Here is a 56,990-nt window from a genome sequence, read left to right on the forward strand (position 1 = left end):
TTTCGCGTGCAGCGCGAGACCTCTGTATATTATGTTAATAATTAATTGAATGGTCTTCTACCAACCGTCAAGTCCACCTCGCGCATAGCCAGGCTCTGAACATCCATCGGTGCCTCCGTCTGCACCCCGCTCGTTCTTGAATCACATAGGCTCCAGCCCATAACTGCTCGGCCTACCTGGCTATAAAAAAGAGCGATGGCCCACCCCGTGCCAAAAGCCGTCCTGTTTTCGCCCACGCATGTAGGACGACGGAGCAACCTGCACTGGCACGCCTTTCAGGCGGGCAAACTCGGGACATGCTTAAACACGACACTCTGAGGCTCGGCCGCTGGGCGGCATCCGTCTGCCTGTATGCCAGCCTGGGCGCGGGCATTGCTCATGCGCAGGCTCCGGGCGGCAGTGCCGCAGAGCCAGGCGCCGCCGCGCTGCAGGCCAAGTACACCGTTTTGGGCGCGCAACTCGCGCGAAACCAGTTTCAGCGCCCGCTGGTGATGGACTCGACCGAGTCGGCCCAGGCGGTCAGCGGCAGTGCCTATGCCGTCATCAACTACCCCTACGCCACCGTGCTCGCAGCCTTCAAGGATCCGGACAACTGGTGTGAGGTCCTGATTCTTCACCTCAACACCAAACACTGCAGCGCCGACAAAGACAGTCGGCCAGCCTCGCTGTCGGTCCACGTCGGTAAAAAAACGCCGCAGGAACTCAAGGACGCGCACGCCCTCACCTTCAGCTTTACACCGGCCGCTGCTCGGCCCGATCACCTGGCGGTGCGGCTCAATGCGCCCAAAGGCCCGCTCGGTACCTATAACTACCGGATCGATCTGGAGGCGGTGCCGATTGACGGCGACAAGACCTTCATGCACCTGCGCTACTCCTACGGCTACGGCATGAGCGGCCGGCTCGCGATGCAGGCTTACATGGCCACCGTGGGCAGCAGCAAGATAGGCTTTTCCGAGGTGGCCAGTGAGAATGGCGTCGCTAAAGCCCCGGTCGGCGGCATGCGCGGCGCGGTCGAACGCAACACCATGCGTTATTACCTGGCGATAGACGCTTACCTGGCGTCTCTGGCGATGCCGGCGTCGCAACAGTTTGAAAAACGCGCCCAGCACTGGTTTGACGCTACGGAGCGTTACCCACGCCAGTTGCACGAGATCGACCGGACGGCCTATCTGAACATGAAGCGCAGCGAGTATCAGCGCCAGCAAGCCCCCTCCGTGAAGCCCTGAGCGGCTGCCTGGGGCTTTCTTCAGCACCGACGCCCTGCGTGAGCGCCAGTCAGGCCTGAACCGGGGTCACCTTGCCCGGCTCCCGTACCGGAATCGTCGGTTCAGTCAGCGGCGGTTCGATAATTTCTGGCGGACTGCCAGGGCCTGGCATCGGCGGCATGACCGGAGGCGGCATTTCAGTCGGGATGTGGGTACCAGGATCAGACGGGGTGGCTAGTCGCATTCGGTGCATGGGTTCTCCGGAGAAGTAAGGGAGCTGAGTATCAGCGGCGGCGGCTCAGCGCGGCACTGACCACTACAGCTGCAAGCGCGCCTGCGGCCATCGCAAATAACGCGGACTGAACCGGTTTTTCGGCAACGCGTCGCGCCACTCTGTCGCCGAAGCGCGCGCGTGTGGGGCCGGTGTCTGCTGCATCAAGAACCGGTTCGCCGCCCTGCAGGGTCTCGACGGACGCTGGGTTGGCCAGCACCGCTTCCCCAGCAGACTGCAACACGTCCTCGGTCAAGGGCCGGGGCGGAGCGCCGAAAGGCGTGTCGTGAAGTTCAGATGCGGGCGTGCTCATGGTTGTGCTTTCAGGTGACAAGGGTTGAAAAACGGCGGGGAGCCTGAAGCGCCGTGGCGCTCAGGCCTTGGACAACTGGCGCGGCCGATTGGCCGGATCATCGAACTGACCGGCCAGGGCAGCGCAGTAGCGCAGCAAATCGTCAATTTCGGTGCTCTTGTCAAAAACCGCATCCGCACCAAGCTGCGTGCAGCGCCAGCGAATCTCGGGCGTTGCATGGTTGCTCAACACCACCATCTTCTGGCCTGGATGCCGATAGCGACACGCTTTGACCACCCCGAGGCCGCTGCCCTCTTTTAAAAACAGGTCCACGATGGCCAGATCCCAGTGTGCGTCGTTGCGCGCCAGCCAGCGGGTTCCCTCAGCTTCCGTGTCGGCCACGCCGATGGTTTCGATAGGGACCAGCTCCTCCAGCGTGCCTATCAGGTTGTCTCGGATAGTTGGGTTGTCTTCAACGATATAAGCCCGCATAGGGTGTTTGCTCCTGTGTAAGGTGATCTGCAGGACCGGTGCAAACCAAATGAATCCATTCACTTTAAAACCGCAGCAAGGGTGTGCACGCGAGAAAGGCGACCCTGCTGGTGTAGGCGAAAGCCGTGCACGGTTTAAGTCTCGCGCTGAAGCACGCCTGGGCGCCCTCTTTCCGTGGGACAGGTCTTACAAGCACACGCGATTGCCCTTACAAGGGCTGCCGCTGCCCAGCTACGAGGTCTTGGCGGGTTTATGCGTAAGGTCGAACTTCTGTTTGATGTTCCGCATTTCGCCTCCTTTCTATTTCGGACTCGCCATGACACTCGCAGCCTCCTCTCGTTCTGGCATCGGCGCCAGCAAGCGCTGGACCAGCAGCTTGCACGTTGCGGCTGCGTGGGTGTACATCGCTTCGACGTTTGCCGCTCTGGTTGCGTTTTTGGCGCTAACGCCCGACGGCATCGTCGAGCCCGCGCAAACCCTGGCGGGCTGGCTGGTCGGAGGTGGCGTGGCCGCTCTGGCGGTAGGCACCGTGGTCAGAGGGCTGGAGCGACTGCTGGACTGCGAAACCGACTGAACAAGGACCCGGCGACGTCAAAGTTGCGGGCGCCCTCCCCTCCAGACGAAAGTTGCTGGAATTTTTTTTAGACCCCTCAAGGAATCACACATGCCGCAATCCAAGCGCAGCCCAGCCAGCGCCCCAAAAACGTCCCCCGGGACGGACAAGCAAAAACAGCTGCTGGTTTCGACTGCCGATGCGACAGGCAACCTGACGACCAACCAGGGATTGCAGATACCCGACAACCACAACTCGTTGAAGGCCGGCGTACGTGGACCGACCCTGTTGGAGGACTTCATCCTCCGCGAAAAAATCACGCACTTTGACCACGAGCGCATTCCCGAACGAGCTGTCCATGCGCGCGGCACGGCGGCGCACGGTTACTTCAAGGTCTATAAGCCGATGGGGCAATACACCAGCGCAGGCTTCCTGCAGGACCCCGAGGCGGAGATTCCCGTCTTCGTGCGTTTTTCGACAGTCGCCGGCTCCCGCGGCTCTGCCGACACGGTGCGTGACGTGCGCGGCTTTGCCGTGAAGTTCTATACGAATGAAGGCAACTACGACCTGGTCGGTAACAACGTGCCGGTGTTTTTCATTCAGGATGCGATCAAGTTTCCAGACCTGATCCACGCCGTCAAGCCCGAGCCGCACAACGACATGCCCCAGGCTGCCAGCGCCCATGACACCTTCTGGGATTTTGTGTCGCTGATGCCCGAGTCCACCCACATGCTGATGTGGGCCATGTCAGACCGCGCCCTGCCCCGCAGCTACCGCATGATGGAGGGTTTTGGGGTACACACTTTCCGCTTCATCAATGCGCGCGGTGAGTCGCACTTTGTGAAGTTCCACTGGAAACCGAAACTTGGGGTGCATGGCCTGGCCTGGGACGAAGCCCAAAAAATTGCTGGCAAGGACGCCGACTTCCACCGGCGTGACCTGTGGGAAGCCATCGACCAGGGCAATTTTCCGGAATGGGAACTGGGCGTGCAAATCATCGAGGAAGGCAAGGAAGACAAGCTCGGCTTCGACATCCTGGACCCGACCAAGCTGATTCCCGAATCGGTGGTGCCGGTTCAGTTGATCGGCAAGATGGTGCTCAATCGCAACCCGGACAACTTCTTCGCAGAGACCGAGCAGGTGGCGTTTCACCCCGGTCACCTGGTGCCAGGTATCGATTTTTCGAACGATCCGCTGCTGCAGGGCCGCTTGTTCTCTTACACGGACACCCAGATTTCACGTCTGGGCGGCGCCAATTTTCATGAGCTGCCGATCAACAAGGCGGTCTGCCCTTTCCATAACTTCCAGCGTGACGGCATGCACCGCCAGACCGTCAACAAGGGACGGGTGAGTTACGAGCCCAACACGCTCGCTAGCGGCGCCGAGTACCGCGTCGACGGTGGCACCCAGGGGTTCCAGTCTTATCCCGAGCAGATGGAATCGCCAAAGATACGCCGCCGCAGCCCGTCGTTCGACGATCATTTTTCTCAAGCCACGCTGTTTTGGAACAGCCAGAGCCCGGCGGAAAAGGACCACATCGTTGCGGCCTTCCGTTTCGAGCTCTCGAAGGTGGAGGTGCCGGAAATCCGTCAGCGCATGGTCGACAACCTGGCGCATGTGGACGCCAAACTCGCCGCACGGGTGGCCGCGCCGCTCGGTATCAATGCGCCGGATGCCAAGGCAGCCGCGGGCAGGCTTGGCTTTCGCGAATACCGGATCGCAAACGCGGTGGAGGAAGACGCGGCCCTGAGCATGTCCAGGCTTTCGGATGGCATCAAGACGCGCAAGATCGCAATCCTGTTGGCCGACGGCGTGGATTGGCTGACCTTCAAGCGTCTGCAACAGGAACTGGTGGACGCGGGTGCGGTCTGCAAACTGATCGCGCCGCAACTTGGTACCGTCCTGACCTCTTCAGGCAAACAACTGGCGGTGGACCATACCTTCTCCAATGCATCTTCGGTGATGTTCGATGCGGTGCTGGTGCCCGGCGGTGAGGCCAGCGTGGCCGCCCTGTCGCAGCTCGGCGATGCGGTTCACTTCGTTCTGGAGTCCTACAAACATTGCAAGACCCTGTGCGCCCTCAATGAAGGCGTGCAGTTGCTCGGCAGCCTCGGTTTTGCGCTCGAGGGCAAAGGCGATCAGGTGATGGAGCCGACAACCGGTGTATTACTCGCGGACGCGCGCAAGGCGGCCGATGGTCAGATCGCGCAGGCCGTTATTTCCTCCATGGCCCTCCACCGGCATTGGGACCGGCTCAACGTGGATGCCGTGCCTGCCTGATTGACCCGACGCGCCTCAGGGCGTGAGCTGGAGTTGGTGGTCGAAGCTGGCCGGTGTCATCTGTAGCGGACGGTAGCTGACGTCGGCCCAGGCGCGACGCATGTCGCGGTAACGGCTTGAAAACACCAGGCCGCTTTGCCCGGTCTGGTAAATGAACCGGGATTTTTCCAGATCGGCCAGGTCGTATACCGCGCGCAGCGAGGCGGCATGCCGGTTGGCAAACGGGAACTTCGCATCGTTGGGCCAGTACTGGCCGACGTTGACAGTGAACGCATCACCGCCGGTCGGCACACTGACATCGAAAAACCGCGCCAGCGCCGGCACGTTACTGAAAGGCCGGTGCGCCGACAGCGCCTGGTGCGCCTGGCCCCACGACCACTTCGCAGGCGCAGCGCCACGGGTAGCCTGCAGCAGCGTCAGCGCGCGATCCAGCGCAGCCGTGGACTGAGCGGCACACCCGGCCGCCCCGCACCAGGCCTTGTCATCACGCTCCATCATTTCTTCAATGGCGCTGCGGAAATGGCGCTTGCCATACATACTTTTCAGGCGGGCTTCGCCGAGCCTGCTGCCAATGACACCACGCGTGAGCTCATCGACCCAGACTGAAAAAATCAGTGGCGCAGCGCTGTCGGCCCGCATCACACCATCAAAGCCGGCCAGCAGCGTCTGTACTTCGGTCGCCAGCGGATGCTGCGACACCGTCTTCTGCAAAAACGGCAGCAAACGGGTGGTGGCCGACGACAACTGGTCGAACTGGATTTTCTGCATGGAGGCCGCGTCATGCCGGGGCTGGCTGGCGAGGAGTTTTTCGATGCGCTCAAAGCGATAGGGCACGACCCAGTCCTGCCCCAGAAACAGGTCGGAGCCAGGCGGCACCACACTTTGGTTGGCGTTGGCGAACCAGCCTTTTTTGCCAATCGTGGCCGCGTCGGCCTGCGGCGTTTGTGCGTAAGGTAACCAGCCGGCCCAGTCGTAGCGGGCGTCCCAGCCCGGAGACGGCGCGATGCCGCGAATATCGTTGTCGGCCTTTCGCAGCGGCACCTTGCCGATGGCCTTGTAGGCCACCTTGCCGGACACATCGGCCATCACCACGTTTTGCATCGGTGAATGGTGGTTGGCATAGGCTGCAATCAACTCGTCCACCGACTGCGCCTGGTTGGCGCGCAGTGCGGCAACGGCCGTCAGGTTGTCGGTTTCCAGTGCGCTCCAGCGCAGTGCGATCACGTACCTGCCGGTGTCCAGCAGCTCGGCATGGGGTTTCTGCACATCGCTGAGCACCGGCCCGTGGCGGCTGCTGCGCACGTTCAGGCTGACATCGGGCTGGCCTTTGACCTTGATGCGCTCAGACCGCGTCTTGAAGTCCGCCCACTGGGCCGGGCCGGCACCGGGCACGCGGTACTGCTGCGGGTTGACCGGGTTGATCTGCTCAAGGTACAGGTCCTGCACGTCGGGGCCGGTGTTGGTAAAACCCCAGGCGACTTTGGCGGTGCGGCCCAGCACCACAAACGGCATACCCGGCAAGGTGGCGCCGATCACATCAAGCGCGGGAATGGCCCTGCCGTCGGCGCCCTGGCCTGCCGGCGCCTGCAAGCGTGCGAAGTACCAGATGGCGGGCGCCGACAACCCCAGGTGCGGGTCGTTGGCCAGCAGCGGTTTGCCGCTGGTGGTGTGGCTGCCGGCCAGCACCCAGTTGTTCGAGCCCTTGCCTTCCACGTTACCGATGTTGGCGGCCCAGTCGTTGATGTCCTGCGCCAGTAAATTTGTCGGCAGTGCCGATTTTTCGGCATCAAACAGGCCTCCAGCGCTTTCTCCACGTGCGCCAGCTGCTCCTGTTTTGATAGCATCTGGACGAAAAACACCGAGTTCTGCGTAAAGCCGGGCGAAGTCGGTTCTGGAGGCGGGGGCCTCGCCTGGGTAAGGTGTGAACAGTTGCCAGAGTTGTTCGGTGCTGAGCACCCTGGCTGCTGACAGGCGGGCAAACTCATTGCCCCAGTTGCCGCCCAGATCCAGCGCCATCATCAGCGCCCAGCCGACGCTGTCTTGCGGTGTCCAGGGCTGACCGGCGCCGCCAGGCTTGACGCCCAGGATGTGGAATTCCGGCGACAGCGCCTGTGCACTGCCGGCATAAAACGCATTGATGCCGTCGCTGTAGGCCTCCAGCGCCTGCCTGGCTTCAGCCGGCAGACCCTGCCACTGGCGCTGCGCCGCTTCCATGATGCCGAGTGTGCGCATCAGTTTGTCGGTATCCAGCGTGGCCTCGCCCAGCACCTCGGACAATTCGCCATGCATGACACGGCGGTTGAACTCCAACTGCCAGCCGCGTTCCTGCGCATGCACATACCCCAGCGCCATCCACGCGTCGCGCGGGGACTGGGCCTTGATGTGGGTGACGTCGGCGCTGTCACGCGCGACGCTCACGGCGGCAGTCAGCCCGCTGACCTTGAGTTCACCGTCAAGCGCCGGAAAGCTGCGGTAAACATAGATGCCGATGGCCGACGCCAGCAGCAGCAACAGCAGCAGCACACCACCGAAAAATCGTTTGATCCAGACCATGGCACTCTCCCCGGATGCGGGCCTCTGACGGGCCCATGAAAAAATCAGGCAGCGGCGACAGGTTTGAGCTGCAGCGACTTGAATTCCAGGAATTCCTCGAAGCCATACACCCCGTTTTCGCGGCCGTTGCCCGATTGTTTGTAGCCGCCGAAAGGTGCGTTGCCGTTGAAGGGGCCGCCGTTGATGTCGACCTGGCCGGTGCGTATGCGGCGCGCCACCTTCATGGCGTGTTCGTCGGTGCCACTCCAGACGCCGCCACCGAGGCCGTAAATCGTGCTGTTGGCAATCGCCACGGCATCTTCCTCATCCTTGTACGGGATGACCACCAGCACCGGGCCGAAAATCTCCTCCTGCGCCAGGGTGTCGGTGGGCTTGATGCCCAGGATGGTGGGCTGAACGAAGTAGCCTTTGGCGAGGGGCGGCGGCTCGGCACCACCGGCAATCACCTCTGCGCCCTCTTTGATGCCGGTGCGGATGAAACCCAGCACACGTTCACGCTGGGTTGCGCTGACCAGCGGGCCAAGCCGGCTGGTTTCGTCCAGGCTGGGACCAACGCTGAATTTGGCAATCACGGTTTTGGCCAGCGCCTTGACCTCGTCGTAACGGCTGGCTGGCACCAGCATGCGGGTGTGGGCTGAGCAGGTCTGGCCGCTGTTGAGCATGCAGGCAGAGATTGTTCCCTTGACGGCGGCCTCGAAGTCCGCGTCTTCCAGAATGACGCTGGCCGATTTGCCGCCCAGTTCCAGCGCAATGCGTTTAACCGACTGGCTGGCCAGCTCGCTCACCCGTTTGCCGGCGCCGGTCGAGCCGGTGAAACTCACCATGTCGACGTCGGGATGGGTGGCCAGCACCTCGCCAACCACCGGGCCCATACCGTTGACCAGGTTGAACACGCCCGGCGGCAGGCCGGCTTCGTGGATGATTTCGGCCAGGATCATGGCGTTGACCGGCGCGATCTCACTGGGCTTGAGCACCACGGTGCAGCCGGCGACCAGCGCCGGCGCGATCTTCAGCGTGATCTGGCTCAGCGGGAAGTTCCAGGGCGTGATGCAGCCAACCACCCCGATGGCTTCACGCACCACCAGCGAGTTGCCGACCTTCTTTTCCCACTCGAAGTTGCGCGCTACCTTGGCAAAGTTGCCCCAATGCCAGGTCGGGCCGCCGACCTGCACGGTTTTGGCCATCTTCAGCGGCATGCCAACTTCGCGCGCAATCGCCATCGCCATCTCGTCAGTGCGGGCCTTCAGGCCGGCCGCCACCTTGTCCAGGTAGGCTGCGCGCGTCTCAACCGGCAGTGTGGACCAGGCGTCAAACGCGGCGCGGGCTGCGAGCACCGCCTGCGCCGCCTCTTGCGCCGTACCGGCGGGTACGGTGGCCATCACCTCCTCGGTGCTGGAGTCGTGAACCGGCAGGGTTTGGGTCGATTGGGCGGTGACCCACTGGCCATTGATGTAGTGCGAAGGGTAGTTGGTCATGGGTGGTCTCACAGCAGGTGGGGGTGGGTTACAGGACAAAAGGATGTGAATAAATCACAGGACTGACAAGCCCAGGCTCGACCTGGCGGGCGAAAAGGGTAACGAATTCAAAAGTATTAGTCTGGGCAAAATCTGAGAATCTGGATGACATTTAGTTACTAACGCATTGATTTGTTTGTTGTTTTACGTTAACCATGTCACACGATACATCTTGCCTCCCGGCCTTTCGGGCCTTAATCTACCAGATCATTGCACCTCAGCCGCGTCCGCTCACACAGAAAGTCCCGAGACCTATGCGTTGGATTACACCTCATTTAAAAAGCAGCTTGCTCGGCTTGCTCAGCGGCGGCGAATCGACGCCCGCCGTCCTGGAAAACCGTACCGAAGGCATCCGGCAACTGATGCTCGACGAGTTGGGCGAGTTTGGTGAAAAGCACTACCCTAAAATTGCGCTGCGGGTGCGTTATGCCCAAGACGCACAAGGCCTGTGGTATGCCCGCGGCGACGTGATGGCCGTGTTGTCGGCGATGCAGGGCGAAACCATTGCCCGGCAAAAAGTCAGCAGCATCACCAAGATGTTTGAAGGCCTGCTGCCTGGCAGCCTGGGCTCACGGCGCAGCTCTTTGAACTGAGGAAGCGCCGAACAAGTCGCCTGCGGCGCGCGATCATCGGGGCTGGGGCGGTCTGCGCTTCCCGGGCCACCTCGAACCCCACCACACCGCGCTCAGTGCGTGTGGCCCCAGAGTAAAAACGCATCGCGGCCTTCCACGGCCAGCGTCACCTTCGCACCCACCGGCAGCAGCACCTTGGTCGGCACATGGCCGAACGGCAGGCCCATGAGCACCGGTGCCTTGATCTGCTTTTGCAGCCACGCCACCACCGTTGCCAGTTTGAAGCCCTTGTCGTGCGGCACCAGTTTGTAGTTGGTGAACTGGCCCAGAACAATGGCTTTTTGCTGCGCCAGCACGCCGGCGTGCAGCAAGGTCGTCAACATGCGCTCCAGCCGATAGGGGTGCTCATGCACTTCTTCAAGAAACAGGATGCCGCCCTTGACCGCCGGAAAATACGGCGTACCGACCAGGGAGGTCAGCACCGCGAGGTTACCGCCCCACAGGGTCGCGGCCTTGATGTTGAATATGCCTTCAGCCCTTGCTGGTATTGAGCTGTTCGCTACTTCTTTGGGAGCAACCGCCGGCAGGCGCCAGCCCGAGCCTTCGCCCTGCCCTGTGATCAAATCCTCGAAGCAGGCTTCCATGATGTCGTCAGGTTCGCCTTCGACGCCGAAATCCTCACCCAATGCCGGACCAGCCCAGGAGACGGCGCCGGTTTTGGCGAGCAGCGCATTTTGCAGGGCGGTGAAGTCGCTCAGGCCGACAAAACGCGTGCCCTTGTCCACCGCTTTGGCAATGGCCTTGTAGTTGATGGCCGGCAGGATGCGCGTCAGGCCGTAACCGCCGCGCGAGATCAGCGCCACATCGGCGCCGCTGGCGGCCGCCCGGTGGATGGCGGCCAGACGCGTTTCATCGTCGCCGGCAAAACGCTGGTGGCTGGCCAGCGCGGCCTCATCAAGCTCGACCTCGTAGCCCAGCGTCTTCAGGCGCGACACGCCACGTTTGAACGCGGCCTTGTCGCGCACGGCGCTGGACGGAGAATAAATATAGATATGGTTGTTCACGGCTCCGAGTATCCCACTGCCTGTCACCACGCTCCCCCACCGGTCTCGGTATAAACGCCGCACCATGCTGCTTTATTTTCTGGACCTGTTCGGTGTCGCGGTGTTCTCCATCAGCGGCGCGCTGGCTGCTGGCCGGCTGGAGCTCGACCTGCTCGGCGTCGTGGTGCTGGCCTCGCTGACCGCCATAGGCGGCGGCACGCTGCGCGATGTGCTGATGAACCGGCACCCGGTGTTCTGGATGGCCAATCCGACCTACCTGATGGTGATCTGCGCTGCGGCGCTGGGCACGGTGCTGTATGTGCAGTTTTTACCGATTCCGGCGCAGGCGCTGCTGGTGGCCGACGCGCTGGGTCTGGCTGTGTTTGCCTTGACCGGCGCACAACTGGCCGAGGCGGCGCGGCTGCACCCGCTGATCGTTGTGCTCATGGGCACCATGACCGGTGTGGCTGGTGGCGTGATGCGCGACATCTTCAGCAACCAGGTGCCGCTGCTGCTCCGCCAGGATATTTACGCCACGGCGGCGATTGTCGGTATCGCGCTTTATCTGGTGCTGAAGGCGCTCGGGCTCAAGCCGTCCTGGGCCTTCTGGACCGGCATGGCGCTGGTCATGGGTTTACGGCTGAGCGCGATTTTTCTCGGTTGGCACTTGCCGGTGTTCCGGCACCCTTACTGAGATTCAGGCCTGGCCGAAGAAACCTACCGCCTGCCGCGCAATCGGTTCGCCATGTTCCTGCACAAAATGCCCGGCGCTCTCGACGATCAGCGGCTCCGGGCACCCCCGTATCAAGGCCTGTAACTCGCGCATCACCGGCAGGCCCAGCACCGGGTCCTGCGCACCAACCGCCATCAGGGTCTGGCCCTGCCACTGGTCGCGCCAGAAAGCCCTGGCCTGCCGTGAGACGGCAGCGCCGGGTGAATCCGCAAACTCCGGCACCAGGGGCGGAAAAGCGCGCAAGGCGGCGCGGTGCCCCTTGTCGGGAAAAGGTGCGTTGTAGGCGGCGCATTCGGCAGCGTTCATCTGCGGGTTGCCGCGGGAAAACAGCCGGCCCACATCAAATTCTGGATTTCTCGCGCACATCTCACGCCAGGCCAGAAAGCCCGCAGAAAGCGGCTGCTCGCCCGTGGCCAGCGTGGTGTTCATGACCAGCAAGCCGCGGTAACGCTCGGGTGCAGCCATCGGCAAGGTCAAGCCGAGCAGGCCGCCCCAGTCCTGCACCACCAGCACAATGTTTCGCAGGTCCAGCCGCTCGACCAGTTCCAGCAGGTTCTGCCGGTGACCATCAAAGCTGTGGAAGTTGTCTTTCTTGGGCTTGTCGCTTTTGCCGAAGCCAGTCATGTCGGGCGCCACCACGCGATGGCCGGCTTCAAGGAAGACCGGCATCATCTTGCGGTATAGATAGCTCCAGGCCGGGTTGCCGTGCAGACACAGGTAGGTCAAACCCGCTTCAGACGGGCCTTCGTCAAGGTAGTGCATGCGCAAACCTGCCAGTGACGGCAGATCGGCGAGGTAGTTGGGCTGCCACGGGTAGCCGGGCAAGCCTTCAAACGCCGCGTCAGGCGAGCGCAGGGCGTCATCGCGCAGCGGGTGGGCAGCGCGTGTTTCTTCGCGCTGCACGGCCCGCCGCTGCCTGAAAAAATTCTGCAGCGCGGCGCCGCATTCCTCCGCGAGCACCCCGCCCTGCACTTGTGTCTGGTGATTGAGTTGCGCGCTCCCGAACAGGTTGAGCACCGACCCCGCGGCGCCGGTTTTGGGGTCTGACGCACCGAACACCACACGTTTGAGCCGGGCATGCAACATGGCGCCAGAGCACATGGCGCAGGGTTCCAGCGTCACAAACAGCTCGCAGTCTTCCAGCCGGTAGTTGCCCAGTGCCGCTGCACCGGCACGCAAAGCCAGCATCTCGGCGTGCGCCGTCGGATCCTGGTCACCTATAGGCGCATTGCGCCCCGTGGCGATGACCTGACCCTGGTACACCAGCACGGCCCCGACGGGAACCTCACCGGCTGCAGCCGCCTGCGCCGCCTGCGCAAGCGCCAGGCGCATGAAGTCCCAGTCACTCACAACGCTTCCTTTTTGATAGCTGCTCACGACCACCGGTCATGGGCTGGAGGCTGATTTTGTTCATTTTTCAGGATCTGCGGCACCCATGCCCAGGCGGTCCATCCACCGGGCCAGCGCCTGCTCATCGGGAGACCCTGCGGCATAAACAGCTCTCATCGCGTCATGGGATTCCTTGCGGTGCTGGTTGAGTTTGACCTTGCACTGCAGGTCGGTCACCTGCAGCTCAAAAGCCACAATGCCGGCCAGCATCTTGTGCGCAAACTCCTCGCCGAGCCCGCGCCACTGCTCGGCATACGGCGGCTCGTGGTCACCAATGAGTTTTTTCAGCAGCGCGTCCTTGCTTGCCGGGTCTTCGATCAGCGTCGCCTGCACGGTGCAATGCACAGCCAGATAGTTCCAGGTCGGCACGCGCGCCAGATCAGGGTAGACCTTGGGCGACATGTAGGCATGCGGCCCGAGAAAGGTCACCACGGCCTGGGGCCTGGCCTGCAGGTAACGCCAGTGCGGGTTGGGTTTGGCGACGTGGCCCAGCAGCACAAAGTCCGGCTGCCCCGAGCTTGTCGAAGGGCGCGGTTCGAGGTGCAATGGCAGATGCGTGACATAGGGTAGACCGGCGTCATCGACGCCGATCAGGCTGGCGAAGGGGTGCTCGGTCATCAGCGCCGCAGCCTGGGCACGATCGCCGCTGAATTGAGGGGGCATGTACATGGCGGAAGTATGCGGTGAAATTGCCAATTTTAGGGCGCTCGCCCTTCCCCTCTCTATAAAGCCTCGCTGGTTGAATCGGGCAGGATCGTCAGGACCAACGTCGTTTCAGGTCGATGGATTTTTAGCGCACCTTCCCGAGCGCCCGCAGCACCTTCTGCGGCGTGATCGGCTGCGAGAAAACGTGTGCATCGAACGGTGCAATGGCGTCGTTGATGGCGTTCATCACCGCAGCCGGCGCACCTGCGGTACCGGCCTCGCCCGCGCCCTTGGCGCCCAGCTTCGATGTGGCGGTGGGCGTCTGGATATGGGCCACCTCGATGTCAGGCATCTCGGCCGACATCGGCACCAGGTAGTCGGCCATGCTGGCGTTAACCATCAGACCGCTGTCATCGTAGAGGCATTCCTCGAACAGCGCGCCGCCGATGCCCTGCACGATGGCGCCGCGCATTTGCTCGTCCACCAGCATGGGATTGAGTACACGACCGCAGTCTTCGACCGCCCAGTGCTTGAGCAGCTTCACGAAGCCGGTGTCGGGGTCTACCTCCACGTAGGACGCCTGCACGCCGTTGGTGAAGATGAAGGGAAAATCGCGCTGCGCGTAGTGCCGCGTGACCATGAGTTCCGGCGTGAACTCGGCCGGCAATGTGTCGGAGCGGAAATACGCTATGCGGCCCAGCTCGGCCAGGGGCAACAGCTCTTCGCCGGTCTTGGCGTCGACGATGCGGTCCCGACGCACCGCCAGAGTGCGATCCTCGCGCTTGAGGATGATGGCAGCGACCTTCACGATGTTCTCGCGCAGGGCCTGGCCGGCGAGCAGCACGGCTTCACCGCCGATACCCGCCCCGCGGGAGGCCCAGGTGCCTCCCCCGTAGGGCGTGGCGTCGGTGTCACCGGTGACAACGCGCACCTTGCTGATGTCCACACCCACCGCATCAGCCGCAATTTGCTGGTAAATGCCTTCGGTGCCTTGGCCCTGTTCGCCCACCCCAATCAGCACAGTGATGTGGCCTTCGGGGTCCAGTCGCACGGTGGCACCGTCTTGTGAGGCGATACGTGCACCGCCGACCCCGTAGAACGCCGCGCTGGGGTTGGTGAGCTCGATGACAGTAGCAAAGCCGATGCCCCGAAAGATCCCCTGCCGGCGCAACGCAGCCTGCTCGGTACGCAGCGCGTCATAGTTCATCAGCTCGCGCAGCCTCTTCAAGCTGGCCTGGTGCGAGAGGATTTCCAGCTTGATGCCGGAGGCGCCCGCGGTGGGATAAGCGTCGTCGGGGATCACGTTGAGTTCCCGGATCGTCAGCGGGTCCATGCCGATCTTCTGCGCTGCCAGGTCCACCAGCGCCTCGGTCACGGCGCAGGCGATGGGGTGGCCCACGCCGCGGTACTGACAGGTGGGCGTCTTGTTCTGGAACACCACGTCGAGCTTTGCGCGGTAGTGCTTGTGTTTGTAAGGGCCACCTACGAGGTTGACCACCTGGTTGCCTTCAATGGCGCTGGTGCGCGGGAACATGGAGTACGGACCGATACCGGTGAGGTCTTCCATGTCGAAGCCAAGAATTTCGCCGTCGCGGTTGACGGCGATGCGCGCCTTGATGTGGTGGTGGCGCGCATGGATGTCACTGGTGAAACTCTCCAGCCGGTCGGCCACGAACTTCACCGGACGGCCCAGCAGGATGGACAGCGCCACGGTGGCGAAGTCATCGGGGTAGGCGTGCACCTTGATGCCGAACGAGCCGCCCACGTCCTTGCACACCACGCGGATGGCGCTGGCCGGCAGGTCGAACTGACGGCCATAGAGGTCCTGCATCATGTGCGGCGCCTGGCAGGAGTGGTACACGGTCAGGCGCCGGTCGGCCGGACTCCAGTGCGCGATCTGCGCACGCGGCTCCAGGGTCACGCCGGTGTGGCGGCCAAACTCGAAGTCGATGGCGGCGACCACGTCGGCACTGGCGAAGGTCTCGTCGACCTGGCCCACGTCCAGGCTGCGGGTGAAACACAGGTTGTCACCCAGCTCAGGGTGGATCAGCGGGGTGGCGGGATCCAGCGCCGTCAGCATGTCGGTGGCGGCGGGCAGTTCTTCCCAGTCCACCTGCACGTAGGCCAGCGCGTCTTCGGCCTCGGCGCGGGTCTCAGCCACCACCGCCACCACCGGCTCGCCCTGCCAACAGGCGCGCTCCAGCGCCAGCGCGTACTGCGGGGCCGATTTCATGCCGGCGAGGTGGCCCAGCGTCGCCACCCATGGCTTGCAGACCCTGGCCAGGTCCTGCCCGTCCGCTACCAGTAGCACACCGGGCATGGCGCGGGCGAATTCCGCGTTGACCGACGTGATCCGCATGTGCGCCACCGGGCTGCGCCAAAAGACCACGTGGGCCATGCGCGGAAGCTCGATGTCGTCCACGTACTGGCCCAGGCCCTGAGTCAGGCGCTCAATGCCGCCGCGTGGCACGGAGACGCCGATGTAGCGCTGATCGTCATTGACCGGGGACAGTGCCTGGGTGTGATCCACGCCGGGTTCGAGGTTGACGGTGTCGCGTTTCATGCGGTGGCCTCCTTGCGTTGTTTCAGCACGTCGCAGATCGCGTCGATGATGGCGTGGTACCCGGTGCAGCGGCAGTAGTTGCCTGAGATCCAGTCGCGCACCTCGACACGGCTTGCATCGGGCATCTGCTCCACCAGCTCTTTGGCTGCCATCAACATACCCGAGGTGCAAAAGCCGCACTGCAGGGCGTTGCGCTGCACAAAAGCTTCTTGCAGATCGCGGATCAAGCCCGACTGGCTGACACCTTCAATGGTCTGCACCACGCCCCCGTCGGCCTGCACGGCCAGCGTGAGGCAGCCGCGCACAATCTGGCCGTTGAGCTCGACGGTGCAGGCTCCGCACACGCCGTGTTCGCAGCCGAGGTGGCTGCCTTTGAGGCCGAGGTCCTCACGCAGGAAATCCACCAGATGGGTGCGTGGTTGCACGCTGCACTGGTGCAGCTTGCCGTTGACGGTCAATTTGATTGGGTACAGGTCTGCCATGGGTTTCCTCGGGGCTCAGTCGGCGATGGGCAGCATGCGCTGCAGCAACACACCCGCCAGGTAGCGCTTTGTGGCGGAGGTGTTGGTCAGGTCGGGCAGCGGCTCGATCTCACTGCGCAGGCTGGCCACGGCCTGGGTCACGGTGGACAGGCCCAGAGCATGCCCCTCCAGCAGGGCCTCGGTCTGGCGGGCGCGCACCGGCATGACGTCTACACCCAACACCACAATGCGCAGGTCATGCAAGGCCGGGCCTTTGCGTCGCGCCGTGACACCCAGCCCCACGATGGCGTAGTCGCCGTGGCGGCGCGCCAGCTCACTGAAGCCAGACCAGTGGTCAGCGCCCGCCAGTGGAATCTCGCAGGCAACCAGCAGCTCGTCGACCTGCAGCGCAGTGCTGTAGAGGCCGGTGAAGAAGTCGTCGGCTGCGATGCGGCGCTCGCCCCGAGGGCCGCGCGCAATGACGGTGCCGCCCAGCGCCAGCAGGCAGGTGGGCCACTCGGCCGCCGGATCGGCGTAGGCAATAGAGCCGCCCCAGGTACCTCTGTTACGTATGGCCCGGTGTGCGATGTGGGGCGCGGCCGCCTTGAGCAGCGGTGCGTGGCGCGCCACCAGCGGGCTTAACTCAATGTCGGTATGCGTGGTCAGCGCACCGATGCGCAGCACCGGGCCCTGCACGCTGATACCGCGCAAGGAGTCAATGCCAGTGATATCGATCACCAGCTGCGGTTCTGACAGGCGCATGTTCAGGGTAGCCATCAGCGTTTGGCCTCCTGCGAGCATACGGGCGTCGTCGCCGTGCGTATGGAGCAGCGCGAGGACCTGGTCGATGGAGGCAGGCTTGACATAGTCGAAGGCAGCGGCTTTCATGAAACAGTCCTCAGGAAGTCAACCGGGAAGCAATCCACACACCGAAGCCTGTGGACAGGGACCCAAGCAGGAACCACAACACCCGCAAACCCTCATCGCTGGCGACTGGTTGAGGTGGCTGAGCGGTACGCCGTGGAGCAGGCGCGGCTGGGTCGGTAGCGTCTGGTACGGCCGCTAACGGCGCTGCTTCAGCGGCTTCTGCCGTCGCCCCAGCTACCATCTGCTGGTTGAATGCGGTGAAGAACTGGTCGGCCATCTGCTTGGAGGCCGCGTCGATCATGCGCCCCCCCACCTGACCCAGCTTGCCGCCAATTGAGGCCTGGGCGCTGTAGCGCAACCGTGTGCCGCCGGCTTCGTCGGTGAGCTCCACATTCGAGTGCCCTTTGGCCATGCCCGCCGCGCCGCCAGAACCCTGAAAACGCAGCACGCAGCCTTGGTTGGGCCGGATGTCCTCCAAGCGCACATGGCCCACGAAGCGGGCTCGCACCGGGCCCACCTTCACCGCCACGCGCGCGGTGCGCTCGGTCGGGCTGGTGGCCTCCATGCCTTCGCAGCCCGGAATACAGCGTGTCAGGATGTCGGGGTCGTTCAGTCCAGCCCAGACCTTCTCGCGCGGTGCGCCGATCAGGATATCTCCAGTCAATTCCATGTCTTCAAATCCTCGGGTTTTCACGGGTATTTTTTATTTACCAGTAGATCAACAATGATACGAATAGTTAACCCATTGGTAAATAGCGTGCGCATCCAGAGAAACCCTGACAAGGCAAAGCAGGCCAAAAAACAGGCCCCGGAAGCACCGGCACGCCGCCGTCTGGGTGTCGCAGAACGCGAGCGCCAGATCCTCGATGGCGCAATCCAGTTTTTTTCCGTGCATGGCTTCGGCGGCCAGTTGCGCGACCTGGCCAAGAGCATCGGCGTTACGCATGCGTTGCTTTACCACTATTTCCCCACCAAGCAGGCGCTGGTCGATCGTGTCTACCTTGAAGTGTTTGAGGGGCGCTGGCGTGAAGAATGGAACGCCCAGCTCGACAACCCCGACACGCCGGTGGAAGATAAGCTAACGGCCTTCTATCTGGAATACGTGACGACCACACTCTCGCGGGAGTTCGTGCGCATTCTGGTGTTCTCGGGCTTGACCGATCACACCATTACCGACCGGTTTTTCTCCATGCTGCGTACGCGCTTGTTCCCGCGGCTTATCCGTGAAACACGCCGCTTTCGCGGCCTGGTCAGTCGGGCCAAACCCAGTGAGCGCGAGATCGAGCTTCTCATGGGTTTGCACGGCGGTTTTTTCTACATCACGATGCGCCGCTGGATCTATGCGCAGGACGTCTACAGCGAAATCGTCCACGAGGGGTACGACGAACATCTGGTTCGCGACCGGGTGTGTGCCTATCTGAACGCCAGCCGCGATTTGTTCGCCGACATCAACCGTAACCCGCTCAAGCGCCGCGCCAGACGCTGACCTTTTTTTTGATGAAGCTGGTGCGGAGGCGCCGGCACCCTGCCAACCCGGCTGAAACTTCGGCCATGACAACCCCAAGGAGACAATATGAAACTCAAGAAAATTGCCGTTGCGACCCTGCTCGCCCTGGGCGCCGCCATGACTGTCGGGTCCGCGCTGGCACAGCAGCGCGTCACGGTCAATATCGGCTCCAGTCACCCCACCACCAATATATGGGCCTTTGCCATGAAGGAGGTGTTCCAGCCCGAGGTGGACCGTCTTCTCAAGGGCAGTGGCGCCAAATACGAAGTGCGCTGGCGAGAGAACTACGGCGGAACGCTCTACAAGTTTACCGATACCCGTGCCGCCGTTCGCGACGGCATCGTGGACGTTGGCATGGTGGGCACGGTCTGGGAAAACTCCGCAATGCCATTGCAGAACGTGACCTACTTCACTCCGTTCGCCACCACCAACCACGAACAGTTGATCGAGATCTTCGACAAGCTCAACGCCACCGTGCCCGCCCTTCGCGACAGCTGGACCGCACAGAACATGATTCCGCTGTCCTCGCTGATTACCGACAGTTACGACATCTACGCCACGTTTCCCGTCAGGGACATGGGCAGCCTGAAGAACAAGCGTATCAATGCGCCCGGCACCTCGGCCAACTGGATGCGCGAAACCGGCGCCACACCTGTGGACGGCGCGCTGACCACTTACTACACCAATATCCAGACCGGCGTGACCGACGGCGCCCTGTCGTTTGCCAGCGGCATCGGTCCCGCACGCGTGTATGAGGTCGCGAAAAACCTGACGCGTGTGGACATCGGCGCCATGTACTTCGGTAGCGTGGCGGTGAACAAGAAGTTCTTTGATGGCCTGCCCAAGGAAGTACAGGATGCGATGCTCAAGGCCGGCAAAGCGACCTCGGTAGCGCACGGCAAACACGTCACCAAGACTGCCAACGCCGCGCTCGACACCATGAAGGCCGCCGGCCTGCAGATTACCGACCTGCCTCAGGCCGAAAAGACCAAGTGGGTCAACGGCCTGCCCAACATTGTGGCGCCCTGGCTGCAAGGCACGGGCGAGCCGGGCAAGCAGGTGCTCAAGGCTTACTTCGACGAATTGCGCGCGCGTGGCGTGAAACCCCTGCGCGACTGGGATCTGCAAAATCGCTGATCAATCTCCCGCCTCCTCCACCTGGTCGCGCCTCGCGCCGCCAGGTGGTTTGTCTCCCAGCTTTCACAGGTGACCTGTGCACAACGAACCCGACTTTGCCAGCGAAACCCCTGCGGTCGCAGGTCTCAAGAACCCCCTGCAGGGCCTGGCTAACGTACTGGCCGCCATCGGCACGGTGTGGATCTTTCTCATGATGCTGTTGATCGTGGCCGATGTGCTCGGTCGAAATTTTTTCGACGCACCCATCACCGGCGTGGCCGAGTTCGCCGCCCGCTCAGTCGCCTCCATCGTGTTCCTCCAACTGGCCGCGGCCATCTGCTCCGGCCGCATGACCCGCAGTGACTTCCTTCTGCGCATCATCGACAAGCGTTCACCGCGTGCTGTCAAGGTGCTGGAGGTGCTCAACGTGCTCGTTGGCGCGCTGCTCTTTTTCGCTCTGGCCGCCATCTCCTGGCCCGAACTCACCGCAGCCGTGAAGATCAAGGAATATTTTGGTGTGCAAGGGGTATTCACCGTGGTCACCTGGCCTTTCCGGGCGCTCATCGTGCTGGGCTCCGTGGCAGCCGCTCTGGCTTACCTGGCCTGCATTCCCTCGCTGCTGCGTCAGCCACCTTCCACCGGAGCATACGCATGAGTGAACTCGCCCTCGGCGGGCTCCTGATAGGCGCACTGGTTTTCCTGGTGTTGATCGGCCTGCATATCGCGGTCGCCCTCACCGCTGTCGGCTTTGCCGGCATCTGGCTCATCCGCGAAGACGTCGGTATGGCCATGCGACTGATGTACCTCTCGGCCTACAACGGCGTGGCCGACTATATCTTTGCCACCATTCCACTGTTCGTGCTGATGGGCCTGCTGGTCTCGATCTCCAACGTCGGCAAGGACACTTTTGACGTGGCCGAAACCTTGCTTCGGCGTCTGCGGGGTGGCCTGGGCGTGGCGACTGTAGCGGCCAACACCGTGTTCGCCGCCGTCACCGGCGTATCCATCGCCTCTGCGGCAGTGTTCACCCGCGTGGCCGTGCCTGAAATGGTGAGCCATGGCTACCGCACCAGCTTCGCCGCCGGCACGGTGGCCGGCAGCTCGGTACTGGGCATGATGATTCCACCGAGCCTGCTGCTCATCATTTACGGGGTACTGGCCGAACAGTCCATCGGTAAGCTTTTTATTGCAGGGATCATTCCCGGCTTTATGATGGCCGCCGCTTTCGCCGTCATGATCATGCTGATGGCCCGGTTCACTCCGGGCCTGGTGTTTGACCTCAAACGCCAGGCCGAAATCGCGGCCGAGCGCAGCTCAGCACGTCTGCTGTCCACAGCCGAGATGTTTTCCAAGCTGGTGCCCATCGCAGCGCTGGTGACTCTGGTGCTAGGGGGGCTGTACTCCGGATTTTTCACGCCCACCGAAGCGGGGGGCGTAGGCGCCTTCGGCGCCTTCATCATTGCCATTCTGCGGCGCAAGATCGGCGGCGGTAACCTGTGGCGCGTGCTCACCGAAACTGGGGCGGTGTCGGTAGGTATCCTGATACTGCTGGTGGCTGCGGGTTTCTACAGCCGCATGCTGTCGGTTGCAGGGGTACCCTCGGCCATCAGCGAGTTGGTGCAGCACGCAGGCCTCGGCCCTTACGGTTTCCTGTTTCTGTATGTCCTGATCCTGCTGCTGCTGGGCATGATCCTGGACTCCAGCTCCATCTTGCTGATCATGACCCCGGTGGCAGTGCCAATTGCAGCCGGACTTGATTTCAACCTGATCCACTTCGGCATCATCACCGTGATCGCGGTGGAGGTCGGCTTGCTCACTCCTCCCTTCGGTATCTCGGTGTTCACGGTCAAGTCCACACTCAACGATCCCAAGGTTTCGGTGGAAAGCATTTTTGCCGGAAGCATGCCCTACGTGATCGTGATGCTGATGGTGCTGTTGGTGATTGCTGCCTACCCGCAGATGGTGCTGGCATTGACTTGAGTGATTTTCGAAGGAAGCAGGTCGCGCCAGTGCGGATTGCGTTTTGCGACGTGCCCGAGCAGACGTCGTCCGACTATCCTGAGCTTGTCGAAGGGCGCTCCTCAAAACGCGGCGGCAAATGGGTCACATACGGCAGGCGGGCCTCGGCACGCTGATCAGGCTGGCAAACGGGGACTTGTTGAGCGGCGCCGCTGCCTGGGCGCGGTCTCGCTTGAATGGGGGAGAGAGGTACATGGCTGAAGCATGCGAAGAAGCTGCCGATATCAAGTCGCTGGCTTCTCGCTTATCGCCCGCCGAATGTTCGGGACCTGCTTCTATGCCTGCCTGGCGGCCACCCAGTGTCGATAGGCACTGGGGCTCATGCCCGCAAACTTGACAAAGGCACGCCTGAAACTGCTTTCGTCCTGGTAGCCGCAAAGCTGTGCCGTGCGTTTGATGCTGGCACGCGGCGCATCGAGCAATGTTTTGGCCATTTCAAGCCTGGTGCGGGTAATAAAGGCCTTGGGAGCCTCGCCCGTCAGCGCTTTCAAGCGTCGATGCAAGGTGCGCTCGCTCAAGGCCAGCGATCTTGCCAACTGGGTCGCGGTCATGTCCACCGGAGCCTGACGTACCGCTTGCTCGGCATTCAGCAGCAAAGAGTCCACATCGTTCACAAAACGCTTGGGCGCATACATGGCTTGGGTCAGTGTCGGGTTGTCAATCACCGCAAAGTCGGCCGTGCGCTTGGCGACGTTTGCCCCGCCGAGGCGGCGAATCATGTGCAAAGCCATGTCAATCCAGCTCATGGGGCCACCCGCGCTGACCACCCCATCGTCTTCAATCAGGGCCGATCCCCATACAGCATCAGCCTCAGGGTAGCGGCGCGTCAACTCATCATGCAGCCACCAGGTGGTGGTGCATCGGCGCTGGGTCAGCAGGCCCGACTCTCCGAGCACAAACACACCTGCGCACGAGCCTGCCACCACGCTGCCATGCTGGTGGCGCTGCCGGAGCCACGCAGCAACGGGCCCCAGCTCTTCGGCCTTTGGAATGCTGTTTGCACCCCGAATCAGGCCTGGAATCAGCACCGCATCGCAATCGCCAATGTCTTGCACATGGGCATCAACCGCAATACTGCGACCCATGCCATCGCGCAACGATTGGCCATTGACGCTGGCCGTTGTGACCCGAAACTGCACGGCTTGCTCATGCACCGCCGTAGCGGTGCCGCCGCGGCCAACATCGGCGACCGGGCTTGAAGGCAGATTGGCCTGGTTGGCCATCCAGAACAAGTCGACCAAGCCCACCAAGCCCGAAGGCAAACAATCTTCAAAACCCAAAATAACCACGGTTTTCACGGGCCTTGCCGACGGAGCTTCGCGAAGCGAGTCGCGAATTTGGGCGTTGGGGCATTGCATGTTGGCGAGTATTGCACGGTAATGGTCTAGTTAGCCATCTAGCAAGCATTTCATATCGGGCTGAAACTCTAAAGCAGTTGAGTTCTCGTCAACAACCAAGCGCATTCATCCCGAATGCGCAAGCAACCCCAGGAGCAGCTATGAAACTGATGGACTACGGTCTCAAACCCCTCGACTTCAATAACGCCCAAGCGCTAACCCCTTCAACGGGTGTTGACCGTCGCACCTTTGCTTTGACATCGTTGATCACCGGATTTGTGGCCGCCTCAAACCCCGTGCTGGCGCAGGCCACCGTCACCGATAGCAAAGGCTTGGTTGCGGGTGAGGTCAAGGTAAAAGTAGCCGACGGAGAAATTCCGGCTTATGTGGCGCGGCCTGCCAAACCCGGCAAATATCCTACTTTGCTGGTGGTTCAGGAAATTTTTGGCGTGCATGAGCACATCAAGGACATGTGCCGCCGCTACGCCAAACAAGGTTACTACGCGATTGCGCCCGAGATGTATGCCCGTCAGGGCGATGTGAGCAAGCTCTCTGACATCGGGACCATCATCAGCACCGTGGTCAGCAAAGTGCCCGACGCGCAAGTGTGCGCCGATCTTGATGCCGCAGTTGCCTTCGCCAAAGCCAGCAAATTTGCCAACACCGAGCGCACGGCGTTGGTGGGTTATTGCTGGGGTGGGCGAATCGCCTGGGTGTACGCCAACCACAACCCGAAACTCAAGGCCGCCATCAGCTACTACGGCCTGCTTGACGGCTTCAAAGAACCCACACTGCGCCCGCAAGACCCGATTGACTACGGCGACAAAATCAAGGTGCCCGTGCTTGGCTTGTATTCCGGCATTGACGCATTTGTAAAGCAGGAAACCATTGCAAAAATGCGTGGCCTGATCAACAAAAGTGGCAGTGGGTCAGAAATCGTGGTGTTTCCAACCGTAGACCACGGCTTTAACGCCGATTACCGTCCGAGCTACGACAAAGCCGCAGCGACTTACGCGCAAAAGTTAGCTAGCGACTGGCTGAAAAAGCACGGCGCCTAGAACCCTAAAGAGCGCCGTATGAATAACCTGCCCGGACAACAACTGGGCAGGTCTTTAGAACGGCTCACTCCCATTCGATGGTCGCCGGCGGCTTGCTGCTCACGTCGTAGGTCACGCGGTTGATACCGCGCACCTCGTTGATGATGCGGCTGGAGACCTTCTTGAGCAGCGCATACGGCAGCTCGGCCCAGTCGGCCGTCATGAAGTCGCTGGTCTGCACCGCGCGCAGGGCCACCACGTAGTCGTAGGTGCGGCCGTCGCCCATCACGCCGACACTTTTCACCGGCAGGAACACGGCAAAAGCCTGGCTGGTCAGGTCGTACCAGCTTTTACCGCTCTCCGCATCCTTGAAGTTGCGCAACTCCTCGATGAAGATGGCGTCGGCCTTGCGCAGCAGGTCGGCGTATTCCTTTTTGACTTCGCCGAGAATGCGCACGCCAAGTCCAGGTCCGGGAAACGGGTGGCGGTACACCATGTCATGCGGCAGGCCGAGCGCCACACCGAGTTCACGGACCTCGTCCTTGAACAGCTCGCGCAGCGGCTCCAGCAGCTTCAGGCCGAGTTGCTCGGGCAGGCCGCCGACGTTGTGATGGCTCTTGATGACCACGGCCTTTTTGCTCTTCGCGCTACCCGACTCGATCACGTCGGGGTAAATCGTGCCCTGGGCCAGCCACTTGGCTCCTTTCACGTCGGCGCCGCCGGCCTTAAGGCTGGCGGCCTCGGCCTTGAACACCTCGACAAATTCGCGGCCGATGATTTTGCGTTTGGCTTCGGGCTCGTTGACCCCGGCGAGGTGGCCGAGGAACTGCGCGGCGGCATCAACCCGGATGACCTTGGCGTGCAGCTTGCCGACAAACATGTCCATCACCATGTCGCCCTCGTTCAGGCGCAGCAGGCCGTGATCGACAAACACGCAGGTCAGCTGGTCGCCGATGGCGCGGTGAATCAGCGCGGCCGCCACCGAGGAATCGACGCCACCGGACAGGCCGAGAATGACTTCCTCGCTACCCACCTGCTGGCGGATTTTCTCGACGGCTTCGCTGATGTAGTCGCCCATGATCCAGTCCGGACGGGTGGCACAGATGTCCAGCACAAAACGCGTGAGGATGGCATTACCCTGCTTGGTGTGCGTGACCTCGGGGTGGAATTGCACCGCATAAAAACGGCGTGCCTCATCGGCCATGCCGGCAATCGGACAGGACTCGGTGGAAGCCATGAGCTTGAAGCCGGGTGGCATCTCGGTGACCTTGTCGCCGTGGCTCATCCAGACGTCGAGCATGCCCTGCCCTTCGGGCGTGGTGTAGTCGGCGATGTCCTTGAGTAGTTCCGTGTGGCCGCGGGCACGAACGTCAGCAGAGCCGAATTCGCGCTTGTGACCGCTTTCAACCTTGCCGCCCAACTGGTGCGCCATGGTCTGCATGCCGTAGCAGATGCCGAGCACCGGGATGCCGAGCTCGAAGACGGCGGCAGGCGCCTTGTCAGTGCTGTCTTCATAAACGCTGGCATGGCTGCCGGACAGGATCACGCCCTTGAGCATGCCGTCCTTGGCGTAATCACGGACCCAGTCGTCGGTCACGTCACAGGGATGGACTTCGCAAAACACATGGGCATCCCGCACCCGCCGCGCGATAAGCTGGGTGACCTGGGAGCCGAAATCGAGGATGAGGATTTTCTGGTGCTGCATGGTTGATCAGTGCGAACTTTGTCGGCGCCGCATAAACAGGACAGTTTTTCCGCCGGGCCGCCCCAAGGAAAAATGCGCCCCCTCGGGGGGCAGAGAGCTACACGCAGTAAGCGAACGTGGGGGCATTAATCAGCCCGGTAGTTGGGGGCTTCCTTGGTGATCTGCACATCGTGCACATGGCTCTCGCGGATGCCGGCTGTGGTGATTTCAACAAACTCGGCCTGGTTGCGCATGTCCTCGATGGTGGCGCAGCCGCAGTAACCCATGCTGGCGCGCAATCCGCCGGCCATCTGGTAGATGATGCCAACCATGGAGCCCTTGTAGGGCACGCGGCCTTCGATGCCCTCGGGCACCAGCTTGTCCGCATTCGGGTTGCCGGTGGTGGCCTCCTGAAAATAACGGTCGGCGCTGCCCTGCTGCATCGCGCCTATGCTGCCCATGCCGCGATAACTTTTGTAGCTGCGCCCCTGAAACAGAACCACTTCGCCAGGCGCTTCCTCGGTGCCCGCAAACATGCCGCCCATCATCACGGTGCCAGCGCCTGCGGCAATCGCTTTGGCGATGTCGCCGCTGTAACGGATACCACCGTCGGCAATCAGCGGCACACCGCTGCCGCGCAAGGCGGTGGCGACGTTGTCGATGGCCATGATCTGCGGCACGCCGACACCGGCGACGATGCGCGTGGTGCAGATGCTGCCGGGGCCGATACCGACCTTGACGGCATCAGCGCCGGCCTCGGCCAGGGCCAATGCAGCCGCGCCGGTGGCGATGTTGCCGCCAATCACGTCAATCTGCGGGTAGTTCTGTTTGACCCAGCGCACGCGGTCGATCACGCCCTTGCTGTGCCCGTGGGCGGTGTCAACCACGATGGCATCGACGCCGGCTTTCACCAGCGCTTCAACGCGTTCTTCCGTACCCTCACCTACCCCGACGGCTGCGCCCACACGCAACTGGCCGTGTGAATCACGCGCGGCGTTCGGGAAGGTGGTCTGTTTGGTGATGTCCTTGACGGTGATCAGGCCCTTGAGCTCGAAGTTGTCGTTGACCAGAAGCACGCGCTCGAGCCGGTGTTTGTTCAGCAGCGCCTTGGCATCGGCCAGCGACGCGGTCTCGGAAATCGTGATCAGGCGCTCGCGCGGCGTCATGATGGTGCTGACCGGCACGTCCATGCGCGACTCGAAACGCATGTCGCGGCCGGTGACGATGCCGACCACGCGGCCACCATCGATCACGGGGAAGCCGGAGATGCCGAGTTGCTCACTCATGGCCATGACCTGGCGCACCGTGTGAGTGGGCGTGATGACCACCGGGTCGCGCAGCACGCCGCTTTCGTAACGCTTGACCTTGGCGACTTCGGCCGCCTGCTGCTGGGGTGTGAGGTTTTTGTGGACGATGCCAATGCCACCTTCCTGCGCAATGGCAATCGCCAGCCGGGCTTCGGTGACCGTGTCCATGGCGGCCGACACCAGCGGCAGGTTCAGGCGGATATTTCGGGAAAACTGGGTGGAAAGCGAGGTGTCCTTGGGCAGGACCTGGGAGAACGCTGGCACCAACAATACGTCGTCGAAGGTGAGCGCTTTGCCGAGTAGGCGCATAGGGATGGCTCCAAAAACACGATTGTACCCGCGCCGGTCGGTACAAACCCTGTGGCCCACCCTGCATCGGACCGCGTTACAAAAAGACGCCACGTCTTCACGGACGCCCTGCACTGTCGGGGCGGGTCAACGCTACACTGGAAAGCATGGACTTGAAAATCTCGCCGAAACATCTGATCCTGGCTCTGGCCGGCTGGGCTTTTGCGCTGTCTGCAGCAGCTCAGTACCAGTGGGTGGGCAAGGACGGCCGCAAGGTATTCAGTGACCGCCCGCCACCGGCAGACATCCAGGAAAAAGACATCCTCAAACAACCTGGCGGCCGGCGTGCGGCCTTGCCCGTGATGCCTGCCGAATCGACGGACGCGCCCAGCACCACTGCCGACGCAGCGCCTGCAGCAGCCGCCGCGAAACCCAAAGTGGACCCGAACACCCCGAAAATTTCCGGCAAAGATGCCGAGCTGGAGGCGAAGAAAAAGAAGCTTGAACAAGAAGCTGCAGCCAAAAGAAAGGCTGAGGAAGAAAAAGTTGCCCAGGCCCAGGCCGAAAACTGCGAGCGCGCCAAAAAGGCCGTCGCCTCCTTTCAGTCAGGCGTGCGCATCGCCAGCACCAATGCCAAGGGTGAACGCGAAATCATGGACGACAACACCCGAGCCGCAGAGCTCAAGCGTGTGCAGGCCGTGGTTGAGCGGGACTGCAACAGGCCCGCCGCTCAGTAACCGGCCTTGGCCCCTGCCCGCTTGCGGGCAAACAACCCTGATTTTTTAACGCCCTGGCTGCTGAAACGCTCGCGCCGCGCGACTTTGGGATCCACCCGCAGCGGGCGGTAAATTTCCAGCCGGTCCTGCGCCTGCAGAACCTGCATCAAGCTGGTTTTACGCCCCCAGATACCAAGCGCCAGCTTGCCCGATGCGAGCTCCGGGCATTCGGTCAAGATACCGCTGATTTCAATCGCCTGTGCCACCGTGCAGCCTGGCGGCAGCACCAGCGCCCACTCGCGCACCTGGCGCGGTGCCGGCGAATACACCAACACAATGTTCATGGCCCGCTTTCAGCTTTCGCCATACACCTGCGTTGCGCGCTTGACAAAGGCGTCCACCATGCTGCCGGCGATCTTGTCGAACACCGGGCCCACCAGCGCGGCCAGCGCCGCGTTGTCGAAGTCATAACGCAAGCTGAAGTTGACCTTGCAGGCGCGCTGGCTGCCGTCGCCCAGCGGGGTGAAATCCCAGTGGCCGTCAAGTTTGGAAAAGGGTCCGTCCACCAGCTTGAGCGAGACCTTGCGGTCGGTCACATGGGTGTTGCGGGTGGTGAAGCTCTGGCTCAGTCCTGCAAACGAGATGCCTACCTTGGCCGTCATGCCGTGCTCGTCTTCCTCCACCACGCCGGCCTGGTCGCACCACGGCAGAAACTGCGGATAACTGGCGACATCGGTGACCAGGGCAAACATTTCGGCTGCGCTGTACCAGATCAGGACGGACTTGTGGACGGTTTTCATACAATCAGGGGCTGCGCCCGATTGTATTGGGCCTGTTCACCCTTATTTTTGTAAGATGCGTTGCGAGTCCAAAATGCCGTGAGCAAGGCGCGAAATGAAGCTGGAGTGGACTCCAGCGAGGCTTCGCAACGCCGCGCACGGCATTTTTGGCCGCAACCCGGAGGGAAAGGGGTTAAAACGGCACCACTCGGCGTTGCACTCCTAGGTCAGAGCATGGTCTGACCGTCGTCGCGCGCCTTGATTGGCACCGTTTTAACCACTTTCGCACTTACAAAAACAAGGGTGCACAGGCCCCGGTGCCGCCCTTATTTTTCACATATGGCCACCAAAGAAGCATCCTCCAAAAAACCGGCCGCCGCCTCTTCCGGAAAATCCACCGGCAAGCCCGCCATCAACCTCACGCCTAAAGCTGCTGCTGCGGCCGTGCGTATTGCCGACAACAAAAAAGCGCTGTTCAACTATCACATTGAGGAGCGCTTCGAGGCCGGCATGGTGCTTGAAGGCTGGGAAGTGAAGTCACTGCGCGAAGGCAAGGTGCAGCTCACCGACGGTTACGTCGTGATCCGCAACGGCGAGCTGTTCATCATCGGCTGCCAGATCAATCCCCTGGGTACCGCGTCTACCCACATCCGGCCGGACTCGGTGCGCACCAAGAAGCTGCTGATGCACAAGGACGAGATCAAGCGACTGATTGGCAAGATCGAGCAAAAAGGCTACACCCTGGTGCCGCTGAACCTGCACTGGAAAGCCGGCAAGGTCAAATGCGAGGTCGGGCTGGCCAAGGGCAAGGGCGAACACGACAAGCGCGACACCATCAAGGACCGCGAAGGCAAGCGTGAGGTCGAACGCGCCATGAAGTCGCGCAGCCGCTGAGCGGCCGGATCAAGCCAGGTCGCGCAGCGGGTGTGTATCGGCGGTCCAGGGGCTGACGAAAAACGCCTGCGTCATCGCCGGTTTAACGTCTTCAATACGCGCCGGGTTCCACTTCGGCGTGTAGTCCTTGTCGATGGCCAGCGCGCGTATGCCCTCCACAGTGTCGCTGGCGGCGCCGGGATTCAGATGGAAGCAGTGATGCACGATGTCACGCTCCATGCGCAGGTCGTCGGCCAGACTCAGTGTCCTGGCGCGGCGGATCTGCTCCAGCGTCACATGCAGCATCAGCGGCGAGCGCTTGCGCAACAGAGCGCCGATTTTTCGGGCCGCGTCGTCAGGCGCGGCCTCCAGCGCATCGACCATGTGTTTCACCCGTGCGAGCGAAAAATACTGATCGAATTGGCCTTCAGCCCTTGCCGGTCGGGCGTAACCAGCTATCAAATCAGTAGCAATCCAGGCTTCTACAGCGGCAGGTGTTGCAAAAACCTGATCACCCAGCGCCCGCCACAGGGCAGGCAAAGTGGCCGCCGGCAGCTTGATGTCAGCCAGTCCATAAGCCAGCGCTTCATCGCCGTCAATCACCACGCCAGTCAGTGCCAGGTACTCGCCGATGCTGCCGGGGCAGCGGCTCAGGAAGTAGCCGCCGCCGACATCGGGGAACAGCCCGATGTTGGTTTCCGGCATGGCCAGCTTGCTGCGCTCGGTGACGATGCGGACCTTGGCGCCTTGTGAAATGCCCATGCCGCCGCCCATGACGACACCGTCCATGAAGGCGATGTAGGGCTTCGCGTAGTTGTGGATCAGGTGGTTGAGCCTGTATTCCTCGGTGAAAAAAGCGTCGAGCGAGGTATCACCCGCCAGCGCCACTTCATGGAAAAAGCGGATGTCGCCGCCCGCAGAAAAACCGCCGAACAGGGCCTCCGGCGTGCCGGGACGGCCGACCTTGTTGGTGCCGCGTATCGCCACCGCCAGAATGACCGGATCGCCCTGCCACGCGGTCAGCGCCGCAGCCAGTTCGCGCACCATGGGCAGCGACAGCGCGTTGAGCGCCTTGGGGCGGTTCAGGGTGATGAAGCCAATCTGGCCGCGCACCTCGGTCAGGACGTCCCCGACGGATTTCGGTTCGTATGTCTGGTTCATGCTCTTTGTCTCCATGCCATCACTTCGTTCAACACCAGCGCGCCTATGACCAGCAGGCCACCGCTCAGCACACTGGCGGCCGGTACTTCACCGGCACCCAGCCAGGCCAGCAGGATGCCGAAAATAATCTCCAGCAGTGCCAGCAGCGCCATCTCCGGCGCCTTCAGCACGCGCGCGCACATGACAGAGAGCACACAGGGAATCGCGAGCTGCACCAGGCCGAGCAATGCCAGCAAACCGAGGTCACGCCCGGTGGCGGCAAACGGGAAAGCCAGCGGCAAGGTCATCAAGGACGAAATTGCCGCGCCCACCAGCACGGCGGGCACCAGGTCGATTTTTTCGCCATGGGCCTGGCTGCGCTGCACCACGGTCCAGTTCACTGCGGCAGCCATGGGTACCAGCAGCGCCACCAGTGAGCCGGCAAATTGCCCCACGCCCCCACCCAGCTTGACCTGGCTGCCGTACATCCAGGCGATGCCCACGCCTGCCACGGCAATCGCGACCCAGGTGCGTGGCGCGATACGGTGACCGATGAACACCCGTGCGATCAGCGCCGTCAGAAAAGGTCCAAGCGCCATCGTCACCAGCACGTTGGCCACGGTGGTCATGGTCAAGGCCAGCATGAAGGCGGTGAACATGATGCTCCAGCAGATGCCGGAGATCCACAGGAAGCGGCCGGCATGGCGGATGCGCGAGAACACCTCGCGCCCCTGAAACATCGGCAAGATCACCATCAAGGACAGCAAGGTGAAAAAGCTGCGCCAGAAAGTTACCTCAAAACTCCGGGCCGACTCAAGGTGGCGCGTGACCACGCCGGCAATCGACCACATCAGGGTGATGGCGATCATCAGCAAGACGGCGCGGCTGTGGGTCAGTTTCATTCAGTATCCAAACAAGAAAAAGGCGAAAAACAGGCGTCAATACGCCCGCTTTCCGCCTTGCCCGTTCCTGAGGATCAACGTCCCGCGCGCTTGCGTTCGCTTTCTGTCAGGTGACGCTTGCGCAGACGCACCGACTTGGGCGTGATTTCGACCAGCTCGTCTTCCTCGATAAATTCAACGCCATATTCCAGCGTCAGCTCAATCGGCGGCGTGATCTTGATCGCGTCTTCCTTGCCGGACACACGGAAGTTGGTCAGTTGCTTGGTGCGCGTGGCGTTGACCACCAGATCGTTGTCGCGGCTGTGAATGCCGACAATCATGCCTTCATACACGGGATCATTGGCCTTGACGAACATGCGGCCGCGGTCGTCCAGCTTGCCCAGGGCATAGGTGAAAATTTCACCCGCATCCATTGAGATCAGCACGCCATTCTTGCGGCCACCGATCTCGCCGCGATGCGCCTCGTAGCTGTCAAAGATGTTGGAGATCAGGCCGGAGCCGCGCGTCAGGTTCAAAAATTCGTTGGTAAAACCAATCAGGCCACGCGCCGGAATACGGTATTCGAGACGCACACGGCCACGGCCATCAGATTCCATATTGACCAGGTCGCCCTTGCGCTCGCCCAGGGCCTGCATCACGCCGCCCTGATGGGCTTCCTCGATGTCGGCAGTGACCAGCTCGATCGGCTCGTGCTTTTCACCGTTGACTTCCTTCATCACGACACGCGGCTTGGACACCGCCAGCTCAAAACCTTCACGGCGCATGTTTTCCAGCAGGATGGTCAGGTGCAACTCGCCGCGGCCCATGACTTCAAAAATACCTTCTTCGTCGGTTTCCTTGACGCGCAAGGCCACGTTGTGCTGCAGTTCTTTTTGCAGGCGGTCCCAGATCTGACGGCTGGTGACGTATTTGCCTTCGCGGCCGGCCAGGGGGCTGGTGTTGACGCAGAAATTCATGGTCAGGGTCGGCTCATCGACCTTGAGCATGGGCAGCGGTGCCGGGGTGACCGGGTCGGTGATGGTCACGCCGATGCCGATCTCGTTGATGCCGTTGATCAGCACAATTTCGCCAGGGCCGGCTTCAGTGGCTTGCACGCGCTCCAGGCCCTGGAAAGTCAGCACCTGGTTGATCCGGCCCTTGATGGCCTTGCCGTCCGGGCCTTCCATGACCACCACGTCCATCATCGGCTTGATCGTGCCCTGGCTGATGCGGCCTACGCCGATACGACCGACAAAGGTCGAGAAGTCGAGCGCGGAAATCTGCAGTTGCAGCGGCGCGGCAGGGTCACCTTCCTGATGCGGCACATGTTTGAGGATGGTATTGAACAGGGCCGACATGTCGGGGCCCCACTGTTCGTTGGGCGGGCCCTCTTCCAGCGACGACCAGCCGTTGATGCCTGAGGCATACACCACCGGAAAATCGAGTTGTTCGTCAGTCGCGCCGAGCTTGTCGAACAGGTCGAATGCGGCGTTGACCACGTAATCGGGACGGGCACCGGGCTTGTCCACCTTGTTGACCACCAGAATCGGTTTGAGGCCCAGGGCCAGCGCCTTCTTGGTCACAAAACGCGTTTGCGGCATCGGGCCTTCCTGCGCGTCAATCAGCAGCACCACGCCATCGACCATGGACAACGCACGCTCCACCTCACCGCCGAAGTCAGCGTGGCCGGGGGTGTCGACGATGTTGATGTGGGTGCCTTCCCAGGTCACGGCGCAGTTTTTGGCCAGGATGGTGATACCGCGCTCTTTTTCGATGGCGTTGTTGTCCATCACGGTATCGACCATTTTTTCGTGCTCGGCAAAGGTGCCAGACTGACGCAGCAACTGGTCGACCATGGTGGTCTTGCCGTGGTCGACGTGGGCGATGATGGCGATGTTGCGGATTTGTTTGTGACTCATGGTTCGCTTTCTAAAAACTTCAAATCGGTGATGTCAGGCCATCGCGGCACTGGCCGCGGGGCTGGAGGAAACGGGTGAGGCCGTGCTGCGGGTCGTCAGCATGTCCTGGACTTCAATCGGGCTGAGCAGGCGGCCGGGGATCAATTCGTCGGCAGTCACGTGGGCTGAGCCCAAAAACGCCGCAGGCTCTGTGGCGAACACCTGCACCAGCGCGGCGTCGGGGCCCCACTGGCCGACAGTGCCACGACGGCGCAGGCCGCTGAGGAAACGCCCTGCATCATCGGCGCCCAATGTGACAAGGGGATAACTGGCCACCAGCGACTGAACCGGCAGCAGGCAGGCTTCGCGTTCGGCCTCGCTCATGGCCTCGAGTGCCGGCAGGCTCACGCACTGGCTGTCGGTAAATCCACCGGTCTCCAGTCTGCGCAGCGAGCCGAGGTGGGCGCCGCAGCCGATGGCCTCGCCGATGTCTTCACCCAAGGTACGGATGTAGGTGCCCTTGCTGCAGGACACTATGATTTTGATAGCTGCTTGCGCACGCGAGTCATGGGCTGGAGCCATTTCCAGCTTGTAGATGGTGATGTGGCGGGCCTCCCGCTCGACTTCCTCGCCCTTGCGCGCATATTCATACAGCGCCTTGCCGTCTTTCTTCAGCGCCGAATACATGGGCGGCACCTGCGCCAGCGGACCGGTAAAGCGGCGTGTCATTTCGGCCAGCAGCTCCGGCGTGATGGGCGACACCGGACGCGTTTCAATAACATCGCCTTCGGCATCGGCGGTGCTGGTTTTAGTGCCCAGCAGCAGCACAGCTTCATAGGTCTTGTCGGCATCCAGCTGGAGCTGGCTGAACTTGGTAGCCGCGCCGAAACACAGCGGCAACACGCCGGTCGCCAGCGGGTCCAGCGTGCCGGTGTGCCCGGCCTTGTCCGCGCGCAGCAGCCACTTCGCCTTCTGCAAGGCCTGATTGCTCGACAGGCCCAGCGGCTTGTCGAGCAGCAGCACGCCATGCACGGGACGTCGCTGTATTTTCTGGCGGTGAAGGTGTGTTTTCGGCATAAGCGTTTCGACAAGCTCAACGCGAACGGAAAAAACCGTTCGCGGAAAGTACCGTTCACCCTGAGCCTGTCGAAGGGGAACGGTACGTTTCAGTCGTCCTGGGCGCGGGAGGAAACCGCCTTGGCAATCAAGGCGTTCATGTCAGCCGCACGCTCGGTGGTGCGGTCAAACTGGAAATGCAAAGTCGGCACGGTGTGGATCATCAGCTTTTTGAACAGGCCATTACGCAGAAAGCCTGCGGCCTGGTTCAGCGCGGTTTCACACTCGGTCGGGTCGCCAATCAGTACGCTGAAAAACACCTTGGCATGTGCGTAATCGGGCGTCACCTCGACCGCCTGGATCGTGACCATGCCCACCCGCGGGTCCTTGAGCTCGCGCGCGATCAGTTCCGTCAGATCACGCTGGATCTGATCGGCAACGCGAAAGCCGCGGTTCGGGGTGGATGATTTTTTACGCATAAACAATGAGCCTGCCGGTCGGCCGGCTGCCCTGGGGGGGCAGCCGGCCTTGCGACAATCAGGCCTCCAGCGTCCTGGCCACTTCACGGATTTCAAAGAACTCCAGCATGTCGCCCACCTGGATGTCGTTGTAGCCCTTGACGTTCAGGCCGCACTCGAAGCCTTCCTTGACTTCCTTGGCATCGTCCTTGAAACGTTTGAGCGAGTCGAGTTCACCGGTGAAGACAACCACGTTCTCGCGCAGCAGGCGCAGGCGCGCGGCGCGGCGGACCACACCGGCGGTGACCATACAGCCGGCAATCGAGCCGATCTTGCTGACCTTGAACACCTGGCGGATCTCGGCCGTGCCGATGACTTCTTCCTTCTTGTCCGGCGTCAGCATGCCCGACATCGCGGCGCGCAACTCGTCCACAGCGTCATAAATGATGTTGTAGTAACGAAGATCGACGCCGTTGTTTTCAGCCTGCTTGCGGGCCTGGGCATCGGCGCGGGTGTTGAAACCGATCACCACTGCCTTGGACGCAATCGCCAGATTCACGTCCGATTCGGAAATACCACCGACGCCGGAGTACACCAGTTGCACCTTGACCTCGTCGGTTGAGAGCTTGAGCAGCGACTGGGCCAGTGCTTCCTGCGAACCCTGCACATCGGCCTTGATGATGATGGGCAGCATCTTGACCTCGCCGGCGCCGATGTCGGAGAACATGTTCTCCAGCTTGGACGCCTGCTGTTTGGCCAGCTTGGTGTTGCGGAACTTGCCGGCACGGTAGGTGGAGATTTCGCGGGCACGGCGCTCGTCGAGCATGACCATGAATTCGTCACCGGCCTGCGGCACTTCCGTCAGACCCTGGATTTCGACCGGGATCGACGGACCTGCGGTTTTGATCGGCTTGCCGTTTTCGTCGAGCATGGCGCGCACGCGGCCAAAGGTCGAACCGGCCAGCACCACGTCGCCGGCCTTCAGCGTGCCGGCTTGCACCAGCACGGTGGCGACCGGGCCGCGGCCCTTGTCGAGGCGGGCTTCAATCACCAAACCCTTGGCCAGTGCATCAACCGGTGCTTTCAGTTCCAGCACCTCGGCCTGCAGCAGCACCTGTTCGAGCAGGGCATCGATGCCGGCGCCGGTATGGGCCGACACGCCGACAAAAGGCACGTCGCCGCCGAACTCTTCAGGGATCACTTCTTCAGTGACCAGCTCGCCCTTGACACGTTCCATGTTGATGCCGGGCTTGTCGATCTTGTTGATCGCCACCACGATGGGCACACCGGCTGCTTTCGCATGTTTGATGGCCTCACGGGTCTGCGGCATCACGCCGTCGTCGGCGGCCACCACCAGGATCACGATGTCGGTTGCCTGGGCGCCACGGGCACGCATGGCGGTGAACGCCTCGTGACCTGGCGTGTCCAGGAAGGACACCATGCCGCGCGGGGTTTCCACGTGGTAAGCGCCGATGTGTTGGGTGATGCCGCCGGCTTCACCGGAGGCCACCTTGGCAGTACGGATGTAGTCGAGCAGCGAGGTCTTGCCGTGGTCGACGTGGCCCATGACGGTCACGACCGGCGCGCGCGGCAGCAACTCGGCCTGCTGGCCCTGAACGTCCTCGTCGGCAAAGGCCTCCGGATCGTCCAGCGAAGCGGTCACCGCCTTGTGACCCATCTCCTCCACGACGATCATCGCGGTGTCCTGGTCCAGCGGCTGGTTGATGGTGACCATCTGCCCCAGCTTCATCAGGTGCTTGATGACCTCGGAGGACTTGACGCTCATCTTGTGGGCAAGTTCGGCCACCGTGATGGTTTCGGGCACATGCACCTCAATGACCTTGAATTCGGTCGGCGCCACAAAATTCGACTCGGAACGCGAATCGCGGTCCGGTGTGCGGCGGCCACGCGGGCCGCCACGGAAGTTGCCGCGCCCCGGTACCACCGGTGCACCACGGGTCTTGATTTCGCCTTTTTTCTTGGCCGCGTCGTCTTTCCAGGTCGAAGACAGGTTCTCCGACTTGACTTCCTTCTTGCCGGCGGCACCAGCGGCTGCAGGCGCACCTGCGGCAGCCGGTTTGGCGGCGCCCGGCACCACGGCCGGTTTGTGCAGCGTGCCCTTGATGGCGGCTTTCGGGTCGACATGCGGCACCAGAACGCGTTTGGGCGCGTTCATCATCGCGCGAATGCCGGCAGCTTCGGCCTCGGCTTTTTTGCGGCGGTCCTGCAGATCCTGCGCCTTGACGGCATCCGCCTGAAATTCGGCGGTGGCTTTGGCTTTGGCTGCTGCCTGGGCGGCACTGGCTTGTGCGGCCTTGGCTGCGGCTTGTTCAGCGGCAGCGGCATCCTCGGCAGCGGGCACTTCGGCGGCGACAGCCTTGGCAGCTTTGCTGGTCGGCTTGGCCTTGCTGGCAGCTTCGGCGGCCTGCGCTGCGGCCTGTGCCGTCTGCTCGGCGGCATCGCGCTCCTGCTGCTCGCGCGCTTGGTCCCTGGCGTCCTGCTCTTCACGCAGGCGGCGTTTTTCTGTCAGCTCCTCTTCCTGCCGGCGCAACAATTCGGCGTGTCGGCTGGCTTCTTCCTCGCGGCGAGCCAGTTCGGCATCGTCAACCGACGGGGCCTGTGGCGCAACGGCCGCCACATTTTGCTCTTCAGCCGGCTGCTCGGAGCCCTCATCACGCTTGACGAAAGTGCGCTTTTTGCGAACCTCGACCTGGATGGTGCGGGCGCGGCCCGTAGCGTCCGCCTGCTTGATTTCGCTGGTGGACTTCTTGACCAGGGTGATTTTCTTGCGCTCGGCGCTGGCGGTGCCGTGGCTCGCCTGCAAGTAGCTCAGCAGCTTTTGCTTGTCGGACTCGGACAGGTGGTCATCGGCTTGCGCCTTGGCAACACCGGCACTGGTCAATTGCTCGATCAGTGTGGCGGTGGGTTTATTCAGTTCAGCTGCGAATTCAGCGACGGTAGTGGTACTGGACATATGTTTTTTTCCTGCTGGCCTCCATGATCATTGCTCTTTGGACGCGAGGTCTGCATCAGCAGGCTCAGCGGCAACGGCAGGCTCGGCGGCGTCATCGGTAAACCAATGGGCGCGGGCGGTCATGATCAGGGCTTTGGCTTCGTCCTCGGACTGGCCGGTGATCTCGGTTAATTCATCGACCGCCAGATCGGCCAGGTCGTCACGAGTGGCAACACCCGCTTCAGTCAGCTTGGCAATCAACTCAGGGCTCAAGCCGTCCACGTCGCGCAGATTCTGCGAGACACCTTCGGCGTTTTCTTCCTTGGCGATTTCCATGGTCAACAGCGCATCCTTGGCGCGCGTGCGCAGCTCGTTGACAGTGTCTTCGTCAAAAGACTCAATCTCCAGCATTTCCTGCAGTGGCACATAAGCTACCTCTTCGAGGCTGGTGAAGCCTTCGGAAATCAGGATGTCGGCGATTTCCTCGTCCACATCAAGCTTTTCCATGAAGAGCTTGCGGCTGGTGTCCGTCTCGGTGGCCTGCTTTTCAGCGGACTCGTCGGCCGTCATGATGTTGATTTTCCAGCCGGTCAGCTCGGCGGCAAGGCGTACGTTCTGGCCGCCTCGGCCAATGGAGATCGCAAGGTTTTCCTCGTCGACCACCACGTCCATGGCATGACGCTCTTCGTCAACCACGATGGACGAGACATTGGCAGGTGCCAGCGCGCCGATCACAAATTGCGCCGGGTCTTCGCTCCACAGCACGATGTCGACACGTTCACCGGCAAGTTCATTGGTCACGCCGTTGACGCGGGTGCCACGAACGCCGACGCAGGTACCGATCGGATCGACACGTTTGTCATGCGATAACACGGCAATTTTGGCGCGCGAACCGGGGTCGCGTGCGCAGGACTTGATCTCCAGCAGGCCCTGCTCGATCTCGGGCACTTCCTGGCGGAACAGCTCGATCATGTACTCGGGCGAGGTACGCGACAGGATGATGGGCGCGCCACGCAGGGTGGTGTCGACTTCCATGATCATGGCGCGGACGCGGTCGCCGGAGCGCAGGTTTTCTTTCGGAATCATGTCGCCGCGGCGCAACCGGCCTTCAACACGGCCGGACTCGACAATGATGTCGCCCTTGTCCATGCGCTTGACGGTGCCGACAAAAATCTTGTCGCCGCGCGACATGAAGTCGTTGAGCAGCATCTCGCGCTCGGCGTCGCGGATTTTCTGCAGGATGACCTGCTTGGCGGCTTGGGCGCCAATGCGGCCAATCGGCAGGCTTTCGACCGGCTTTTCGATGAAGTCGCCCTCCTCGATGTCGGCGATCTCTTCGCGGGCATCACTGACCAGCTCTTCAGCTTCAGGATTTTGCAGGCCAGCCTCGTCGGGAACGACCAGCCAGCGGCGGAAAGTTTCGTAGTTGCCACTGTCGCGGTCCACCACAACACGGATGTCCGTGCCTTCGGCGTAGACCTTTTTGGTAGCCGAAGCGAGCGCAAGCTCGACGGCACCAAAAACGACGTCACGTTCAACATTTTTCTCACGCGAGATGGCATCCACCAACATCAACAGTTCGCGATTCATTTCACAAGCCTGCCTTTCCTTTTTATATCTCTGTTGCGGGCGGGCTTTTCGGCCGGCGCCCCTTGAAGTCAACCACAGGCGCCAGACGGGCCTGTGCAATCTCATCGAGCGTGAAACCCATCGCCTGCAGCGGCGCGGGAACCCTGTTCTTGCTCACCTTCACGCCGGGTTTGACGGCAGGCTCTTCGCTCCACACAATCTGCCAACCCGATGCCGCACGCTCCAGCGTGCCGCGAAATTTCTTGCGACTGGCCGCTATGCCCGACCCGGCCGCGGCCGCAGAGCCAATGGCCGCCTTCAGCGTGATGTCCACCAGCTCACCGGTGAAGCGCACAAAATCCTTTTCACTGCGCAGGGGCCTGTCTATGCCCGGCGAGCTCACCTCGAGCCGGGAATACGCAGCACCCTCCACTTCAAGCACAAACTGCAGCTGGCGCGTGACCTTCTCGCAGTCTTCCGCATTGATGAACTGTTCCGGCGCGCCTTCGACCTGGGGCTGATCAATCGTCACACGCAGCAAGCCACCACTGGTACGCTCGATTTCCACCAGTTCGTAACCCAGTCCCGTGACGGTTTGCTCAATCGTTTCGTGTAAGGCCATTCAGTTCAAATGTCGCTTCGCCAGCTTCTCAATAAAATCAGTTTGCAAAAACAAACGCCCAAAAAAAATGGGCGGTGAAAACCCGCCCATTTGGTCGTGAAGCGCATATTCTACTCCGATGCGTCTGCCTGTGCAAGCAGTTTGCATGCCCGAGACCGGATACAGCCCCTTCGACGGACGTCCCGACAAACGAAATGATTATTTCGTTTTGCTTGAATGAACCGGCAAATTCGCCAAAACTGATTGTTAGGGACTGTCCTGCGCAGCCACCAGAATGCGGGTGTAGGGATGCGCCGGGTGGTTCAGGATCTGGTCCACCGGGCCGGATTCCAACACCTCGCCGTCCTTCATGACCATGACCTGGTGCGCCATGGCGCGGATCACGTCCACATCGTGGGTGATCAGCAAATAACTGAGGCCGCGTTCGCGCTGAAGTTTTTGCAGCAGTTGCAGCACCTGTTTCTGGATGGTTACATCGAGCGCGCTGGTCGGCTCGTCGAGCACCAGCAACTGGGGATTGACGATCAAGGCCCGCGCGATGGCCAGCCGCTGCCTCTGGCCGCCTGAAAACTCGTGCGGATAACGCTGCAAAAGTCCGGGAAACTGCGTCTCGCCGAGGCCGACATCGGCGAGCGCCGAAATGACCCGCTCGCGCCGACCGTCCCGTTGGAGGTCCGGTTCATGAACCAACAAGCCCTCACCGACGATTTCCTCCACCGTCATGCGCGGCGACAACGAGGAATAAGGGTCCTGAAACACCACCTGCACCATCTGGCGTATGGCCTTGTTGCCAGCAGCGTCCGGACCCCACCGGCGCCCGACCACGTCCAGCCTGCCCGCATAGGGAAGCAGGCCCAAGGCGGCCATGGCCAGCGTGGACTTGCCCGAGCCCGACTCGCCCACCACACCCAGGGTACGGCCGGGCTCAACGGAAAAAGCGGCCCCCTTGACAGCCACGAACTCGCCCTTTTTGAACCAGCCACGGATGCCGGCAAGGGGGGTCGGATAAGTTACCCGCAGATCATGCCCCTGCATCACCGGTGCAGCCGCCGCGGCCGCCGTCTCCGAGACATCCCGCTGCGGCCGGCTGTCGATGAGCTTGCGGGTGTAGGCGTGCTGCGGCTGCGAGAACACCGCGTTGACCGCGCCGCTTTCAACCAGGTGACCGTTTTCCATCACCGCTACCCGGTCGGCAAAACGCCGCACCAGGTTCAGGTCGTGGGTGATCAGCAGAACAGCCATGCCGGTCTGACGCTGCAGGTCGGCCAGCAGCTCCAGGATTTGCACCCGCAGTGTCACATCGAGGGCGGTGGTGGGCTCGTCGGCCAGGAGCAGCTTGGGACGCCCGGCCAAAGCCATCGCAATCATGGCACGCTGACGCTGACCGCCCGACAACTGGTGCGGATAGGCCTGGGCGCGGCGCGCCGGTTCCGGAATGCCGGTGGCAGCCAGCGCTTCAATCGCCGAGTCCCAGGCCTGGCGGTTGGACAGTCCCTGTTTGAGCTGCAACACCTCGGCAATCTGGTTGCCCACGGTGTACAGCGGATTCAGGGCGGTCATGGGCTCCTGAAAAATCATCGCGATCTCGCGGCCACGGATGGTACGCAGCTCGCGCTCTGAAATCGACAACAAGTCAAGGCCGGTGAGCGCCGACGGGCTGCCCCTAGGCGCTAAAGCCCCCTCGGGGGGCAGCGAAGCGTGGGGGCCCTGAGACCGGGGCTCGGCGCCAGAAAGCAAGGCGGAGCCGGAGATCTCGGCGTTCAGCACCAGCCGCAGCAGCGCCAGCGCCGTGACGGTTTTGCCGGAGCCGGACTCACCCACCAGTGCCAGCTTTTCGCCGGGCTTGATATGGAAATCCACGCCGTGAACGACTTCCTTGCCTCCAAATGAGACGCGCAAGCCCTTGACATCAAGCAGTGGTGTCGGTCCAGCCATCACTTGTCAGCCTTTCTCGGGTCAAGGGCATCACGCAAGGCGTCGCCCATGAAGGTCAAGAGCAGGAGCGTGATGACCAGCACCGCAAAGGTCGACAGCGAAATCCACCAGGCGTCGATGTTGTTTTTGCCCTGGCTCAGCAACTCGCCCAGCGAGGGCGTACCGGGAGGCACTCCCAGGCCCAGGAAGTCCAGCGAGGTCAGTGCCAGAATCGCGCCGCTCATGCGAAACGGCAAAAAGGTGATGACCGGCGTCATGCTGTTGGGCAGGATATGGCGCCACATGATGCGGCCATTGCTCACACCCAGAGCGCGCGCTGCCTTGACGTACTCCATTTGCCGGTTGCGCAGGAATTCAGCACGCACGTACTGCGACAGGCCCATCCAGCCGAACAGTGAAAGCAATACCAGCAACAGCGTCACGCTGGGCGCGAAGATGGCACTGAAGATGATCAAAAGGTACAACTCCGGCATGGCGTCCCAGATTTCGATAAATCGCTGGAAGGCCAGGTCGATCTTGCCGGCAAAGAAGCCCTGAATCGCGCCGCTGATCACGCCAATCAGCACACCAATGGCGGTGAGCGCCAGCGCAAACAGCACCGACAGCCGAAAGCCATAAATCAGCTGCGCCAGCAAATCGCGCCCGCGGTCGTCCGTGCCCAGCAGGTTGTCGCGCGTGGGTTTGGAAGGATTCGGCTCCTTGGCAAAGTAGTTCAGCGTTTTCGGACCATAGGGATTGGACGCGTAAATCGCCCAGTTGTCCCCTTTGGACAATTGCTCGCGAATAAAGGGATCCAGAAAATCGGTGGGTGTTTCGAAGTCCCCGCCAAAGGTTTTTTCGGGATAAGTGGTGGCTATGGGGAAGTAAAACTGGCCCTTGAAATGCACCACCAGCGGCCTGTCATTGGAGACCACTTCGGCAAACAGGCTGACGAACAGCATCAGGCTGAACAGCAGCAAGCTCCAGAAGCCCAGGCGGTTGCGCTTGAAGCGTCGCCAGGCCCGCTTACTTGGGGAGAGATGAACCGGGTGTTCCACCGGGCCATCGCGGAGCTGGCTCTGCCCGTCCGCAGGTGGCGTCTCCCTGGGGGGAAGACCGCCGGAGGCGGCTTCTGGGGGGCTAGTCAAATCTGACACGCGGGTCCACCAAAACATAACCGAGGTCGCTGATCAGCTTTGTTATCAAACCGATCAGCGTGAACAGGTACAGCGTGCCCAGCACCACGGGGTAGTCGCGCCGGATCACGCTTTCGTAACTCAGCAATCCCAGTCCGTCGAGCGAGAACAGGGTTTCAATCAGCAATGCGCCAGTGAAAAAAGCGCCCAGGAATGCCGCCGGAAAGCCGGCGATGATGGGCATCATGGCGTTGCGCAACACATGCTTCCAGAGCACCTGCCGCTCGGACAGGCCCTTGGCACGCGCCGTCAGCACGTATTGCTTGCGGATTTCTTCGAGGAAGGAGTTTTTGGTCAGCATGGTGGTGACGGCAAAGCTGCCCACCACCATGGCCGTGATCGGCATGGCGATGTGCCACAGATAGTCCACGATGCGCGCGCCCCAGCTGAGCTCTTCCCAGTTGCTGGAGGTCAGCCCACGCAGCGGAAACCACTGCAGCTGGCCGCCAAAAACCACCAGCAAGGCCACGCCCAGCACAAATCCGGGGATCGCGTAACCGACCAGCACCAGCAGCGTGGTGACCAGGTCAAAGCGCGAGCCCGCCCGCACCGCCTTGGCCACACCCAACGGCACAGCGATCAGGTAGCTGATGAAAAAAGTCCACAAGCCCAGGCTGATGGACACCGGGAGTTTTTCCACAATCAGTTGCCACACGTCCTTGTTCTGGAAAAAACTCCTGCCCAGATCAAAACGGGCGTACTGGCCCAGCATCTGCCAGAAGCGCTCATGCGCAGGCTTGTCAAAACCGTAGAGCGCCTTGATCTGCTCGAGCTTTTTGCTGTCCACGCCCTGCGCGCCGCGGTAGCTCAGACCCCCACCCTCGGTAGAGCCACCCGCGCCTGCTTTGGCTTCGGCCATGTATTGCTCCACCGGCCCGCCGGGCACAAACTGGGTAACGATAAAAGTCACCAGCAATACGCCCAGCAAGGTGGGGATCATGAGCAGCAGGCGTTTGAGGATGTAGCTGGCCACTATTTCTTGCTCCACCAGGTGTCAATGGCCCAGGCCTCGCTCTGCGCGTAAGGCGGGCTCACTGGCGGCAGTGCCAGCCGCCAGGCGTTGTAGGCAATGCGGTGGGTGCCCGCCGTCCACTGCGGAACCAGGTAGTGGCTGTGCGCGATGATGCGCTCCAGCGCGCGGCAGGCCGGCACCAGGTCGGACTTGCTTTTGGCGCCGGTCATACGCGACACCATGTCGTCCACCGCCGGATTTTTAACGCCTGCATGGTTGCCGGAGTCCTCGATGTCGGCTGCCTTGCTGCCAAACAGGTCGGCGAACTCCTGGCCCGGCGTATGGGTGCCCTGATAGGCCAGGGAGGTGATCTCAAAATCAAATTTTTGCAGGCGCTGCTGGTACAGGGCAAAGTCCACCTGCCGGAATTTGAGCTGCACGCCCAGTTTCTCCAGGTTGCGCATCCAGGGCGCAATGGTGCGGGCGCCACCCTCGTTGCTGTCCATGTATTCCAGTGAGAAAACCTCGCCTTTCGCATTGCGCAGAACGCCGCCCTGCACTTCCCAGCCGGCTTGCCTGAGCAGCTCGCGCGCCTTGCGCAGATTGCCGCGCAGCGAAGAATCGCCATCGGTGCGCGGCGGCACGTACATGGGGCCGAACACCGCCTCGGGCACCTTGCCGCGCCAGGGCTCCAGCAAGGCCAGTTCCTCGGGGCCGGGTGAACCAGTGGCCTGGCAGTCGGTGTTGCCAAACAAGCCCGCCACGCGCTGGTAGGAGTTGTAGAATATCTGCCGGTTCATCCACTCGTAGTCGATGGCCAGACCCAGCGCCTCCCGCACTCTCACGTCCTTGAGCTTGTCCTTGCGGGTGTTGAGCACGTAACTCTGAAAACCTGAGGGCAGCTTGTGCTTGAACTCCCCCTTGACAAGCTCGCCCGTGTCAAAACGCTTGCCGGTGACGCGCCGGGTCCAATCCCCCGCCGAAAAAAAACGCATCAGGTCAAACTCGCCGGCCTTCAGGGCCTCCAGCCTCGCTGTGTTGTCCTTGTAGATCTTGACGGTGATGCGCTCGAAATTGGCGGTGCCACGGCGCACGTTGAGGTCACGCGCCCAGTAGGTGGCATCACGCACGTAAGTGATGTCCTTGCCAAAACGCACCGGGCCGATCTTGTAGGCACCGCTGCCAATCGGAATGTCCATCACCACCTGGTCAAACTGCTTTGGTTTGCCGTTTTCCATGCCCCACTTGCGGCTGAACACCGGCAAGCCGCCAACGGTCAGGGGAATCTCGCGGTTCAGGCGCTTGAAGCGGTAACGCACGGTGCGCTCGTCTACCACGTCCAGACCCGCCACGTCTTCCAGCGCCGTTTTGTAAGCGGGTGAGGTGTAGGGGCCTATCAGTGTGTCGTAGCTGTGCTTCACGTCTGCGGCCAGCACCGGGTCACCGTTGTGAAAACGCGCTTCCTTGCGCAGCCGAAAGGTGGCCGACAAGCCGTCGGGCGCCACTTCCACGTCCTCGGCCAGCAAACCATAGCCGGCGCCGGTTTCATCCAGCGCGCCCGCCAGCAGGCTGTCGAACATCAGGCCCGAGAGATAGGCCGGCGCCGAGCCCTTGATGGTGAAGGGGTTGTATTTGTCGAAGGTGGACACGCGCAGGTTGGAGACCAGACGCAACTCGCCGCCTTTGGGAGCGGCCGGATTCACATAGGCAAAATTCCCAAATCCGGGCGGATACTTCAGGTCACCCCACAGGGCATATCCATGCGCCGCCCAGGACGGCGCAGCCACAAGGGCAAACCACATCGGGAACAGCGAGCGCACAAAAATCCGCATGCGACAATTCTGCATCAACTCTCACTGGAAACACTCATGGGCTTTCTCTCCGGCAAAAAACTGTTGATCACGGGCGTGTTGTCCAACCGCTCCATCGCTTACGGCATCGCCAAGGCCTGCCACGCCCAGGGCGCCGAACTCGCCTTCAGCTACGTCGGCGAGCGTTTCAAGGAGCGCATCACCGAGTTCGCGGCCGATTTCAACTCCACCCTGATTTTTGACTGCGACGTTGGCAGCGACGAGCAGATCGCCAAGATGTTTGCCGACCTGTCGCAGACCTGGCCGAGCTTCGACGGCTTTGTGCACAGCATCGGCTTCGCCCCGCGCGAGGCGATTGCCGGCGACTTCCTCGACGGCCTGAGCCGTGAGAGCTTCCGCATCGCGCACGACATCAGCGCCTACAGCTTCCCGGCCATGGCCAAGGCCGCCCTGCCCCTGCTCAACCCCAAGTCGGCGCTGCTGACCCTGAGCTACCTGGGCGCGCTGCGCGTGCTGCCCAACTACAACACCATGGGTCTGGCCAAAGCTTCGCTGGAAGCCAGCGTGCGTTACCTGGCCGAGTCGCTGGGCAGCAAGGGCACCGGCATGCGTGTCAACGGCATCAGCGCCGGCCCGATCAAGACACTCGCCGCCAGCGGCATCAAGGACTTCGGCAAGATGCTCAAGGCCACGGCCGCCGCCCCGATCCGTCGCAATGTGACGATTGAAGATGTCGGCAACGTCGCCGCCTTTTTGCTCAGTGACCTGGCCGCCGGTGTCAGCGCCGAAATCACCTATGTAGACGGCGGTTTCAGCCAGGTGGTGGGCGGTATTGGCGATCCGTCCGAGGCTGCATGAGCAAAATGCCAGCGTGGCGTTGCGCCTCATTTGCTATTGAATTAATAGCTGTTGGCGCCCGCCTGGTATGGGCCAGAGGCCTAAAAGACTTAAAAATCGGGATCCCGAATTTTTTCTAGCTGACGAACTGCGTATCAGGCCAAAAACAAAGCATCAAATTGGCGTCTAGCCCATGGGACGCGGGCGTGCGTAGCTCCTGAAAACATAGCAATTTGAAGCTGCCGGGATCAATCCCGGCGCCAGTATTCATAGGTCCAGGCGGTCTGAAACCCCGCCCGCCGGTACAGCGCCTGCGCCGCCGTATTGCCCGCCTCCACCTGCAAAAAGCAGCGCTCCAGGCCGCGCGCGGCGGCCGCATCGGCCAGCGCAGCGAGGATGCGCCCGGCCATGCCACGGCCGCGCCACGCCGGTGCCGTGCGCATGCCGTGCACGCTGACCCAGCCGTGGGAAAAAGCAGCCGAACCAGCCGCGATGGTGTGACCGTTCTCACGCACGCTGGCATACAGCGACCCCGGCGCGCGGCTGAGCGCCGCCACACGGCTGGCGCCGTCCACCGGATCACCCCCCTCGCCCAGAAACAAGGCGGCCCAGGCCGCATCCGGCGTGGTGGCGATGTCGGCCGGCGAGCGGACGCAAGCCGCGCGCATGGCGCTGACCGTGCCCAGTTGCACCTGCGTGGGACTTCGGGCGCCAAGGCCTCGCAGCGTCAGTTCGCGGCGTAGAGCGTCAAAACAAAGCAGCGTCGGCAGGCGAAAAAGCGGGGCCATGCCATGGGCGGCGTAACGTGCCTCGATCTTGCCGACGACGGCCTCATCACAGGCCGCGTGTTGCAGAGGGACAGCGCTTTTGGCGCGGTTCACACTGCCGCGATCAAAAGCCAGCAGCCAGCCGTCAAGCTCTTCGACAGACTCCGGCGACACGGCCGAGGCGGTTGCCCGCTCTATGCCCCCGACATCGTGGCCAGGCCTGGCAGCCGGACCACCGGAGGCGATCACTCTTTCACGCAGTCGGCGTAGTAATGCTTTTTGCCGCTGTCGTCTTCCACTTCAACCAGACCGTGAATGTCGGTCTCGAAACCGGGACACTGGGCGTTGAACTCGCGCGAGAACTTCAGGTAATCAACAATTTTCTTGTTGAACACCTCGCCGGGAATCAGCAGCGGGATGCCGGGCGGGTACGGTGTGACCAGGCCCACCGTGATGCGGCCTTCGAGCTTGTCGATCTCAACACGTTCGGTCTTGTGCAGCGCGATATGCGCATAGGCGTCGCTGGGTTTCATGGCTGGCGTCAGGTCGCTCAGGTACATGTCGGTGGTCAGGCGCGCAATGTCGTACTTGGCGTACAGGTTGTGAATGTGGTGGCACAGGTCGGCGAGACCCATCTTCTCGTAGCGCGGAAACTTCTGGCAGAACTCGGGCAGGATGCGCCACATCGGCTGGTTCTTGGCGTAGTCGTCCTTGAACTGTTGCAGTGCGGTCAACATGCTGTTCCAGCGGCCCTTCGTGATGCCGATGGTGAACATGATGAAAAAGCTGTACAGGCCGGTTTTCTCCACCACCACCCCGTGTTCGGCCAGGAACTTGGTGACGATACTGGCCGGAATGCCGGTTTTGGCGAACTTGCCGTTGAGGTCCATGCCGGGCGTGACGATGGTCGACTTGATTGGATCCAGCATGTTGAAGCCGGTCGCCATCTTGCCGAAGCCGTGCCAGTTGACACCGGCCTTGGCGTTTTTGGACTCGCCCTTGATGATCCAGTCTTCCGAACGGCCTATGCCCTCGTCCACCAGTTTGTCCGGGCCCCAGACCTTGAACCACCAGTCGTCGCCATATTCCTCATCGACCTTGCGCATGGCACGCCGGAAGTCCAGCGCCTCGGCAATACTTTCTTCCACCAGCGCGGTGCCGCCGGGCGGCTCCATCATCGCGGCGGCCACGTCACAACTCGCAATGATGCTGTACTGCGGGCTGGTACTGGTGTGCATCAGGAAAGCCTCGTTGAAGAGGTGGCGGTCCAGCTTGACGGTCTGCGAGTCCTGCACCAGCACATGGCTGGCCTGGCTGATGCCGGCCAGCAGCTTGTGGATGGACTGCGTCGCGTAGACCATGGCCTGTTTCGGCCTTGCGCGTTTCTTGCCCATCGCGTGGTAACTGCCATAAAACGGGTGGAAGGCGGCGTGCGGCAACCAGGCCTCGTCGAAATGCAGGTTCTCGACATAGCCGTCGAGCATGCCCTTGATGGTTTCGGTGTTGTAGAGCACGCCGTCGTAGGTGGACTGCGTGATGGTCAACACGCGCGGCTTGACCTTTTTTGCATCCACGCCCTTGAGCAGCGGGTTGGCCTTGATCTTGGCCTGGATCGAGGCTTGCTCGAACTCTTCTTTCGGAATCGGGCCAATGATGCCGAAGTGGTTGCGCGTCGGTTTCAGGAACACGGGAATAGCCCCGGTCATGATGATGGCGTGCAGGATGGACTTGTGGCAGTTGCGGTCCACCACCACCACGTCGCCCGGCGCCACCGTGTGGTGCCAGACCATCTTGTTCGAGGTCGAGGTGCCGTTGGTGACGAAGAAGCAGTGGTCGGCATTGAAGATGCGCGCAGCATTGCGCTCGGAAGCGCCGACCGGGCCATCATGGTCCAGCAATTGACCCAACTCCTCGACCGCGTTGCAGACGTCGGCGCGCAGCATGTTCTCGCCAAAAAACTGGTGGAACATCTGCCCGACCGGGCTTTTCAAAAAGGCCACGCCGCCCGAATGCCCCGGACAATGCCAGGAGTAGGAGCCGTCCTCGGCGTAGTCCAGCAGCGCCTTGAAAAACGGCGGCTGCACGCCTTCGAGGTAACTCTTGGCCTCACGGATGATGTGGCGCGCCACGAACTCGGGCGTGTCCTCGAACATGTGAATGAAGCCGTGCAGCTCGCGCAGGATGTCGTTCGGTATGTGGCGCGAGGTTTTGGTCTCGCCGTAGACGTAAATCGGCACGTCGAGGTTTTTACGCCGCACCTCTTCGATGAAATGGCGCAGATTCAGCACGGCGGGGTCGAGGTCCGGGCCGGGCGTGAACTCCTCGTCGTCAATCGACAGGATGAAGGCACTGGCACGGCTTTGCTGCTGCGCAAACTGCGACAGGTCGCCATAACTGGTGACGCCCAGCACTTCAAAGCCCTCCGTTTCAATTGCCTGGGCCAGCGCACGGATGCCCAGGCCAGAGGTGTTTTCGGAGCGGAAGTCTTCGTCGATGATGACGATGGGGAAGCGGAATTTCATCAAGAGGCCTTTGCCTGGAACTGCCAAAAAAATCGAATCAGGGCCGAAGTGTAAGGATATTTGGTGAACGGCGAGCCGGCTTGGCCTTGCCGGGGGCGGGTTAAGCTTGCCAATTCACGCTTCTGGCCCAAAATGTGGCTTTTACGAAACGCAGGGAGGAACCCGATCATGAGCGAATCAACCCTCTGGTGGTTGCTGGCCGGCGGCGCTGTCGCGCTGGAGCTGGTCACCGGCACCTTCTATCTGCTGATGCTCGCTGTGGGTATGGTGGCCGGCGCGGTGGCAGCCCATCTGGGCGGATCGGTGATGGTGCAAATTGTGGTTGCCGCGGTGGTCGGCGGCGGAGCGGTCGCCGTCTGGCACTGGAAACGCAGCAAGGACCCGCAACCCGCTGCTGCCAACGCCAACCGCGATGTCCAGATGGACATTGGTGAAACCGTCCACGTGCAGCAGTGGAATGAAGATGCCACCGCCAGCGTCAAATACCGGGGCGCTCAATGGACCGTGGAACTCGCAGACCACGAAACCACACCTCAGCCCGGCCTGTTCAAGGTCAGGCAACTCAACGGCAACCGCCTGGTGGTCGACAAGGCCTGACACATCCTCCCTGCCCCGGATGGCAGCGCCCCTTTTTTGTTTCAACGGAGAACTTCATGGAAATCGCACTCGTCATTTTGGTGATTGCCGTCATATTTATCGCACGCAGCATCAAGGTCGTGCCCCAGCAAAACGCCTGGGTGGTCGAGCGGCTGGGCAAGTTTCACGGCAGCCTGACGCCGGGCCTGAATTTTTTGATCCCCTTCATTGACCGCGTTGCCTACAAACATTCGCTCAAGGAAATCCCGCTGGACGTACCCAGTCAGGTCTGCATCACGCGCGACAACACCCAGTTGCAGGTCGATGGCATCCTGTACTTCCAGGTGACCGACCCGATGCGCGCCAGCTACGGCTCGTCCAACTACATCGTCGCCGTGACGCAACTGGCGCAGACCTCGTTGCGCTCTGTGATCGGCAAGCTGGAGCTGGACAAGACCTTTGAAGAACGCGACATCATCAACGCCCAGGTGGTGGCCGCGATCGACGAGGCAGCGCTGAACTGGGGCGTGAAGGTGCTGCGTTATGAAATCAAGGACCTGACACCGCCGAAAGAAATCCTGCACGCGATGCAGTCGCAGATCACCGCCGAGCGCGAAAAACGCGCGCTGATCGCCGCCTCTGAAGGTCGTCGCCAGGAACAGATCAACATTGCCACCGGTGAGCGCGAGGCCTTTATCGCCCGGTCAGAAGGTGAAAAACTCGCTGCCATCAACAATGCCCAGGGCGAAGCCTCGGCCATCACCGCAGTTGCCGAGGCCAATGCGCGCGCGATTGAAGTTGTGGCGGCAGCCATTCGCCAGCCTGGCGGCGAAATGGCCGTTCAACTGAAAGTGGCTGAAAAAGCCGTGGAAGCCTATTCGCGCGTTGCTGCCGACGCCACCACCACATTGATCGTGCCGAGCAACATGACCGAAGTCTCGGCGCTGGTCGCCTCGGCCATGAAGATGGTCCAGTCAACGGGCAAGCCAGCCTGACACGCCTTCTGACATGACCACCAAAAACGTGCTGGGCACCGAACTCGTGCCCTGCTCCTACGATCCGCTGACCGGCTATTTTCGTGACGGTTGCTGCAACACCGACGCGTCCGATCTGGGTTCCCACCTCATTTGCGTGCGGGTCACGGCGACTTTTCTGGCGTTCTCCCGCGCGCGCGGCAACGATCTTTCTACACCCCGCCCTGAGTACCGCTTTGCCGGCCTGCAGCCAGGCGACCGCTGGTGCCTGTGCGCCAACCGCTGGCGCGAAGCCCTGGAAGCCGGCGCAGCACCGCCCGTGGTTCTGGAGTCAACCCACATCAACGCGCTGGAATTTGTGAGCCGGGTGCAGCTGGAAAAACACCGTTTTCACAACGTCACCCATTAACCCCAGGTCAGCGCTGCTACAATCTGAGACTTCGCGGAAGGGTGGATGAGCGGTTTAAGTCACACGCCTGGAAAGCGTGCGTGGGGTTATACCCACCGCGGGTTCGAATCCCGCCTCTTCCGCCAAAAAGTCTCTGTTTCCGTGAGTTTCCAACACGGTGGTCATACTCCTGAAAACCCAGCCTGTCTGGGTTTTTTTGTTTGCGAATCGGCCGCGTCTTACACGCACTCGGGCCTTTGCACGCCGTTTCTTACTTTCACAGCCGATAGACTGCAGCAATAAGAGGAAGGATGTGTCATGAGTCAAAAAGATGAGAGGGAGAAGCTGCGTCAGGATGCGCTTGATCGCCTGTACGTGGTGGATACGCTTGAAGAACAAGCCTATGACGACATCACACGCCTGGCTGCCGATGTATGTGGCACACCCATCGCGCTGATCTCCCTCAGTGACCATGAACGGCAGTGGTTCAAATCGCGTGTAGGCCTGCAAGTGCAGGAAATGCCCAGGGAAAACAGCTTTTGCTCCCATACCCTGCTGGCACCCCAGGAAGTCATGGTGATTGAGGACACGGCCAAGGATGGCCGGTTTGCCAGCCATCCGCTGGTCACCGGAGACCCTCACATACGGTTTTATGCTGGTGCGCCGCTCTTGACCCAAGCCGGGCATTTCATGGGCGCCATCTGCGTGATCGACACCGTGCCCAGGCAACTCGATGCAGAACAACTGCAAACCCTTCAGTTCATGGCACAACAGGTCATGGTCATGCTCGAAAGCCGGTTGCCGCTAGCGACGACGCCAGTCAATACCCCGGATTGACAGCAGCCAAAAAAAAGCCACCTCACGGTGGCTTTTTTGCTGCGCCAGGAAATTTATTCCAGAGCGGTTTTCTTGCCTTCCTTGTAGTTGTACAAGGTGATGGCCGGGTTCTTCAACTCGCCATTGGGCTGAAACTCGATGGTGGTGGTCACGCCCTTGAAGCTGGTCTTGATCAGCTCGGGGGTGTAAACCTTGGGGTCGATGGAATTGGCACGTTTCATCGCGTCAACCAGCACAAAGGTCGCGTCATAGGTATACGGGCTGTAGACCTGGAACTGGTTCGGGTACTTCTCGTCGTAGCGTTTCTTCCACTCGGCGCCGCCTGGCATCTTGGCCAGTGAGGCACCGCCTTCGGCGCAGATCACGTTGTCCAGGGTCTTGGCGCCGCCGGCGAGTTTGGCGATCTCGGAAGTGCAGATGCCGTCGCCCCCGAAGTACTTGACTTTGCTCATGCCCAACTGCTCCATCTGGCGCAGCATCGGGCCGGCCTGCGGATCCATGCCGCCGTAAAACACAGCGTCAGGACCTTTGGCCTTGATGGCGGTCAGAATGGCCATGAAATCAGTGGCCTTGTCGGTGGTGAACTGCTCGTCCACCACGGTCATGCCTTTTTCCTTGGCGGTTTTCTTGAAGATGTCGGCAACGCCCTGGCCATAAGCGGAACGGTCGTCGATGATGGCGACTTTCTTCAGCTTGAGCGTGTCGGCGGCATAAAACGCCAGACCGGCACCCAAAGCCAGGTCATTGGCAATGATGCGGTAGGTGGTTTTGTAGCCTGGCTTGGTCAGGTCGGGGTTGGTGGCGGCACCGGTAACGTGAGGAATACCGCAATCGTTGTAGACCTTGGAGGCAGGAATGGTGGTGCCTGAATTGAGGTGACCGACCACGCCGGCGACCTTGGAGTCGCACAGTTTCTGTGCGGCTGCGGTGCCCTGTTTTGGATCAGCTGCGTCATCTTCAGCGACGATTTCAAAAGTGGCTTTTTTGCCGCCGATCATGACGCCCTGTTTGTTCAGGTCTTCAATGGCCATGCGCACGCCATTTTCATTGTCCTTGCCGTAGTGGGCTTGAGCGCCTGAAACGGGGGCAACGTGGCCGATCTTGACGACGAGCGTATCACCGGCGGGGGCGGCAGGCGCCGCAGCGACCGGAGCAGCAGGTGCGGTGGCAGCGGGTGCAGCTTCCTCTTTTTTGCCGCAGGCAACTACCAGCGTGGCGGCCAAAGCGACCGCAGTCCATTTCATTTGCATAAATACACTCCAATTAGGAAATTATCGTTAAAGGTTGAGACCAGTTATTTTTGCTCAACGGCACAGAACATATCGCAATTTTCGCGCCCGCACCATAGCAAGCTGCCCTAGGACCCGGCACATATCGGCCCAAAACTGGCGGGGCCGTCCATACAAATGGTTACGTCGGCTGCCGTTCTGACCACTGGCTGGCCAATTCCTGCTCAAACGCCTGGTTCACCGACTGGCGTACAACAATCTCGATCTCGTCACGCAAACTTGGGGCCAGCGCCTGGGTATGTTCCAGCACCAGTCGCCCCACGGTCTCACGCAGCAGCCTGTCCAGCGTCAGGTCAACGCGTTGCATCACGCGGTGGACCATCTGTTCCTGAAGATTTTTCATGTCCGGTTCGCCGGGACCCGGTGTGTCCACCGCCAAGTCCTGAGCCCGCACCGGCTGAACAATTTCTGTCAGCGTGGGCACAAATCGCGGTGACGGCGGGGTGCGGTTCATGGCCTGGTCTCCTGGGCGAGATCATGGCGTTTCATCGCATAACCGCGGTCGGTGTAATGCTTCCAGCGGGTGCGCGCCGCTGCCCGGTCGTCGTCGACCAGCGTGACCAGTTCGATAAAACGTTCGAAGCGTTCAAACCCGGTGGGCACCTGCTGCCCAAGGTTCACCAGCACCTCGTGGTGCGGACAGGCATCCAGCTCGCCGGCCAGCAGCACGGGGCTCGCAGCCACTGTTTCCGCCGCTGCACCCAACTGGCAATGCGGCACGAATTCAAGCGCGGAAAAGGTCCACAGCAACTGATCCAGCCGGTCCAATGTGTCCGCCTCCCCCGTGACCACCACGCGCGCGCCGCTGCCCCAGGCTTTGCGCAGCAGGCGGCAGCTGTACTGCAGCTTGTCCGGCACGTTGAAATGAAAGGCGACTTCGGTCATGCGCGTGAACTGACCCGTTTTTTGGGCGCCGGCCTGGCCGGCAGAACCTGGCTCAGCAGAAAATCGACCAGCAGCGGCACCGGCCGGCCGGTCGACCCCTTGGCGGCGCCGCTTTTCCAGGCGGTGCCGGCAATGTCGAGATGCGCCCACGGAAATTTACCGGCAAACCGCTGGAGAAACTTGGCCGCGGTGATGGCGCCGCCAGCGCGGCCAGCCACGTTGGCCACGTCGGCAAAATGGGTCTTCAGGCCATCGGCATATTCGTCGTCCAGCGGCATGCGCCAGCACAGGTCCAGCGAGCTGTCACCGGCTGCAGCCAGCGACTCGGCCAGCGCGTCGTCGCTGGAAAACAGGCCGCTGCGCACGCCGCCCAGCGCGATCACGCAGGCACCGGTCAGGGTGGCGATGTCCACGACCGCGCGTGGCTTGAAGCGCTCGGCGTAGGTCAGGGCGTCGCAGAGCACCAGCCGCCCTTCAGCGTCGGTATTGAGAATCTCGATGGTCTGCCCGCTCATGCTGGTGACCACGTCGCCGGGTTTGATGGCGCGACCATCCGGCATGTTTTCGCAGGCCGGGATCAGACCAACGACGTTAAGCGCCGGCTGCAACTCGGCCAGGGCCCGGAAGGTACCGAGCACGCTGGCGGCCCCACCCATGTCGTATTTCATCTCGTCCATTTCGGCGGCCGGCTTGATCGAAATGCCGCCGGTATCGAAGGTGATGCCCTTGCCGATCAACACCACCGGTGCCTCGGTTTTTTTGCCGCCGTCGTAGCGCAGCACGATAAAACGCAGCGGTTCTTCTGACCCCTGGGCAACGGCCATGAACGAGCCCATGCCGAGTTTGGCCACCTCGCGGGGCCCCAACACCTCGGTCCTGATGCCCGGCAGCTTGCCCAGTTCCTTGGCGGCTTGCGCCAGCAGGGTCGGGGTGGCATGGTTGGCGGGACGATTGGCCCACTCACGGGTCAGCGCCAGACCTTTGGCCAAACCCACGCCCTTGTCAAAACCTGCGCGGCTGGACGCCAGCGCAGACACCACCAGCACCACCCGCTGCAGCTTCTGTTCAGGCGGTTTTGACTTGGTGGTGCTGTATACATAACAGGCATCGGCGCAGGCCAGCACCGCCGCACGAACGGATTCGTGATCGGCCTTGGACAAGCCCACCAGGCTCAGCAGTACGCGCCGGACATGGGTGGTTTTCAGCGCTGACATTGCCGCGTGAACAGCGGTACGTATGCTTTTGGTGCCGCCATCGCCGGCGCCGGCCAGCAGCAGCCGGGTAGCGCTGATGCCTGCGGGGCGGTAGGCGCTGAGCAACTTCCCGGCCTTGGCTTCAAAGTCGCCTGACTTGATGGCCAATGACGTCA

The 56,990-nt window shown here is 61.7% G+C and carries 51 protein-coding genes and 1 tRNA gene (1 of these 52 running past the window's edge); 18 read left to right on the forward strand and 34 right to left on the reverse strand.

Annotated features, from left to right (window positions below; translation table 11 throughout):
• The first annotated feature begins 296 nt into the window (after window positions 1–296).
• Window positions 297–1,226 carry a hypothetical protein gene (locus ACH2CW_RS08855; RefSeq protein ID WP_395057194.1) on the forward strand — a complete coding sequence of 310 codons (930 nt, stop codon included), beginning with the start codon at window positions 297–299 and terminating at the stop codon, window positions 1,224–1,226.
• Window positions 1,227–1,489: 263 nt separating this feature from the next.
• Here the strand turns inward: ACH2CW_RS08855 and ACH2CW_RS08860 are convergent, their stop codons facing one another.
• Window positions 1,490–1,789: a hypothetical protein gene (locus ACH2CW_RS08860; protein ID WP_395057196.1), complete on the reverse strand. Its 300-nt coding sequence runs from the start codon at window positions 1,787–1,789 to the stop codon at window positions 1,490–1,492.
• Between the two features lie 60 nt (window positions 1,790–1,849).
• Window positions 1,850–2,260: a response regulator gene (locus tag ACH2CW_RS08865; protein ID WP_395057198.1), complete on the reverse strand. Its 411-nt coding sequence runs from the start codon at window positions 2,258–2,260 to the stop codon at window positions 1,850–1,852.
• 316 nt (window positions 2,261–2,576) lie between these two features.
• On the opposite strand from ACH2CW_RS08865, the gene ACH2CW_RS08870 reads away from it, so the two are divergent.
• Both ACH2CW_RS08870 and ACH2CW_RS08875 read left to right on the forward strand, forming a co-directional pair.
• Window positions 2,577–2,834: a hypothetical protein gene (locus ACH2CW_RS08870; protein WP_395057200.1), complete on the forward strand. Its 258-nt coding sequence runs from the start codon at window positions 2,577–2,579 to the stop codon at window positions 2,832–2,834.
• A gap of 90 nt (window positions 2,835–2,924) precedes the next feature.
• Window positions 2,925–5,093: a catalase gene (locus tag ACH2CW_RS08875; RefSeq protein ID WP_395057202.1), complete on the forward strand. Its 2,169-nt coding sequence runs from the start codon at window positions 2,925–2,927 to the stop codon at window positions 5,091–5,093.
• 15 nt (window positions 5,094–5,108) lie between these two features.
• Here the strand turns inward: ACH2CW_RS08875 and ACH2CW_RS08880 are convergent, their stop codons facing one another.
• Window positions 5,109–7,646: a penicillin acylase family protein gene (locus ACH2CW_RS08880; protein WP_395057204.1), complete on the reverse strand. Its 2,538-nt coding sequence runs from the start codon at window positions 7,644–7,646 to the stop codon at window positions 5,109–5,111.
• A gap of 44 nt (window positions 7,647–7,690) precedes the next feature.
• Window positions 7,691–9,121, reverse strand: a complete 1,431-nt coding sequence (locus ACH2CW_RS08885; protein ID WP_395057206.1) for an aldehyde dehydrogenase family protein — start codon at window positions 9,119–9,121, stop codon at window positions 7,691–7,693.
• Window positions 9,122–9,447: 326 nt separating this feature from the next.
• On the opposite strand from ACH2CW_RS08885, the gene ACH2CW_RS08890 reads away from it, so the two are divergent.
• Window positions 9,448–9,753 (forward strand): hypothetical protein, encoded by a 306-nt coding sequence (locus ACH2CW_RS08890; RefSeq protein ID WP_395057208.1) that lies wholly within the window; start codon window positions 9,448–9,450, stop codon window positions 9,751–9,753.
• Window positions 9,754–9,845: 92 nt separating this feature from the next.
• Here ACH2CW_RS08890 and ACH2CW_RS08895 read toward each other — a convergent pair whose 3' ends face one another.
• The gene (locus tag ACH2CW_RS08895; protein ID WP_395057210.1) at window positions 9,846–10,796 is read right to left on the reverse strand and encodes an LD-carboxypeptidase; all 951 of its coding nucleotides are present in this window, start codon (window positions 10,794–10,796) and stop codon (window positions 9,846–9,848) included.
• A 64-nt stretch (window positions 10,797–10,860) separates the two neighbouring features.
• On the opposite strand from ACH2CW_RS08895, the gene ACH2CW_RS08900 reads away from it, so the two are divergent.
• Window positions 10,861–11,469 carry a trimeric intracellular cation channel family protein gene (locus ACH2CW_RS08900; protein WP_395057212.1) on the forward strand — a complete coding sequence of 203 codons (609 nt, stop codon included), beginning with the start codon at window positions 10,861–10,863 and terminating at the stop codon, window positions 11,467–11,469.
• Window positions 11,470–11,472: 3 nt separating this feature from the next.
• On the opposite strand, the gene tadA is transcribed toward ACH2CW_RS08900, so the two are convergent.
• The 6 genes from tadA to ACH2CW_RS08930 form a co-directional block, all read right to left on the reverse strand.
• Window positions 11,473–12,858 carry a tRNA adenosine(34) deaminase TadA gene (gene tadA, locus ACH2CW_RS08905; RefSeq protein WP_395057214.1) on the reverse strand — a complete coding sequence of 462 codons (1,386 nt, stop codon included), beginning with the start codon at window positions 12,856–12,858 and terminating at the stop codon, window positions 11,473–11,475.
• A 60-nt stretch (window positions 12,859–12,918) separates the two neighbouring features.
• The gene (locus tag ACH2CW_RS08910; protein ID WP_395057216.1) at window positions 12,919–13,566 is read right to left on the reverse strand and encodes an FMN-binding negative transcriptional regulator; all 648 of its coding nucleotides are present in this window, start codon (window positions 13,564–13,566) and stop codon (window positions 12,919–12,921) included.
• A 121-nt stretch (window positions 13,567–13,687) separates the two neighbouring features.
• Entirely contained in the window at window positions 13,688–16,105 is a 2,418-nt protein-coding gene (locus ACH2CW_RS08915) for a xanthine dehydrogenase family protein molybdopterin-binding subunit (RefSeq protein WP_395057218.1), read from the reverse strand.
• Window positions 16,102–16,587: a (2Fe-2S)-binding protein gene (locus ACH2CW_RS08920; RefSeq protein WP_395057220.1), complete on the reverse strand. Its 486-nt coding sequence runs from the start codon at window positions 16,585–16,587 to the stop codon at window positions 16,102–16,104. The genes ACH2CW_RS08915 and ACH2CW_RS08920 overlap by 4 nt, the downstream gene beginning before the upstream one ends.
• Window positions 16,588–16,602: 15 nt before the next feature.
• Window positions 16,603–17,454, reverse strand: a complete 852-nt coding sequence (locus ACH2CW_RS08925) for an FAD binding domain-containing protein (protein ID WP_395057222.1) — start codon at window positions 17,452–17,454, stop codon at window positions 16,603–16,605.
• A 10-nt stretch (window positions 17,455–17,464) separates the two neighbouring features.
• Window positions 17,465–18,127 carry a carbon monoxide dehydrogenase subunit G gene (locus ACH2CW_RS08930; protein ID WP_395057224.1) on the reverse strand — a complete coding sequence of 221 codons (663 nt, stop codon included), beginning with the start codon at window positions 18,125–18,127 and terminating at the stop codon, window positions 17,465–17,467.
• A 63-nt stretch (window positions 18,128–18,190) separates the two neighbouring features.
• Between ACH2CW_RS08930 and ACH2CW_RS08935 the strand changes: the two genes are divergently transcribed.
• From ACH2CW_RS08935 to ACH2CW_RS08950, 4 genes are all read left to right on the forward strand, one after another.
• Window positions 18,191–18,919 carry a TetR/AcrR family transcriptional regulator gene (locus ACH2CW_RS08935; RefSeq protein ID WP_395057226.1) on the forward strand — a complete coding sequence of 243 codons (729 nt, stop codon included), beginning with the start codon at window positions 18,191–18,193 and terminating at the stop codon, window positions 18,917–18,919.
• 87 nt (window positions 18,920–19,006) lie between these two features.
• Window positions 19,007–20,077, forward strand: a complete 1,071-nt coding sequence (locus ACH2CW_RS08940) for a C4-dicarboxylate TRAP transporter substrate-binding protein (RefSeq protein WP_395057228.1) — start codon at window positions 19,007–19,009, stop codon at window positions 20,075–20,077.
• Between the two features lie 76 nt (window positions 20,078–20,153).
• Window positions 20,154–20,711 (forward strand): TRAP transporter small permease subunit, encoded by a 558-nt coding sequence (locus ACH2CW_RS08945; RefSeq protein WP_395057230.1) that lies wholly within the window; start codon window positions 20,154–20,156, stop codon window positions 20,709–20,711.
• On the forward strand, window positions 20,708–22,036 hold the full coding sequence (locus ACH2CW_RS08950; protein WP_395057232.1) for a TRAP transporter large permease: 1,329 nt from the start codon (window positions 20,708–20,710) through the stop codon (window positions 22,034–22,036). The genes ACH2CW_RS08945 and ACH2CW_RS08950 overlap by 4 nt, the downstream gene beginning before the upstream one ends.
• A 314-nt stretch (window positions 22,037–22,350) precedes the next feature.
• Here ACH2CW_RS08950 and ACH2CW_RS08955 read toward each other — a convergent pair whose 3' ends face one another.
• Window positions 22,351–23,373: a GlxA family transcriptional regulator gene (locus ACH2CW_RS08955; RefSeq protein ID WP_395057234.1), complete on the reverse strand. Its 1,023-nt coding sequence runs from the start codon at window positions 23,371–23,373 to the stop codon at window positions 22,351–22,353.
• Window positions 23,374–23,573: 200 nt separating this feature from the next.
• On the opposite strand from ACH2CW_RS08955, the gene ACH2CW_RS08960 reads away from it, so the two are divergent.
• The gene (locus ACH2CW_RS08960; RefSeq protein WP_395057236.1) at window positions 23,574–24,470 is read left to right on the forward strand and encodes a dienelactone hydrolase family protein; all 897 of its coding nucleotides are present in this window, start codon (window positions 23,574–23,576) and stop codon (window positions 24,468–24,470) included.
• 64 nt (window positions 24,471–24,534) lie between these two features.
• Here ACH2CW_RS08960 and guaA read toward each other — a convergent pair whose 3' ends face one another.
• Together guaA and guaB are read right to left on the reverse strand one after the other, a co-directional pair.
• The gene (gene guaA / locus ACH2CW_RS08965; RefSeq protein WP_395057238.1) at window positions 24,535–26,154 is read right to left on the reverse strand and encodes a glutamine-hydrolyzing GMP synthase; all 1,620 of its coding nucleotides are present in this window, start codon (window positions 26,152–26,154) and stop codon (window positions 24,535–24,537) included.
• 125 nt (window positions 26,155–26,279) lie between these two features.
• Window positions 26,280–27,749: an IMP dehydrogenase gene (guaB, locus tag ACH2CW_RS08970; RefSeq protein ID WP_395057240.1), complete on the reverse strand. Its 1,470-nt coding sequence runs from the start codon at window positions 27,747–27,749 to the stop codon at window positions 26,280–26,282.
• Between the two features lie 146 nt (window positions 27,750–27,895).
• Here guaB and ACH2CW_RS08975 point away from each other — a divergent pair, with 146 nt between their 5' ends.
• Window positions 27,896–28,465 (forward strand): DUF4124 domain-containing protein, encoded by a 570-nt coding sequence (locus ACH2CW_RS08975; protein ID WP_395057242.1) that lies wholly within the window; start codon window positions 27,896–27,898, stop codon window positions 28,463–28,465.
• Here ACH2CW_RS08975 and ACH2CW_RS08980 read toward each other — a convergent pair.
• Window positions 28,459–28,788, reverse strand: coding sequence for an RnfH family protein (locus ACH2CW_RS08980; RefSeq protein WP_395057244.1), 330 nt, complete (start codon window positions 28,786–28,788; stop codon window positions 28,459–28,461). The two genes, ACH2CW_RS08975 and ACH2CW_RS08980, sit on opposite strands and share 7 nt — an antisense overlap.
• A 9-nt stretch (window positions 28,789–28,797) precedes the next feature.
• A complete protein-coding gene (locus tag ACH2CW_RS08985; RefSeq protein WP_395057246.1) occupies window positions 28,798–29,244 on the reverse strand; it encodes a type II toxin-antitoxin system RatA family toxin in 447 nt (148 codons plus the stop codon).
• A gap of 318 nt (window positions 29,245–29,562) precedes the next feature.
• Between ACH2CW_RS08985 and smpB the strand changes: the two genes are divergently transcribed.
• A complete protein-coding gene (gene smpB, locus ACH2CW_RS08990; RefSeq protein WP_395057248.1) occupies window positions 29,563–30,117 on the forward strand; it encodes an SsrA-binding protein SmpB in 555 nt (184 codons plus the stop codon).
• A gap of 9 nt (window positions 30,118–30,126) precedes the next feature.
• Here smpB and ACH2CW_RS08995 read toward each other — a convergent pair whose 3' ends face one another.
• From ACH2CW_RS08995 to ACH2CW_RS09050, 12 genes are all read right to left on the reverse strand, one after another.
• Window positions 30,127–31,257, reverse strand: coding sequence for an enoyl-CoA hydratase/isomerase family protein (locus ACH2CW_RS08995; RefSeq protein ID WP_395057250.1), 1,131 nt, complete (start codon window positions 31,255–31,257; stop codon window positions 30,127–30,129).
• Window positions 31,254–32,138: a DMT family transporter gene (locus tag ACH2CW_RS09000; RefSeq protein ID WP_395057252.1), complete on the reverse strand. Its 885-nt coding sequence runs from the start codon at window positions 32,136–32,138 to the stop codon at window positions 31,254–31,256. The genes ACH2CW_RS08995 and ACH2CW_RS09000 overlap by 4 nt, the downstream gene beginning before the upstream one ends.
• Before the next feature lie 74 nt (window positions 32,139–32,212).
• Entirely contained in the window at window positions 32,213–34,036 is a 1,824-nt protein-coding gene (gene typA / locus ACH2CW_RS09005) for a translational GTPase TypA (RefSeq protein WP_395057254.1), read from the reverse strand.
• A 33-nt stretch (window positions 34,037–34,069) separates the two neighbouring features.
• A complete protein-coding gene (gene truB / locus ACH2CW_RS09010) occupies window positions 34,070–35,092 on the reverse strand; it encodes a tRNA pseudouridine(55) synthase TruB (protein WP_395057256.1) in 1,023 nt (340 codons plus the stop codon).
• 89 nt (window positions 35,093–35,181) lie between these two features.
• Window positions 35,182–35,550 carry a 30S ribosome-binding factor RbfA gene (gene rbfA, locus ACH2CW_RS09015; protein ID WP_305346675.1) on the reverse strand — a complete coding sequence of 123 codons (369 nt, stop codon included), beginning with the start codon at window positions 35,548–35,550 and terminating at the stop codon, window positions 35,182–35,184.
• Between the two features lie 58 nt (window positions 35,551–35,608).
• On the reverse strand, window positions 35,609–38,503 hold the full coding sequence (gene infB / locus ACH2CW_RS09020) for a translation initiation factor IF-2 (protein ID WP_395057258.1): 2,895 nt from the start codon (window positions 38,501–38,503) through the stop codon (window positions 35,609–35,611).
• 27 nt (window positions 38,504–38,530) lie between these two features.
• Entirely contained in the window at window positions 38,531–40,072 is a 1,542-nt protein-coding gene (gene nusA, locus ACH2CW_RS09025) for a transcription termination factor NusA (RefSeq protein WP_395057260.1), read from the reverse strand.
• Between the two features lie 22 nt (window positions 40,073–40,094).
• Window positions 40,095–40,673: a ribosome maturation factor RimP gene (gene rimP, locus ACH2CW_RS09030; protein ID WP_395057262.1), complete on the reverse strand. Its 579-nt coding sequence runs from the start codon at window positions 40,671–40,673 to the stop codon at window positions 40,095–40,097.
• A 246-nt stretch (window positions 40,674–40,919) separates the two neighbouring features.
• Window positions 40,920–42,608, reverse strand: coding sequence for an ABC transporter ATP-binding protein (locus tag ACH2CW_RS09035; RefSeq protein WP_395057264.1), 1,689 nt, complete (start codon window positions 42,606–42,608; stop codon window positions 40,920–40,922).
• Window positions 42,608–43,744: an ABC transporter permease gene (locus ACH2CW_RS09040; protein ID WP_395057266.1), complete on the reverse strand. Its 1,137-nt coding sequence runs from the start codon at window positions 43,742–43,744 to the stop codon at window positions 42,608–42,610. Before ACH2CW_RS09040 ends, ACH2CW_RS09035 begins: the two co-directional genes overlap by 1 nt.
• Window positions 43,728–44,756: a microcin C ABC transporter permease YejB gene (locus tag ACH2CW_RS09045; RefSeq protein ID WP_395057304.1), complete on the reverse strand. Its 1,029-nt coding sequence runs from the start codon at window positions 44,754–44,756 to the stop codon at window positions 43,728–43,730. The genes ACH2CW_RS09040 and ACH2CW_RS09045 overlap by 17 nt, the downstream gene beginning before the upstream one ends.
• Window positions 44,756–46,567, reverse strand: a complete 1,812-nt coding sequence (locus tag ACH2CW_RS09050; protein ID WP_395057268.1) for an extracellular solute-binding protein — start codon at window positions 46,565–46,567, stop codon at window positions 44,756–44,758. Before ACH2CW_RS09050 ends, ACH2CW_RS09045 begins: the two co-directional genes overlap by 1 nt.
• A 36-nt stretch (window positions 46,568–46,603) precedes the next feature.
• On the opposite strand from ACH2CW_RS09050, the gene fabI reads away from it, so the two are divergent.
• A complete protein-coding gene (fabI, locus tag ACH2CW_RS09055) occupies window positions 46,604–47,404 on the forward strand; it encodes an enoyl-ACP reductase FabI (RefSeq protein ID WP_395057270.1) in 801 nt (266 codons plus the stop codon).
• A 227-nt stretch (window positions 47,405–47,631) separates the two neighbouring features.
• Here the strand turns inward: fabI and ACH2CW_RS09060 are convergent, their stop codons facing one another.
• Together ACH2CW_RS09060 and ACH2CW_RS09065 are read right to left on the reverse strand one after the other, a co-directional pair.
• On the reverse strand, window positions 47,632–48,399 hold the full coding sequence (locus tag ACH2CW_RS09060; RefSeq protein WP_395057272.1) for a GNAT family N-acetyltransferase: 768 nt from the start codon (window positions 48,397–48,399) through the stop codon (window positions 47,632–47,634).
• Window positions 48,396–50,672 (reverse strand): Orn/Lys/Arg decarboxylase N-terminal domain-containing protein, encoded by a 2,277-nt coding sequence (locus ACH2CW_RS09065; RefSeq protein ID WP_395057274.1) that lies wholly within the window; start codon window positions 50,670–50,672, stop codon window positions 48,396–48,398. The genes ACH2CW_RS09060 and ACH2CW_RS09065 overlap by 4 nt, the downstream gene beginning before the upstream one ends.
• Window positions 50,673–50,840: 168 nt before the next feature.
• On the opposite strand from ACH2CW_RS09065, the gene ACH2CW_RS09070 reads away from it, so the two are divergent.
• The 5 genes from ACH2CW_RS09070 (at window position 50,841) to ACH2CW_RS09090 (ending at window position 53,447) form a co-directional block, all read left to right on the forward strand.
• Window positions 50,841–51,269, forward strand: a complete 429-nt coding sequence (locus ACH2CW_RS09070) for an NfeD family protein (protein WP_395057276.1) — start codon at window positions 50,841–50,843, stop codon at window positions 51,267–51,269.
• Between the two features lie 56 nt (window positions 51,270–51,325).
• Window positions 51,326–52,243: an SPFH domain-containing protein gene (locus ACH2CW_RS09075; RefSeq protein ID WP_395057278.1), complete on the forward strand. Its 918-nt coding sequence runs from the start codon at window positions 51,326–51,328 to the stop codon at window positions 52,241–52,243.
• Window positions 52,244–52,256: 13 nt separating this feature from the next.
• On the forward strand, window positions 52,257–52,631 hold the full coding sequence (locus ACH2CW_RS09080) for a DUF2237 family protein (RefSeq protein WP_395057280.1): 375 nt from the start codon (window positions 52,257–52,259) through the stop codon (window positions 52,629–52,631).
• Between the two features lie 35 nt (window positions 52,632–52,666).
• Window positions 52,667–52,756, forward strand: a tRNA-Ser gene (locus tag ACH2CW_RS09085).
• A gap of 172 nt (window positions 52,757–52,928) precedes the next feature.
• A complete protein-coding gene (locus ACH2CW_RS09090; protein ID WP_395057282.1) occupies window positions 52,929–53,447 on the forward strand; it encodes a GAF domain-containing protein in 519 nt (172 codons plus the stop codon).
• Between the two features lie 53 nt (window positions 53,448–53,500).
• Here ACH2CW_RS09090 and ACH2CW_RS09095 read toward each other — a convergent pair whose 3' ends face one another.
• The 4 genes from ACH2CW_RS09095 to ACH2CW_RS09110 all read right to left on the reverse strand — a co-directional run.
• On the reverse strand, window positions 53,501–54,697 hold the full coding sequence (locus ACH2CW_RS09095; RefSeq protein WP_395057284.1) for a branched-chain amino acid ABC transporter substrate-binding protein: 1,197 nt from the start codon (window positions 54,695–54,697) through the stop codon (window positions 53,501–53,503).
• 160 nt (window positions 54,698–54,857) lie between these two features.
• Window positions 54,858–55,190 (reverse strand): hypothetical protein, encoded by a 333-nt coding sequence (locus ACH2CW_RS09100; protein ID WP_395057286.1) that lies wholly within the window; start codon window positions 55,188–55,190, stop codon window positions 54,858–54,860.
• On the reverse strand, window positions 55,187–55,621 hold the full coding sequence (locus tag ACH2CW_RS09105; protein WP_395057288.1) for a DNA polymerase III subunit chi: 435 nt from the start codon (window positions 55,619–55,621) through the stop codon (window positions 55,187–55,189). The genes ACH2CW_RS09100 and ACH2CW_RS09105 overlap by 4 nt, the downstream gene beginning before the upstream one ends.
• Window positions 55,618–56,990, reverse strand: the 3' portion of a protein-coding gene (locus ACH2CW_RS09110; RefSeq protein WP_395057290.1) for a leucyl aminopeptidase. Its footprint extends 115 nt past the window's final position; the window shows 1,373 of its 1,488 coding nt (coding positions 116–1,488); the start codon falls outside the window, past its right edge; the stop codon is at window positions 55,618–55,620. The genes ACH2CW_RS09105 and ACH2CW_RS09110 overlap by 4 nt, the downstream gene beginning before the upstream one ends.

This window comes from Polaromonas sp., from assembly GCF_043778355.1.
Lineage (GTDB): Bacteria > Pseudomonadota > Gammaproteobacteria > Burkholderiales > Burkholderiaceae_C > Polaromonas.

Coding starts and splice junctions, on each gene's coding strand:
- ACH2CW_RS08855 (WP_395057194.1), top strand. CDS start 297: ATGCTTAAACACGACACTCTGAGGCTCGGCCGCTGGGCGGCATCCGTC.
- ACH2CW_RS08860 (WP_395057196.1), bottom strand. CDS start 1,789: ATGAGCACGCCCGCATCTGAACTTCACGACACGCCTTTCGGCGCTCCG.
- ACH2CW_RS08865 (WP_395057198.1), bottom strand. CDS start 2,260: ATGCGGGCTTATATCGTTGAAGACAACCCAACTATCCGAGACAACCTG.
- ACH2CW_RS08870 (WP_395057200.1), top strand. CDS start 2,577: ATGACACTCGCAGCCTCCTCTCGTTCTGGCATCGGCGCCAGCAAGCGC.
- ACH2CW_RS08875 (WP_395057202.1), top strand. CDS start 2,925: ATGCCGCAATCCAAGCGCAGCCCAGCCAGCGCCCCAAAAACGTCCCCC.
- ACH2CW_RS08880 (WP_395057204.1), bottom strand. CDS start 7,646: ATGGTCTGGATCAAACGATTTTTCGGTGGTGTGCTGCTGCTGTTGCTG.
- ACH2CW_RS08885 (WP_395057206.1), bottom strand. CDS start 9,121: ATGACCAACTACCCTTCGCACTACATCAATGGCCAGTGGGTCACCGCC.
- ACH2CW_RS08900 (WP_395057212.1), top strand. CDS start 10,861: ATGCTGCTTTATTTTCTGGACCTGTTCGGTGTCGCGGTGTTCTCCATC.
- ACH2CW_RS08910 (WP_395057216.1), bottom strand. CDS start 13,566: ATGTACATGCCCCCTCAATTCAGCGGCGATCGTGCCCAGGCTGCGGCG.
- ACH2CW_RS08915 (WP_395057218.1), bottom strand. CDS start 16,105: ATGAAACGCGACACCGTCAACCTCGAACCCGGCGTGGATCACACCCAG.
- ACH2CW_RS08920 (WP_395057220.1), bottom strand. CDS start 16,587: ATGGCAGACCTGTACCCAATCAAATTGACCGTCAACGGCAAGCTGCAC.
- ACH2CW_RS08925 (WP_395057222.1), bottom strand. CDS start 17,454: ATGAAAGCCGCTGCCTTCGACTATGTCAAGCCTGCCTCCATCGACCAG.
- ACH2CW_RS08940 (WP_395057228.1), top strand. CDS start 19,007: ATGAAACTCAAGAAAATTGCCGTTGCGACCCTGCTCGCCCTGGGCGCC.
- ACH2CW_RS08950 (WP_395057232.1), top strand. CDS start 20,708: ATGAGTGAACTCGCCCTCGGCGGGCTCCTGATAGGCGCACTGGTTTTC.
- ACH2CW_RS08960 (WP_395057236.1), top strand. CDS start 23,574: ATGAAACTGATGGACTACGGTCTCAAACCCCTCGACTTCAATAACGCC.
- guaA (WP_395057238.1), bottom strand. CDS start 26,154: ATGCAGCACCAGAAAATCCTCATCCTCGATTTCGGCTCCCAGGTCACC.
- guaB (WP_395057240.1), bottom strand. CDS start 27,749: ATGCGCCTACTCGGCAAAGCGCTCACCTTCGACGACGTATTGTTGGTG.
- ACH2CW_RS08975 (WP_395057242.1), top strand. CDS start 27,896: ATGGACTTGAAAATCTCGCCGAAACATCTGATCCTGGCTCTGGCCGGC.
- ACH2CW_RS08980 (WP_395057244.1), bottom strand. CDS start 28,788: ATGAACATTGTGTTGGTGTATTCGCCGGCACCGCGCCAGGTGCGCGAG.
- ACH2CW_RS08985 (WP_395057246.1), bottom strand. CDS start 29,244: ATGAAAACCGTCCACAAGTCCGTCCTGATCTGGTACAGCGCAGCCGAA.
- smpB (WP_395057248.1), top strand. CDS start 29,563: ATGGCCACCAAAGAAGCATCCTCCAAAAAACCGGCCGCCGCCTCTTCC.
- ACH2CW_RS08995 (WP_395057250.1), bottom strand. CDS start 31,257: ATGAACCAGACATACGAACCGAAATCCGTCGGGGACGTCCTGACCGAG.
- ACH2CW_RS09000 (WP_395057252.1), bottom strand. CDS start 32,138: ATGAAACTGACCCACAGCCGCGCCGTCTTGCTGATGATCGCCATCACC.
- typA (WP_395057254.1), bottom strand. CDS start 34,036: ATGAGTCACAAACAAATCCGCAACATCGCCATCATCGCCCACGTCGAC.
- truB (WP_395057256.1), bottom strand. CDS start 35,092: ATGCCGAAAACACACCTTCACCGCCAGAAAATACAGCGACGTCCCGTG.
- rbfA (WP_305346675.1), bottom strand. CDS start 35,550: ATGCGTAAAAAATCATCCACCCCGAACCGCGGCTTTCGCGTTGCCGAT.
- infB (WP_395057258.1), bottom strand. CDS start 38,503: ATGTCCAGTACCACTACCGTCGCTGAATTCGCAGCTGAACTGAATAAA.
- nusA (WP_395057260.1), bottom strand. CDS start 40,072: ATGAATCGCGAACTGTTGATGTTGGTGGATGCCATCTCGCGTGAGAAA.
- rimP (WP_395057262.1), bottom strand. CDS start 40,673: ATGGCCTTACACGAAACGATTGAGCAAACCGTCACGGGACTGGGTTAC.
- ACH2CW_RS09035 (WP_395057264.1), bottom strand. CDS start 42,608: ATGGCTGGACCGACACCACTGCTTGATGTCAAGGGCTTGCGCGTCTCA.
- ACH2CW_RS09050 (WP_395057268.1), bottom strand. CDS start 46,567: ATGCGGATTTTTGTGCGCTCGCTGTTCCCGATGTGGTTTGCCCTTGTG.
- fabI (WP_395057270.1), top strand. CDS start 46,604: ATGGGCTTTCTCTCCGGCAAAAAACTGTTGATCACGGGCGTGTTGTCC.
- ACH2CW_RS09065 (WP_395057274.1), bottom strand. CDS start 50,672: ATGAAATTCCGCTTCCCCATCGTCATCATCGACGAAGACTTCCGCTCC.
- ACH2CW_RS09070 (WP_395057276.1), top strand. CDS start 50,841: ATGAGCGAATCAACCCTCTGGTGGTTGCTGGCCGGCGGCGCTGTCGCG.
- ACH2CW_RS09075 (WP_395057278.1), top strand. CDS start 51,326: ATGGAAATCGCACTCGTCATTTTGGTGATTGCCGTCATATTTATCGCA.
- ACH2CW_RS09080 (WP_395057280.1), top strand. CDS start 52,257: ATGACCACCAAAAACGTGCTGGGCACCGAACTCGTGCCCTGCTCCTAC.
- ACH2CW_RS09090 (WP_395057282.1), top strand. CDS start 52,929: ATGAGTCAAAAAGATGAGAGGGAGAAGCTGCGTCAGGATGCGCTTGAT.
- ACH2CW_RS09095 (WP_395057284.1), bottom strand. CDS start 54,697: ATGCAAATGAAATGGACTGCGGTCGCTTTGGCCGCCACGCTGGTAGTT.
- ACH2CW_RS09100 (WP_395057286.1), bottom strand. CDS start 55,190: ATGAACCGCACCCCGCCGTCACCGCGATTTGTGCCCACGCTGACAGAA.
- ACH2CW_RS09105 (WP_395057288.1), bottom strand. CDS start 55,621: ATGACCGAAGTCGCCTTTCATTTCAACGTGCCGGACAAGCTGCAGTAC.